Annotated in this window: 47 protein-coding genes, 1 tRNA gene and 1 pseudogene (2 of these 49 running past the window's edge); 24 read left to right on the forward strand and 25 right to left on the reverse strand. The window is 29.1% G+C overall.

The window, feature by feature from the left end; all coding sequences use genetic code 11:
- The 9 genes from M9407_RS02660 to mnmG form a co-directional block, all read right to left on the reverse strand.
- Positions 1–372: the 5' portion of a F0F1 ATP synthase subunit epsilon gene (locus M9407_RS02660; protein WP_250235137.1), read on the reverse strand. Its footprint begins 63 nt before the window's first position; only the first 372 of its 435 coding nucleotides appear in the window; it begins with the start codon at positions 370–372; the stop codon falls past the left edge of the window.
- Positions 373–411: 39 nt separating this feature from the next.
- On the reverse strand, positions 412–1800 hold the full coding sequence (gene atpD / locus M9407_RS02665) for a F0F1 ATP synthase subunit beta (RefSeq protein WP_250236941.1): 1389 nt from the start codon (positions 1798–1800) through the stop codon (positions 412–414).
- A gap of 30 nt (positions 1801–1830) precedes the next feature.
- On the reverse strand, positions 1831–2697 hold the full coding sequence (atpG, locus tag M9407_RS02670) for a F0F1 ATP synthase subunit gamma (RefSeq protein ID WP_250236942.1): 867 nt from the start codon (positions 2695–2697) through the stop codon (positions 1831–1833).
- 32 nt (positions 2698–2729) lie between these two features.
- The gene (atpA, locus tag M9407_RS02675; RefSeq protein WP_250236943.1) at positions 2730–4271 is read right to left on the reverse strand and encodes a F0F1 ATP synthase subunit alpha; all 1542 of its coding nucleotides are present in this window, start codon (positions 4269–4271) and stop codon (positions 2730–2732) included.
- A 36-nt stretch (positions 4272–4307) separates the two neighbouring features.
- A complete protein-coding gene (locus tag M9407_RS02680; RefSeq protein WP_250236944.1) occupies positions 4308–4853 on the reverse strand; it encodes a F0F1 ATP synthase subunit delta in 546 nt (181 codons plus the stop codon).
- Positions 4854–5336, reverse strand: a complete 483-nt coding sequence (atpF, locus tag M9407_RS02685) for a F0F1 ATP synthase subunit B (RefSeq protein ID WP_250236945.1) — start codon at positions 5334–5336, stop codon at positions 4854–4856. It abuts the gene before it with no gap.
- Positions 5337–5394: 58 nt separating this feature from the next.
- Complete coding sequence (gene atpE / locus M9407_RS02690) at positions 5395–5634, reverse strand: F0F1 ATP synthase subunit C (RefSeq protein WP_011282559.1); 240 nt, start codon at positions 5632–5634, stop codon at positions 5395–5397.
- Positions 5635–5671: 37 nt separating this feature from the next.
- On the reverse strand, positions 5672–6484 hold the full coding sequence (gene atpB / locus M9407_RS02695) for a F0F1 ATP synthase subunit A (protein WP_250236946.1): 813 nt from the start codon (positions 6482–6484) through the stop codon (positions 5672–5674).
- A 658-nt stretch (positions 6485–7142) separates the two neighbouring features.
- Positions 7143–9041: a tRNA uridine-5-carboxymethylaminomethyl(34) synthesis enzyme MnmG gene (gene mnmG / locus M9407_RS02700; RefSeq protein WP_250236947.1), complete on the reverse strand. Its 1899-nt coding sequence runs from the start codon at positions 9039–9041 to the stop codon at positions 7143–7145.
- A gap of 507 nt (positions 9042–9548) precedes the next feature.
- Between mnmG and M9407_RS02705 the strand changes: the two genes are divergently transcribed.
- The 3 genes from M9407_RS02705 (at position 9549) to pgi (ending at position 12996) form a co-directional block, all read left to right on the forward strand.
- Positions 9549–9622, forward strand: a tRNA-Ile gene (locus M9407_RS02705).
- Between the two features lie 332 nt (positions 9623–9954).
- Complete coding sequence (locus M9407_RS02710; RefSeq protein WP_250236949.1) at positions 9955–10869, forward strand: homoserine O-succinyltransferase; 915 nt, start codon at positions 9955–9957, stop codon at positions 10867–10869.
- A gap of 471 nt (positions 10870–11340) precedes the next feature.
- On the forward strand, positions 11341–12996 hold the full coding sequence (pgi, locus tag M9407_RS02715; RefSeq protein ID WP_250236951.1) for a glucose-6-phosphate isomerase: 1656 nt from the start codon (positions 11341–11343) through the stop codon (positions 12994–12996).
- A gap of 92 nt (positions 12997–13088) precedes the next feature.
- On the opposite strand, the gene rsmD is transcribed toward pgi, so the two are convergent.
- The gene (rsmD, locus tag M9407_RS02720; protein WP_250236952.1) at positions 13089–13676 is read right to left on the reverse strand and encodes a 16S rRNA (guanine(966)-N(2))-methyltransferase RsmD; all 588 of its coding nucleotides are present in this window, start codon (positions 13674–13676) and stop codon (positions 13089–13091) included.
- Between the two features lie 386 nt (positions 13677–14062).
- Between rsmD and ftsY the strand changes: the two genes are divergently transcribed.
- The 11 genes from ftsY (at position 14063) to polA (ending at position 30861) form a co-directional block, all read left to right on the forward strand.
- Positions 14063–14989 (forward strand): signal recognition particle-docking protein FtsY, encoded by a 927-nt coding sequence (ftsY, locus tag M9407_RS02725; protein WP_250236953.1) that lies wholly within the window; start codon positions 14063–14065, stop codon positions 14987–14989.
- A 610-nt stretch (positions 14990–15599) separates the two neighbouring features.
- Entirely contained in the window at positions 15600–16448 is an 849-nt protein-coding gene (gene rpoH, locus M9407_RS02730) for an RNA polymerase sigma factor RpoH (RefSeq protein WP_250236954.1), read from the forward strand.
- Between the two features lie 250 nt (positions 16449–16698).
- Entirely contained in the window at positions 16699–18993 is a 2295-nt protein-coding gene (gene metE / locus M9407_RS02735; protein ID WP_250236955.1) for a 5-methyltetrahydropteroyltriglutamate--homocysteine S-methyltransferase, read from the forward strand.
- A gap of 3 nt (positions 18994–18996) precedes the next feature.
- Positions 18997–19119 carry a hypothetical protein gene (locus M9407_RS03310; protein WP_284309684.1) on the forward strand — a complete coding sequence of 41 codons (123 nt, stop codon included), beginning with the start codon at positions 18997–18999 and terminating at the stop codon, positions 19117–19119.
- Between the two features lie 112 nt (positions 19120–19231).
- A complete protein-coding gene (udp, locus tag M9407_RS02740) occupies positions 19232–20026 on the forward strand; it encodes a uridine phosphorylase (protein ID WP_250236956.1) in 795 nt (264 codons plus the stop codon).
- A 275-nt stretch (positions 20027–20301) separates the two neighbouring features.
- Positions 20302–21843, forward strand: coding sequence for a DNA recombination protein RmuC (gene rmuC, locus M9407_RS02745; RefSeq protein WP_420022298.1), 1542 nt, complete (start codon positions 20302–20304; stop codon positions 21841–21843).
- A 101-nt stretch (positions 21844–21944) separates the two neighbouring features.
- A complete protein-coding gene (gene ubiE / locus M9407_RS02750; RefSeq protein WP_250237421.1) occupies positions 21945–22709 on the forward strand; it encodes a bifunctional demethylmenaquinone methyltransferase/2-methoxy-6-polyprenyl-1,4-benzoquinol methylase UbiE in 765 nt (254 codons plus the stop codon).
- Between the two features lie 590 nt (positions 22710–23299).
- Positions 23300–24940, forward strand: coding sequence for a ubiquinone biosynthesis regulatory protein kinase UbiB (gene ubiB / locus M9407_RS02755; protein WP_250236958.1), 1641 nt, complete (start codon positions 23300–23302; stop codon positions 24938–24940).
- 210 nt (positions 24941–25150) lie between these two features.
- Positions 25151–26614, forward strand: a complete 1464-nt coding sequence (gene ubiD, locus M9407_RS02760) for a 4-hydroxy-3-polyprenylbenzoate decarboxylase (RefSeq protein ID WP_250231700.1) — start codon at positions 25151–25153, stop codon at positions 26612–26614.
- A gap of 612 nt (positions 26615–27226) precedes the next feature.
- Positions 27227–27856 carry a thiol:disulfide interchange protein DsbA gene (dsbA, locus tag M9407_RS02765; protein ID WP_250237422.1) on the forward strand — a complete coding sequence of 210 codons (630 nt, stop codon included), beginning with the start codon at positions 27227–27229 and terminating at the stop codon, positions 27854–27856.
- A gap of 194 nt (positions 27857–28050) precedes the next feature.
- Complete coding sequence (gene polA / locus M9407_RS02770; RefSeq protein WP_250236959.1) at positions 28051–30861, forward strand: DNA polymerase I; 2811 nt, start codon at positions 28051–28053, stop codon at positions 30859–30861.
- Between the two features lie 131 nt (positions 30862–30992).
- Here polA and yihA read toward each other — a convergent pair whose 3' ends face one another.
- From yihA to coaBC, 8 genes and pseudogenes are all read right to left on the reverse strand, one after another.
- Entirely contained in the window at positions 30993–31598 is a 606-nt protein-coding gene (yihA, locus tag M9407_RS02775) for a ribosome biogenesis GTP-binding protein YihA/YsxC (RefSeq protein ID WP_250236960.1), read from the reverse strand.
- 146 nt (positions 31599–31744) lie between these two features.
- Entirely contained in the window at positions 31745–33169 is a 1425-nt protein-coding gene (gene glnA / locus M9407_RS02780; RefSeq protein WP_250236961.1) for a type I glutamate--ammonia ligase, read from the reverse strand.
- A 737-nt stretch (positions 33170–33906) separates the two neighbouring features.
- Positions 33907–34095, reverse strand: a pseudogene (gene rpoZ / locus M9407_RS02785) (DNA-directed RNA polymerase subunit omega); the annotation flags it as partial.
- 89 nt (positions 34096–34184) lie between these two features.
- A complete protein-coding gene (gene gmk, locus M9407_RS02790) occupies positions 34185–34826 on the reverse strand; it encodes a guanylate kinase (protein ID WP_250236962.1) in 642 nt (213 codons plus the stop codon).
- 310 nt (positions 34827–35136) lie between these two features.
- Positions 35137–35577, reverse strand: a complete 441-nt coding sequence (locus M9407_RS02795) for a MarR family winged helix-turn-helix transcriptional regulator (RefSeq protein ID WP_011283149.1) — start codon at positions 35575–35577, stop codon at positions 35137–35139.
- A gap of 950 nt (positions 35578–36527) precedes the next feature.
- Entirely contained in the window at positions 36528–37409 is an 882-nt protein-coding gene (locus M9407_RS02800; protein WP_250236964.1) for a YicC/YloC family endoribonuclease, read from the reverse strand.
- Positions 37410–38142: 733 nt separating this feature from the next.
- On the reverse strand, positions 38143–38595 hold the full coding sequence (gene dut / locus M9407_RS02805) for a dUTP diphosphatase (RefSeq protein ID WP_250237423.1): 453 nt from the start codon (positions 38593–38595) through the stop codon (positions 38143–38145).
- Positions 38579–39787 (reverse strand): bifunctional phosphopantothenoylcysteine decarboxylase/phosphopantothenate--cysteine ligase CoaBC, encoded by a 1209-nt coding sequence (coaBC, locus tag M9407_RS02810; protein WP_250236965.1) that lies wholly within the window; start codon positions 39785–39787, stop codon positions 38579–38581. Before coaBC ends, dut begins: the two co-directional genes overlap by 17 nt.
- Positions 39788–40252: 465 nt before the next feature.
- Here coaBC and rpmB point away from each other — a divergent pair, with 465 nt between their 5' ends.
- Both rpmB and rpmG read left to right on the forward strand, forming a co-directional pair.
- Complete coding sequence (gene rpmB / locus M9407_RS02815; protein ID WP_250236966.1) at positions 40253–40480, forward strand: 50S ribosomal protein L28; 228 nt, start codon at positions 40253–40255, stop codon at positions 40478–40480.
- A gap of 24 nt (positions 40481–40504) precedes the next feature.
- On the forward strand, positions 40505–40672 hold the full coding sequence (gene rpmG / locus M9407_RS02820) for a 50S ribosomal protein L33 (protein WP_250236967.1): 168 nt from the start codon (positions 40505–40507) through the stop codon (positions 40670–40672).
- A 195-nt stretch (positions 40673–40867) separates the two neighbouring features.
- On the opposite strand, the gene coaD is transcribed toward rpmG, so the two are convergent.
- The 5 genes from coaD to rfaD form a co-directional block, all read right to left on the reverse strand.
- Positions 40868–41401 (reverse strand): pantetheine-phosphate adenylyltransferase, encoded by a 534-nt coding sequence (coaD, locus tag M9407_RS02825; RefSeq protein WP_250236968.1) that lies wholly within the window; start codon positions 41399–41401, stop codon positions 40868–40870.
- A 718-nt stretch (positions 41402–42119) separates the two neighbouring features.
- Positions 42120–43403 carry a lipid IV(A) 3-deoxy-D-manno-octulosonic acid transferase gene (gene waaA / locus M9407_RS02830; protein WP_250236969.1) on the reverse strand — a complete coding sequence of 428 codons (1284 nt, stop codon included), beginning with the start codon at positions 43401–43403 and terminating at the stop codon, positions 42120–42122.
- Positions 43404–45221: 1818 nt separating this feature from the next.
- Positions 45222–46196: a lipopolysaccharide heptosyltransferase I gene (gene waaC / locus M9407_RS02835; protein ID WP_250236970.1), complete on the reverse strand. Its 975-nt coding sequence runs from the start codon at positions 46194–46196 to the stop codon at positions 45222–45224.
- A gap of 22 nt (positions 46197–46218) precedes the next feature.
- Positions 46219–47259 carry a lipopolysaccharide heptosyltransferase II gene (gene waaF / locus M9407_RS02840; RefSeq protein ID WP_250236971.1) on the reverse strand — a complete coding sequence of 347 codons (1041 nt, stop codon included), beginning with the start codon at positions 47257–47259 and terminating at the stop codon, positions 46219–46221.
- A gap of 18 nt (positions 47260–47277) precedes the next feature.
- Positions 47278–48240 carry an ADP-glyceromanno-heptose 6-epimerase gene (gene rfaD, locus M9407_RS02845; protein ID WP_250236972.1) on the reverse strand — a complete coding sequence of 321 codons (963 nt, stop codon included), beginning with the start codon at positions 48238–48240 and terminating at the stop codon, positions 47278–47280.
- Between the two features lie 571 nt (positions 48241–48811).
- Here rfaD and M9407_RS02850 point away from each other — a divergent pair.
- The 6 genes from M9407_RS02850 (at position 48812) to pfkA (ending at position 53549) form a co-directional block, all read left to right on the forward strand.
- On the forward strand, positions 48812–49249 hold the full coding sequence (locus tag M9407_RS02850) for a rhodanese-like domain-containing protein (RefSeq protein ID WP_250236975.1): 438 nt from the start codon (positions 48812–48814) through the stop codon (positions 49247–49249).
- Positions 49250–49274: 25 nt separating this feature from the next.
- Positions 49275–49550 (forward strand): glutaredoxin 3, encoded by a 276-nt coding sequence (gene grxC, locus M9407_RS02855; RefSeq protein ID WP_250236977.1) that lies wholly within the window; start codon positions 49275–49277, stop codon positions 49548–49550.
- A 46-nt stretch (positions 49551–49596) separates the two neighbouring features.
- Positions 49597–50052: a protein-export chaperone SecB gene (gene secB / locus M9407_RS02860; RefSeq protein WP_250236979.1), complete on the forward strand. Its 456-nt coding sequence runs from the start codon at positions 49597–49599 to the stop codon at positions 50050–50052.
- 28 nt (positions 50053–50080) lie between these two features.
- Positions 50081–51091, forward strand: coding sequence for an NAD(P)H-dependent glycerol-3-phosphate dehydrogenase (gene gpsA, locus M9407_RS02865; RefSeq protein WP_284309694.1), 1011 nt, complete (start codon positions 50081–50083; stop codon positions 51089–51091).
- Between the two features lie 62 nt (positions 51092–51153).
- Positions 51154–51903 carry a serine O-acetyltransferase gene (gene cysE / locus M9407_RS02870; protein ID WP_250236982.1) on the forward strand — a complete coding sequence of 250 codons (750 nt, stop codon included), beginning with the start codon at positions 51154–51156 and terminating at the stop codon, positions 51901–51903.
- A gap of 683 nt (positions 51904–52586) precedes the next feature.
- Positions 52587–53549, forward strand: a complete 963-nt coding sequence (gene pfkA, locus M9407_RS02875; RefSeq protein ID WP_250236984.1) for a 6-phosphofructokinase — start codon at positions 52587–52589, stop codon at positions 53547–53549.
- A 166-nt stretch (positions 53550–53715) separates the two neighbouring features.
- On the opposite strand, the gene tpiA is transcribed toward pfkA, so the two are convergent.
- On the reverse strand, positions 53716–54492 hold the full coding sequence (tpiA, locus tag M9407_RS02880) for a triose-phosphate isomerase (RefSeq protein ID WP_250236986.1): 777 nt from the start codon (positions 54490–54492) through the stop codon (positions 53716–53718).
- A 229-nt stretch (positions 54493–54721) separates the two neighbouring features.
- Entirely contained in the window at positions 54722–55471 is a 750-nt protein-coding gene (locus tag M9407_RS02885) for a ferredoxin--NADP(+) reductase (protein WP_250231729.1), read from the reverse strand.
- 1469 nt (positions 55472–56940) lie between these two features.
- Between M9407_RS02885 and rpmE the strand changes: the two genes are divergently transcribed.
- A complete protein-coding gene (gene rpmE / locus M9407_RS02890; RefSeq protein WP_250236987.1) occupies positions 56941–57189 on the forward strand; it encodes a 50S ribosomal protein L31 in 249 nt (82 codons plus the stop codon).
- 288 nt (positions 57190–57477) lie between these two features.
- On the forward strand, positions 57478–57671 hold the beginning of the coding sequence (gene metB / locus M9407_RS02895; RefSeq protein WP_250236989.1) for a cystathionine gamma-synthase. The gene runs 955 nt beyond the window's last position; only the first 194 of its 1149 coding nucleotides appear in the window; it begins with the start codon at positions 57478–57480; its stop codon lies off the right edge, out of view.

The raw sequence follows: 57671 nt of genomic DNA on the forward strand, positions 1-57671 counted from the left end.
ATCTGAAGTTATTTTAATATAATCTATATCAAAACTATGTCGATAATTTTTAATATGTTTTTCAGCTTCATATTTAGCTTCTCTGGCCTTTTTTTCATCTAATTCTTCCGCTCGAATGGCTGTATCCGCCAATATCGTCACTATATTTCTCTGAACCTCAAGTATACCTCCCGATATATACACATATTCTTCATTATCATATGATTTTACTATGCGCAATACTCCTGGCTTAATCGCCGTAAGTAACGGAGTATGACCTGGAAAAATACCCATCTCACCTTCAATACCTGTTACTTGAATTTTACGAACTACACCAGAGAAAATTTTTCTTTCAACAGAAACAACAGTTAAATGATAAGTACATTCAGACATTCTGATCTCTAGACCTTTTATTAATAAAATAAAAAAAATTCAAAGCGTTTTATTTTTTTCTATAACCTCTTCGATAGTACCTACCATATAAAATGCTTGCTCTGGAATATGATCATATTTGCCTTCTATGATTTCTTTAAATCCTTGAATAGTATCTCTTAAAGAAACATATGTACCAGAAAATCCAGTAAATACTTCAGCAACAAAAAAGGGTTGCGATAAAAACCGTTGAATTTTTCTCGAACGTAATACTATTAATTTATCTTCTTCTGATAATTCATCCATACCTAAAATCGCAATAATATCTTTAAGTTCTTGATAACGTTGAAGGGTAGATTTCACATCACGAGCCACATTGTAATGTTCTTGCCCTACAATAAGTGGATTTAATTGTTGACTATTAGAATCTAATGGATCTACCGAAGGATAAATACCAAGAGCAGCAATTTGACGACTTAAAACTATAGTTGCATCTAAATGAGAAAAAGTAGTAGCGGGAGATGGATCCGTAAGGTCGTCTGCAGGTACATATACTGCTTGTACAGAAGTAATTGATCCTAAACTTGTAGAAGTAATACGTTCTTGCAAAATACCCATTTCTTCTGACAATGTAGATTGATATCCTACCGCCGATGGAATACGCCCTAATAATGCAGAAACTTCAGTTCCAGCAAGAGTATAACGATATATATTATCTATAAATAGCAATACATCATGCCCTTCATCTCTAAATTTTTCCGCCATAGTCAGACCAGTTAAAGCCACACGCAATCTATTTCCAGGCGGCTCATTCATTTGGCCATATACTAAAGCAACTTTATTAATAACATCAGAGTTTATCATTTCGTTATAAAAATCATTACCTTCACGAGTACGTTCCCCGACACCAACAAATACCGAGTAACCAGAATGTTCTACGGCAATATTACGAATAAGTTCCATCATATTGACGGTCTTTCCAACTCCTGCTCCTCCAAAAAGACCTATTTTCCCTCCTTTAGAAAACGGGCACATTAAATCAATTACTTTAATACCAGTAACTAACAAATCCTGGTCAGTAGATAATTCGGAATAAAGTGGAGCAGCTCTATGAATGGACCACCTTTCTTTTTCTTTAATTGGTCCTTTCATATCAATTGGTTCACCTAACACATTCATTACACGACCTAAAGTTTCCTTTCCTACCGGAACTTCAATAGAGTGTTTTAAATCAATTGCTACTAACCCACGACGTAATCCATCTGTATTGCCCATTGCAATGCAACGTACTATACCTCCACCTAATTGTTGCGCTACTTCCAATATTAACTTTTTATTAAAATTATCAATATGTACTTCAAGCGCATGGTATACAGTCGGCACCACATCTTGATGAAACGCAACATCAACCACCGCCCCAATAACCTGGACAATTTTTCCAGAGCTCATATTAATTACACCTCTAACTATCTTTTAAATTTATATTACAGAAGCTCCTGCAACAACTTCTATCAGTTCTTCCGTAATTTTAGTTTGTCTAGCTTTATTATAAAATAACTTTAAATCATTAATAATAACTTCTCCATTATCCGAAGCTGTCTTCATAGCCATCATTCGAGCAGATTGTTCACTAGCTAAATTTTCTACTACTCCTTGGTAAATTTGTGATTCAATATATCTGTGTAATAAACTGTTTAACAATACTTTAGAATCAGGTTCATATAAATAATCCCAATATTTAGTTTGTAATACAGAGTTTTTTGAGGAAATAATTGGAAGGATCTGTACAACCTGAGGACTCTGAGTTAAAGTATTAACAAATTTATTATACGCTAAATATAGCCTATCTATCTGGTTATTATCATACAACTGCAACATTACTCTCACAGACCCAATTAAAGTTGACATTTTAGGAGCATCTCCAATTCCATATACACAACTGACTATCTTTGTTTGTTTTATGGAACGTAAAAAAGAAGCACCTTTTGACCCGATAATAGCTAATCTAATCGTTATTCCCGCATTATTCCATTTTTTAAAATCACACAATAATGTTCTAAATAAGTTAATATTTAACCCTCCTGTCAATCCTCTATCTGTCGAGACTACCCAATAACCAACAGATTGAATTTTTCGTTCTAAAAAATAAGAGTGTTTATATTCTAATGTCCCTGAAGAAATATGATCAATTACTTTACGAATAGTTTCCGCATACGGTTTACTTATTAACATACGCCTCTGAGTTTGATAAATCTTAGCAGCAGAAATCATTTCCATAGCCTTGGCAATTTTTTGTATATTGCGAATGCTATCTATTTTTCCGCGTATTTCTTTTAAACCAGACATATTTCTATTCCGCAACGATAACGCGTTTGAATTTACCAAGATTGATTTGATTTAAAAGTCTCAAGAATGCTTTTAAATTTATTTTCAATGTTAATATTATATACACCATCGTAATCAATTATTTTAATCAGCTCCTTTTCCGTATAAGTCATATACAATATTAATGCAGACTCAAAATCACTTATTTTTGAAACCTCAACATCTTCTAAATAACCATGCACTGCTGCAAACAAAATGATGGATTGACATGAAATAGACATAGGTGCATATTGTTTCTGTTTTAATAATTCAGTTACTTTTTGACCATGCTGCAATTGCTTTTGAGTAACTTCATCTAGTTCCGAAGCAAATTGAGAAAAAGCAGCTAGTTCACGATATTGAGCTAAAGCAGTGCGAATTCCTCCAGATAACACCTTCATGATATTAGTTTGAGCAGATCCTCCAACTCGCGATACTGAAATGCCTGGATTTACTGCAGGACGAATTCCTGAATTAAATAAATGAGATTCTAAAAAAATCTGACCATCAGTAATAGAAATAACATTCGTTGGAATAAACGAAGAAACATCTCCAGCTTGAGTTTCAACAATAGGTATTGCAGTTAATGAACCAGTTCTTCCTATTATCTTGCCATGAGTACACCGCTCCACATAGTCGGAGCTAACTCTAGAAGCTCTTTCTAACAAACGAGAATGTAAATAAAATATATCCCCTGGGTATGCTTCACGTCCAGGGGGGCGTCGTAGCAATAAAGAAATTTGACGATAAGCGATCGCTTGTTTAGAAAGATCATCGTATACAATTAATGCGTCTTCCCCAAGATCTCTAAAATATTCTCCCATAGCACATCCAGCATAAGGGGCTAAATATTGTAATACAGCTGATTCAGAAGCAGATGCAATCACCACAATAGTATTGGACAACGCATGATGTTCTTCTAGTTTTTTTACAACATTAGCTACAGTTGTTGCTTTCTGCCCAATAGCAACATAAATACATTTAACCCCGCTATAACGTTGATTAATAATGGCGTCAATTGCTAATGCAGATTTTCCAGTTTGCCGATCTCCTATAATTAATTCACGTTGACCACGTCCAATGGGTATCATAGAGTCGACAGACTTATACCCCGTTTGAATAGGTTCATCTATCGATTTTCGATCAATTACACTAGGCGCAATAGCTTCTACAGGAAAATAACAGGAACTTTGTATGACTCCTTTATCATCCACAGGGACCCCTAATGCATTTACTACTCTTCCCAACAACGCTGTTCCAACGGGAACTCTTAATATATTTCCTGTGCATTTTGCCACCATTCCTTCGGACAAATTTAAATATGAACCCATAACTACAGCGCCGACAGAATCACGTTCTAAATTTAATGCTACAGCAAACTGATCTGACGGCAAAGCAATCATTTCACCTTGCATGACATTGGTTAATCCATGTATATGGATTACTCCATCACCTACAGCAGTAATAGTACCTTCATTACGAATCTCACACGTTATATCAAATTGAGCAATACGTCGCTTAATTAATTTACTAATTTCATTTGAATTTAATTGCATAATCTTATTTATACCTTTTAACTAATGTTAAAAACGTTAAGATTGTAGTACGTGATTTAAGCGAAAAATGCGTCCACGTATACTTCCATCAATCACAGTATCTCCAATACGAATAATTACACCAGCCAATATATCTTTATCTACTTTGTGTACTGGATTCACTGTTTTAGATAAACGTTTAGCCATCATATCAGTAATTTTTTTCAGCTGACTATACTTCAAAGGCCCAGCAGAGATTATTTCTATTTCTACAGCATGAACATGTATAGAACATAAATAAGTAAACTCTTTAAATACAATTGGTAATAACAATAAACGATTATTTTCCGCCATAATATAGATTATATTTTTACTGAAGATATCAACTTGTTGCTTTTGATAATCTTCACAAATAGCAATAAATATATCTGATAATCTTTTTGGTTCTAAACATCTAAAAAATAAAGGTCGTACTAACCTATTTAGACTAATCTTAGAAAATAAATCAAGAACTACTTTCCACTTGCTTATATTTTTCTGTTCTACAGCTATATCAAATATAGCTTGAGCATACGTACGCGCAATCACAAATATGCTTGACATCTAATCCTCATATGATAACGTACTAATGATGTTCTTTACAAGATCTACATCAATCATTTCATTTATAGAATGTTCTATAATTTTCTCTGTACCCTCAATTACAAGTGTGCTAATTTGATTTTTTAATTCGTCAGCAACACGTTTTCTTTCATAAATAATCTGTTCCCGAGCTTGAGATAAAATTCTACTTTGCTCCTTTTCAGCTTCATGTTTAGCTTCATTAATTATTTGCATTTTACATTTATTTGCTTGTTTTATAATTTCTTGAGCTTTGACCCGAGCCTGTCTCAAACAAAGCAAAGCTTCAGCATTAGCACGCTCAGATTCTGTTTTAGCATGAGTAGCAGAAACTAAATTATCAGAAATTTCTTTTTGGCGTTTTTCAATAATAGATATAAATGGATACCACACATACTTCATACAAAACCAAACAAACAAAATAAATGAAATAGTTTGACCTAATATTGTTGCATTAAGACTCACAGCGTAAATCCTGATATCTAATAATCAATATAATAAATACATTTATTAATTTTCATTGTTAAACCGCAGAAAACATCACATACAAACCAAGGCCCACAGTAATCATTGGTATTGCATCAACTAATCCCATGACAATAAAAAACTGAGTGCGAAGAATCGGAATGAGATCTGGTTGGCGTGCAGCCCCCTCTAAAAATTTACTACCTAAGATGCCAATACCAATAGCCGCGCCAATTGCTGCTAATCCCATCATTATTGCTGCAGCAATATATAACATATCAAAATTTAAATGTTCCATAATAACCCCCTACAATATTCTGTATACATTATTCATTTCAACACGGATCATGGGCTGTAGATAAATAAATTATTGTCAAAACCATAAAAATAAAGGCCTGTAATATAACAATTAAAATATGAAAAATAGCCCATGGTAAATTTAAAATCCATTGTCCCCACCATGGTAATAAACCAGATATCAAAATAAAAATCAATTCACCAGAATACATGTTGCCAAATAATCTAAGACTAAGTGATACTGGTTTAGATAAAAAACCAACAACTTCAATAATAAAATTAATAGGAATACACGTTGTATGATTAAATGGATGATACGCCAATCCTTTAATAAAACCACGAACACCATTAATGTAGACATTATAGTACATAACTAGTACAAATATATTTAGAGCTAACGAAGAAGTGATATTCACATCGGCAGACGGCACAACGCGCAAAGCAGGCAACCCTAACATATATTTAGCTATAATAGGAAATAAGTCTATTGGAAATAAATCCATGGCATTCATTAAAAAAATCCAAACAAAAACCGTCATAGATAACGGCGCAATTAGTTTGTTTTTACCATGAAACATATCTTTTACATTACTGTCGATAAACAATATTACTAACTCAATAAACACTTGCAGTTTTGTGGGAACCGCACAAGTTGCCACTGTAGCCAAACGACCGAAAATTAATAAAAATAAAATAGCCAACAATATTGAAAAAAACATCGAATCTATATTCAATACCCAGAATGAAGAAGTATTTTCCGAGCTCACTAACGAAAAAGTACTTAAATCAAATTGCAGATGACATAAATGATGTCCAATATATTCTTGGGAAGCGCCTTTGATTCCTGACATAATCCACCTTTCAAAAATATTAACTGCAATATATTATAAATATTTTAACGATGTTTTTGTATAATGCACATTACCGCCTCGATGTACAACGTATACCTACTAATATGTTTAATAAATCAAATTATTATCATATATAACTTACAATGATGTTGTATTTGAGAAGAATGACAGTGCCTGCATCAAATTTGCAAAAGTTAGTACTAATAAAAATAATAAGAATACTCGCTCTTTTCACGCAATCACATACCAATGTGACAAAAGAGAATTATAAATGACACTATAAATTAATCAATAATTTAACATAATATATCACAACTTATAGAAACAAACACACAACCGAACTATAGTTTAATGTAAGACAAATAACAACGCATATGTTGACTAAAAGTTACGAAATAATACACCTGTTTACAACTAAGACTTGGTATAATCCTGCCTGCAAAAACATTACAAAGTGTAAAATCTAGTCACATATAAACAACCGTATAGTACTAAAAATATATATCATATATAGCAGATCATTAAAATAACAAACTACTATTAGTAACTCCATATAACTATTGGAAACAAATATAAAAACACCACGCTCTACACGCCTAACTCTCTCATATAGTAAACAAATAATACTTGTATTAATAGAAATCTATTATTCAATATATCAACATGTATTGTACGTTAACAAACCTTGTTTTTTTAACCAAACCAATAAATTAGAAATAGCTGCAGGAGTTATACCAGAAATGCGAGAAGCCTGCCCAATAGAATAAGGTTTATAATTATTGAGTTTATCGATGACCTCCTTAGATAATCCAGAAACAATATTGAAATCTATATCAGTAGGTAACAATGTATTTTCATTGTAAATATGTCTCTTTATTTCTTCTTGTTGATGACGAATATAACCTTCATATTTTATTTGAATTTCAATTTGCTCAAATACTTGACGATCCAATACAGATGAACCAAAAGTGCTTAGTTGAGATAATTTTGTGTAATTAATTTCTGGTCTTCTCAACAGATCTTCACCATTTGCTTCATGTATTAAAGGTGCTTTAAGGAAATTATTTAATTGTGCAATATCTGCACTATACGGAAAAATATAAGTATTACGTAGTCTCTGACGTTCTTTTTCAATATTTTCTTTTTTGCAACAAAAAACTTTCCATCGCAACTCATCTATCAAACCTAACTGTCGCGCGATTTCAGTCAATCTTAAATCAGCATTATCCTCGCGTAAAGAAAGACGGTATTCAGCGCGCGAAGTAAACATACGATAAGGTTCTTCTGTTCCATGTGTACAAAGATCATCTACAAGTACCCCTAAATATGCCTGATCTCTTCTAGGATACCATCCTTCTTTATTTTGAGAAAATCTAGCTGCATTAATTCCGGCCAATAATCCTTGAGCAGCTGCTTCTTCGTAACCAGTAGTACCATTAATTTGACCAGAAAAAAACAATCCAGAAATAAATTTGCTCTCTAATGTTAACTTTAAATCACGAGGATCAAAAAAATCGTATTCAATAGCATAACCCGGCCTAATTATATAAGCATTCTCTAATCCCTGAATTGATTTAATCATTTGTATTTGCACACAAAAAGGTAGGCTAGTAGAAATACCATTAAGATACACTTCAGGTGTTGTCAAACCTTCAGGTTCTAAAAAAATTTGATGAGCATTACGATCTGAAAAACGAGTTATTTTGTCTTCTATAGACGGACAATACCGAGGTGATATTCCTTTTATTAAACCTGTATACATAGGACTCTGATGTAAATTTGATCTAACTATTTCATGTGTTTTATTATTAGTATGGGTAATATAACAAGGCACCTGAGTAGGATGTTGTTTTGTAGATCCTATAAATGAAAACACAGGAACAGGATCGTCACTATATTGTGCACGTAAAGCATCAAAATTTATCCCTTTGGCATGCACGCGAGGAGAAGTCCCCGTTTTTAATCGACCAACTTTCAAAGATAATTCTTTCAATCGTTCTGATAACAACGACGATGACTCTGTATCCCCAGATCGACCTCCTCTAAAATTATTCATCCCAATATGAATCTTACCATTAAGAAAGGTTCCTGTCGTCAATACAACGGACGTACCACGAAATTTCATTCCTAATTTTGGAGTAACCACTCCAACAATTCTGTTCCTACTAACTATTAAATCTTCTACTGATGCCTGAATAACCAACAAAAATTTCTGATATTCAAGAATATTACGTATTACTTGGCGATATAATATTTTATCTGCCTGAGCACGTGTTGCTCTAACAGCAGCTCCTTTACTACTGTTAAGTACTCTAAATTGAATTCCCGATTGATCGATAGCACAAGCCATCGATCCGCCCATCGCATCAATTTCTTTCACTAAATGCCCTTTCCCTACGCCTCCAACGGCCGGATTACAAGACATCTGACCAAGAGTATCAATATTATGAGTAATCAAAAGAGTAGTACATCGCATCCTAGCAGAAGCCAAAGCCGCTTCTGTCCCAGAATGACCTCCTCCAACAACAATAACATCAAAATGAGTAGAATAGAACATACACCAACCTCACCACACGACCAACCACATCCCGACCAAATCCTCCACTACCAACAATCTCACACTTTGCTATTCGTGTGTATATACATTCCGTTGACCGAACATTTTAGCAATTATATTTAAAAAAGTTGAAAAATTCAATGAAAAGAATAGATTAAATTATCTGATCATTAAAGATAAGTTGAAGCAATGTTTGATTGCCGTATGTGATTGGGATTGTATTATTGAAGATCATTGTAGTAGTATGTAAAATTTAAAAATAAAAAATTTGAAAACAGGTCGTTATTGTTTATTAATCTACTTTATTGATTAAAGCTATGGAAATGCTTGAATTAATATTTCTAGTTATGTTATTGTAAAAATGGATTAATTTTAGTAAAATAGTAAGCACATGTGTGTTCAATGTACGTTTTATTCTTTAAATAAATAAGTGGTTTAGTAATCGAACTTAATATACAATCATACGTTGCAGTAAAATTATAAAAAATTAATAATATTTTGTATTACAGGCTTGTAGCTCAGGCGGTTAGAGCGCACCCCTGATAAGGGTGAGGACGGTGGTTCAATTCCACTCAGGCCTATAATGAATAGATGTTTGCAATTAGTAGATAATGAGAAATGTTCAATAGAATTTGTATTTTATTTATGTTTGTATCTGCGCACATTCAATGAATCACTATAAACTACGTTTAGCTATGTTAAATATATGGATTACAAATTATCCGTAATATTTAAGTGATGATTTTTTATTTTTGTATTTTACTAAATACGTGTTGAAAAAAATTTTTTTGTATAATTATGATTCTATCTTTACGATGAATAATGGGAATTTATGCTATGTATATAGGTAAGATAAACAATATGAAACCAAATAAATTTAGAACATACGTATATATATTAAGGTCACGCCATTATGCCAGTTCGGGTATTAAACAAATTGCCTGCGGTGAAAATTTTACAGAACGAAGATGTTTTTGTTATGCAAAAATCACGCAATACTTTTAAAGAACAAGGTTCTTTAAAAGTATTGATTCTCAATTTAATGCCAAAAAAAATTGAAACGGAAAATCAATTATTACGTTTACTATCGAATTCTCCTTTACAAATTGATATTCAATTGTTACGCATAGATAACCATATTCCTAAAAACACGCCTGTTGAACATTTAAACAATTTTTATTGTAGTTTTCCAGATATCCAATATAAAAACTTCGATGGTTTGATTGTAACTGGTGCTCCTTTGGGGTTAATTGATTTTGAAAATATAACCTTTTGGCCTCAAATTGAGCAATTATTTTTATGGGCAAAAGAACATATTAATTCAATATTATTTGTTTGTTGGGCGGTACAGGCGGCTTTAAAAGTACTATACAACCTTCCTAAATTTACTCGAAAAAATAAATTAGTAGGAATTTACCAACACAATACTATAAATTCACATGCACTCTTAACAAAAGGGTTTGATGAAAAATTTTTAGCACCTCATTCTCGTTATTCGGATTTTCCTAAAGATATAATTTATCGGAATACAGATTTAGAAATTTTAGCAGAATCTGAAGAAGCAGGTGCATATTTACTGATTAGTCGAGACAAACGTTTAATATTTGTAACCGGACATCCAGAATATGACGCGATGACTTTATCTCAAGAATATTATAGGGACTTAAAATTAGGATTAAGTCCGATGCTGCCAGATCATTATTTTCCTCAAGACAATCCTAATTTAGTTCCTAAGATCAGCTGGAGAAGTCATGCGTATTTATTGTTTGCCAATTGGCTAAATCATTATGTACAACAAAATGTCACAAAATATTTAGGTTCTGTCTGAACAGATTGAATAACACGAATAATAAATCATTATGTTTCTTTATAAAATTAATTTATGAGATATAAAATCAAAAATTATAAATATTTTAAAATTATATAGTTTCTTTCAAAACTACGATTTTGTGCTTATTGTTATTGCTATACAAAAGATTATGTATTTTTTTGATGTTTAGTTAGGATCGATGATATCGATTGGCTCAAAAAGTACATTTATACATCAGCAAGAATTTTTTCATTTACATAAATATATGTAAATGTATATAATATTATACAAAAATAGATAGTTAATTTCGTATATTTAGTTGTCTGTATAAATTTTCACCATATTTATACACGCGAGGCACGATAATTATACATATAAATCATCTGCTACATCTATGTAGCAACCTGAACGAGTCATGGTGCGCTGAATAGTCTTTTTTAATTTAATTCTTATTTACTTCTTTTGCGATAAAACATAATACAATAAATTATGAAAAATATAAATCCTATTCGTACACAAGCTTGGCAACACCTCAAACAACATTTTGACGATATGAAGGACACATCAATTAGCGATTTGTTCAGTCAAGATAAACATAGGTTTGCTCATTTCTCTAAAACATTTAATAATGAAATTTTAGTGGATTATTCAAAAAACTTAATCACGAACGAAACTATTATTAAACTAATATCTTTAGCTATTGAATGTGATCTGATAGAAGCCATTACAGATATGTTTCATGGTGAAAAAATTAATTGCAGTGAAGATCGTGCTGTATTGCATATAGCTTTAAGAAATATAAAAAATACGCCAATTTTAGTAGATGGATTCAACGTAATGCCACAAATAAATGCAGTACTAAATAAAATGAAACAATTTTGTAATCAAGTTATTCAAGGTAATTGGACAGGTTACACGGATAAAATAATTACAGATGTTGTTAATATAGGTATTGGAGGTTCCAATCTTGGACCTTATATGGTAACTGAAGCATTAAAACCATATCGAAATCGTTTAAATATGCATTTTGTTTCTAATATAGACGGCACGCATATTTTTGAGACGTTAAAAAATTTAAATCCAGAAAATACATTATTTGTAATAGCATCAAAAACTTTTACCACGCAAGAGACTATGAGTAATGCGCTTAGTGCACGTAACTGGTTTTGTAAAGCTACTTCTAATGCACAACATATATCGAAGCATTTTATAGCATTATCCACAAATACCATAGAAGTACGTAAATTTGGTATTGATCCATTAGAAAATATGTTTAAATTTTGGGATTGGGTAGGTGGGCGTTATTCGTTGTGGTCATCAATTGGTTTACCGATAATGCTATCGGTGGGAGTGGGCAATTTTGAATTATTGCTGGCCGGGGCTCATGACATGGATCTGCATTTTTATGATACACCGTTACATGAAAATCTACCAGTAATTCTAGCGCTTATTGGTATTTGGTACAATAATTTCTTTCAAACAGAAACTGAAGCCATTTTTCCTTATGATCAATATATGCACCGTTTTACAGCATATTTACAACAAGTAAATATGGAATCTAACGGGAAATGTGTAGATCGCAATGGATGTCCTATTATATATCAAACTGGTCCTATTGTATGGGGAGAACCTGGGACTAATGGACAACATTCATTTTATCAATTGCTTCACCAAGGTACTAAAATGGTCCCATGTGATTTTATCGCGCCAGCAATTAGTCATAATCCTATATCTGATCATCATGAAAAATTAATATCAAATTTTTTTGCTCAAACTAAAGCGTTGGCTTTTGGAAATACACATTCAACATTAATACAAAAATATGTAAAATCTAAAAGAAATTACACAGGTGAACAATGTATAGTTCCTTTTAAGTTATGTAAAGGAAATAATCCTAGTAATTCTATTTTAGTAAAAAAAATTACTCCTTATACTTTAGGGGCTTTGATTGCTTTATATGAACATAAAATATTTACGCAAGGCATTATTTTTAATATTCATACTTTTGATCAATGGGGAGTGGAATTAGGAAAACAATTAGCTGACAGTATTTTACCAGAATTAAAATATAAAAATATGATTTCTAAAAATCATGACAGCTCAACTTGTGGTTTAATACATTGTTACAAATCTTGGCGTGGTTAATGCGATTCTTGGATTTATAAAATCAATATCTAATTACGGTAGACGTGTGAAATAATATGTTTTGAGTAGTGTTTTTATTATATTCAAACATTCTATGATCTTCTTAGAAAAAGATAATACATGACATTCCGAGTAATTTTTTTGCGGTATAAAACCCAATGATTCGGAATTATACTAGTATTAAAAATATTTCTGTTTTTTGAAGTTTCTATATAGATCCAAGATTCTTTTTCCAATAAATTATACCTTTCTAATAAAAAAATAATTTCAGGTATAATATGCTCCTGAAAAGGAGGGTCAAGAAAGATGACATTATACGTCGTAATCGTTTGTTGTAACCAAGAACGACAATCAGCATATATTACCTCACTGTTGTATGCTGAAAAAGACTGCGTGATTTTCATCAACGCGGTGATGCAAATATGATTATTATCTAAAAAAGTTACTTTGTTAGCTCCTCTAGACAAGGATTCTAGACCTAGTGCACCGCTTCCAGCAAAACAATCTAAACACACCGCACCAGAAATAATAGGATTAATCCAACTAAATAACATTTCACGCATGCGATTAGTAGTTGGACGTATTTTAGAATGCCGAGTAATTGGTATGTTTCTTCCCTTCCATTTACCACCAATAATCTTAATTTTTCTGGATATACCTAAATGTAATTTATTTTTCATACACCTACTATATTTCTATATCTCAAAATAATAATTTACAGAATATTTTTATCTTTTGATATGAAAAGATTTGTATTATGAGCCACGAATCATCGATTTATTTTTATGATATATAAATCTAATTACTTTATACATAAACTACAGAAGTGCTACAATCACTGCTTCTAATGTCTACAACCTATTTATTTTTTGTTATATTCTGCATTAGTTGTATTTATGTTATGTAATTATGTGTAGTGTATTACATGTAAATATTTTGTATATTTTCAAAAACACAAAATAAACAATATCAATTAGAATTGATTAACAAAATAAGTAATAAGGAATATTAAAATAAATAAAAAATAACATCGTATATGTTAATGATAATTATGAGGTAGATATATATGAATCGTGCATATAATTTATTTAACAAACTGAAACAGAGTTTGTTAAATACTCGAAAAAAATTGGGTGATAACATAATAGGGTTAATTCGAGATAAAAGAATTGATACCGTTATATTAGATAAAATTAAGAATCAATTATTAATCGCAGATATAAACATACATACTACCCAAAAAATCATTAATAATTTGAAAAATTATATTAGTTTTGATACTAACTGCAATGAGCAATCTTTTCATGATGCATTACGTAACGAAATGTTAAAAATAGTCACACTTATTGACAAACCATTATTTTTACAAGAAAAAAAACCATTTATTATGTTAATGGTAGGAGTTAACGGTGTTGGAAAAACTACTACTATTGGAAAATTAGCACATTATTACCGATTAAAAAATAGAACTGTAATGCTAGCAGCAGGAGATACTTGTAGAGCTGCAGCTGCAGATCAGTTAGAAATTTTGGGGAAACGTAGTGGTTGCATCGCGGTCATCACAAAAAATACCACTGCTGATGCTGCTTCAATAGTTTTTGATGCTGTTAAAATAGCTAAAATAAAATCTGTTGATTTACTTATTATAGACACCGCAGGTAGATTACAAAATAAAATATATGCTATGGAAGAACTAAAAAAAATTATTAGAGTAATAAAAAAAATTGATGCAGCAGCACCTCATGAAACCATGTTAGTTCTTGATGCCAACATTGGACAAAATTCTATAAATCAAGTACGCATGTTCAATGAATTTATTAAAATTACAGGAATAATTATGACTAAATTAGACGGTAGCGCTAAAGGAGGAACTCTTTTATCTATTGCTGATCATTTTTCAATACCAATACGATATATTGGGATAGGGCCAAATATTGATGATTTACAATCATTTAAATCACACAATTTTGTTGAAGCTATTTTAACAGAATAAATACAATAACAAAAAACACTATTTATAATGTATATGGGTGTCTCTTAAAAAGAAGATTGTTAATCTGGATAATAATAAAAATATTTTTAAATAATTATTGAAAATAATGTTATTAATATTTATTATGTCTTCGGAGGATTTTAATTACAAGAAATTAAGTTCAAATAATTAAAATAACATTCTAATTTATTTAATCAGAAAAGTCATAAAATCAGAATATTAATTGAGAGATAAAACTTAAAAATAGTACAGATTGACAACAACAAACAAATCGACGCATTTGTCGGTATCTGTATATTCTAGACACAATCTATGCATCATCAAAATTAACGTGAAATTCAGATTTCACTAAAATTATCTATGAACTGTTTGATATTATCAAGGATAATGATTAGTTATAATAGGTAACTTATGATATATTAATATCTAATTAGAATTAGTAACAAAATCAATGATGATTATGTTAGAATTACGATATTTAAATATCATACATTATTTTATTGTCGATACAAAATTTTTTTACGATGGTTTTGGTTCTGATGCAATTACATGCAGACGCAATAATGTGCCCATGATTACCTGCGTATACATGGTTATTTTAGGAGAATAAATGCCTAAATATATACAAAAAAATGTAACTTTAGTTCCTCAAGGGAATTTAGAAGCTTATATAAGAGCAGCCAATGCTTATACTATGTTAACAGCAGAAGAAGAAAAAACGTTAGCTAAACGCTTATACTATCATGGTGATTTAGATGCTGCAAAAAAGCTTATTGTGTCACATTTAAGATTTGTTGTTCACGTGTCTCGTAATTATTCTGGTTATGGATTACCGAAAGCCGATTTAATACAAGAAGGTAATATTGGTTTAATGAAAGCTGTCCGCCGATTTAATCCAGAATTAGATGTTCGTTTAGTGTCATTTGCTGTGCACTGGATTAAAGCTGAAATCCATGAATATGTTCTAAAAAACTGGCGTATTGTAAAAATAGCTACTACTAAAGCACAGCGTAAATTATTTTTTAATCTACGTAAAACTAAACAACGTTTAGGTTGGTTTAATGCAGGAGAAATAGAAATAGTCGCAAAAGCGTTAAATGTGACTAGCAAAGACGTGCGCGAAATGGAATCCCGAATGTCAGCGCAAGATATGACTTTTGAACAATCTTCAGATGAAGATAACCGAGGAATATCAATAGCACCTATCTTATATTTACAAGACAAAATTGTTTCTTATAATGAAGAAGAAGAATGGATCGATCAAGTTAGTAATAAATTAAATGCAGCCATAAAGACTTTAGATAAACGTAGTCAACATATTATTCGTGCCCGATGGTTAAATATGGATAATAAAAGTACATTACAAGAATTAGCCAATCAATACGGTGTTTCTGCTGAACGAGTACGTCAATTAGAAAAAAATGCCATGAAAAAAATGAAACTAATCATACAAAATTAATTAAAATTTTTTGAATTTCATTGGTGCAACTGAATAATATAAAAACTATTAAAACGCATATATACTTTTTAACTTTGATTGTTTGACTGTAGTATATCAATTTGATAAAATTCACATTTATTAATGATTTTCGATGTTACACATTTTTAATTTTAAAAAAAAGTTATGTAGCCATAACACTTTTTTCAAGGTTTTTACTCTAAATTTTTATGAGTACTTTATATAACCAGAATAGCTCATGGAGTAAATTATGACAATTGTCGGTCATATATTAGGATTTCCTCGGATTGGATTACATAGAGAACTAAAGTATGCTCTAGAATATTATTGGGATGGAACAATCAAGGAAGATAAATTATTAGAAATAGGCCGTACATTACGCGCACGTCATTGGAAACAACAGAAAGATTCCGGTATCGACTGGATCCCAGTAGGTGATTTCGCATGGTATGATCATGTTTTGACTACTAGTTTGATGCTCAATAATATTCCAGATAGGCATCGTATTGGTCAAGAAAATATTAATTTAAATACATTGTTTAGAATAAGCCGAGGGTATTCTTTAAACGAAAAACTGATACCACCTGCAGAAATGAAAAAATGGTTTAATACAAATTATCATTATATAGTACCCGAATTTGTTTCCACTCAAAAATTTAAGTTAAATTGGACGCAATTGTTCGATGAAATAGATGAAGCTTTGTCTCTGAAATATACAGTAAAACCAATACTACTTGGCCCAATTAGTTATCTTTGGTTAGGAAAAGTAAAAGGAAAAAAATTTGATCGTTTGTCATTATTACCTAATTTATTATCGGTATATCAAGAAATATTAGATATTTTATTATCAAAAAATATTGATTGGATACAAATTGATGAGCCTATACTAGTTTTGGAGTTACCGTTACGATGGTTAGATGCATATTTAAGTGCGTATGAACAACTTTATGGTAAAGTTAAATTGTTATTAACCACTTACTTCGATGGCATATATCATCAGTTGGATATTATTACACAATTAAAAATAGATGGTCTACATGTGGATCTGGTTTCCAATCCTGATAATATACCTTTACTGCATGCACAATTACCAAAACATTGGGTATTATCAGCAGGAGTAGTTAACGGACGTAATGTATGGAAAACTAACTTATATGATTGGTTTAAAAAACTATATCCTTTAGTAGGCGAGCGCAGACTATGGATAGGTTCTTCTTGTTCCTTGTTACACAGTCCTATTGATCTAAATACGGAGATAAAATTAGACAAACACATTAAAGAATGGTTTGCTTTTGCGCTGCAAAAATGTTATGAAATAAAAATGTTATGCACCGCATTGAACGCCAAAAACACAAGTAACTCGACATATGAAGATACACTTAGTGAATATTATGCTTCTAATAACTTACGCTGTTATTCTAGCACAATTCATGACATACAAGTTAAAAAACGCCTCGAACACATCCATGACATTTCCTATTCTAGATCTTCTCCGTACACAACACGAGCTACATTACAACATAAGAAACTTAATTTACCATTATTTCCAACAACTACTATCGGTTCATTTCCTCAAACTGAAGAAATTCGTAAACTTCGTTCGCACTTCAAAAGCAGCCAAATCAATAAAGAAGATTACTATCTTAGTATTAAGAATTACATTAAAAAAATTATTATGGAGCAAGAAAAATTGGATTTAGATATTCTAGTGCATGGAGAACCAGAACGAAATGACATGGTAGAATATTTTGGAGAGAATTTAAATGGATTTATATTTACTCAAAATGGGTGGGTACAAAGTTATGGTTCACGTTGTGTAAAACCTCCAGTAATTGTTGGGGATATTAGTCGTCCAAAACCCATTACTATAGAATGGATAAGTTATGCTCAGTCATTAACTAATAAACCGATAAAAGGTATATTAACTGGACCTGTCACCATAATGTCTTGGTCGTTCCTACGCGAAGATATACAACGAAAAACAATAGCATTGCAATTAGCATTGTCGATACGTGATGAAGTAATAGACCTGGAAAAATCTGGCATTGGAATTATACAAATTGATGAGCCAGCCTTACGAGAGGGATTGCCGTTAAAACGTTCTGATCAAAAAAAATATTTAGAATGGGCAATTAATGTCTTTAGAATCACTGTATCATCAGTGAAAGATGATACCCAGATTCATACTCATATGTGTTATTCTGAATTTAGTGATATCATTCATGCCATTTTAGCATTAGATGCAGATGTAATTAGTATAGAAGCAGCTAGGTCAGATGAGAAGATGTTAACATCTATACAACATGTAATAAATGATTTAAATGAAATTGGTCCAGGAATATACGATATTCATTCTCCCAATGAACCAACACAAAATGATCTTATCAGAAGAATTAATCAATTGTTAAAATATATCCCAAAACAACGTTTATGGATTAATCCTGATTGTGGATTAAAAACAAGATCATGGCCTGAAATTCAACATTCATTGAATAATATGGTATCTGCGGCTAAATTATTGCGTAAACAATTTAATTCATCGTAAATCATGGCTAATAATTTTTTTTTATTAATTAATTGTATAGCAATCAATATTAAGATAGAATTTCCAGACTTATTAGTAATATCATGGGTTGATTATGAAATTATCTATTTAAGAAACGATCGTTAAACAAGTTAAAATTAATATTTTTATTACATAAAAAATAAAGAATTTTGGAAAATTTACCACTAATTTTAAACATTTTGGAATAACCCTCTAAAAAACACGCGATAGCTTTATTATGACTGTAACTCATGCATTTCATTTAGATTTAAAGACCGGGGACCTTCAAGGAGCAACTTTAGCTATTCTTCCAGGTGATCCTAATAGAGTTAAAAAAATTGCTTCTCTGATGGATGAGGCAGAATACATTTCTAGTAATCGAGAATTTACAACTTGGTCTGCAAAAATCAATGAAGAGACAATAATTATTTGTTCTACAGGCATAGGTGGTCCATCTACTTCTATTGTGGTAGAAGAATTATCTCAATTAGGTATACGTACATTCTTACGTGTAGGTACCTCAGGAGCTATTCAAAAATATATAAAAACAGGCGATGTGTTGATTACCACTGCTGCTGTTCGCTGTGATGGGGCAAGTCAACATTTCGCTCCATTAGAATTTCCAGCAGTAGCAGATTTATCATGTACTATGGCTTTAATTAAAGCGGCTAAAAACATTGGTATTAAATCACATTTTGGTATAACTGTATCTTCAGATACATTTTATCCTGGACAAGAAAGACAGGATACATATTCTGGGCGAGTTATTCAAAAATTGCGCGGATCCATGGAAGAATGGAAAAACCTGGGGGTTATGAGTTACGAAATGGAATCTGCAACACTACTAACTATGTGTTTAACTCAAGGATTACGGGCAGGAGTTGTTACAGGTGTTATTGTAAATCGCACACAAAAAGAAATTCCAAACGTTACTTTAATACATCATACTGAATATATGGCAATGAAAGTTGTAATAGAAGGCGCTCATATTCTTCTGAATAAAAAAAATACTTTATGCCGTTATTCGGAATAATATTGATTATTATTTTTTTTAAGTATTTCGATTTATTTTAATATATTCAGTACTGACGGAAATTTTCCGAATAACATATTATTTTTTTAAATGAAAGAATCTTAAATGGAATTTAACATATTGTATTATCTAAATAATAAGTAACATGTCGTTCACACATGATACGTAGCTTACGTCTATTTGTACTCTTAAACTGTTGATATGTCATATATAATGATTAATAATAAGTAATTATTATAAGATTATTTATGAATATATTTTATGACAGAGAATATATGCCAGTTTCCTCATTTTATTTGTATAACATAATTAGCATATTTGCAGGTTTCTTAATATCTGGAATATTTTTTAAGATTATAAGAAAACGATATATTAAAAAATATAATAATGCCTATGCATCTCATGAGAACGCTTTATGCGTGACTACACAAAATTTAAAAAATGAGTCTGCTTTACGTTATGATATTGAACAGAAATTGCAAAAAAAATCACAAGCAATATATGAACTACATGGTAAATTATCCACTGCCGAAGAACGTTTAAAATTATTAAACCATTATCATCAAAAATGTGAAAAACTAAATAATGAATTACATGTACAATTACATTTAAATCATTCTCAAGAATTAAAAATACAAGAACTAAACATTCGTTTAGAAGAATATAAATTAGCGACAGAAGAAAAACAGCAGTTATTTATCAAAAGTGAAAACCGATTAACTATGCAATTTGAAAATTTAGCAAATCGTATTTTTGAACAAAACGGACGTAAGATAGATCAACAAAATCGAATAACTCTTGAAAGAACGTTATATCCATTACAAGAACAGTTAGAAGGGTTTAAAAATCAAATCCAAAACAATTTCTCACAAGAAGAACAATCAAGACATACTTTGACATATGAAATTCGTAATTTACATCAATTGAATGCAAAAATCACTCAAGAAACTATTAATCTAACAGAAGCACTAAAAGGAAACAATAAAACACAAGGCAGTTGGGGAGAAATAATTTTAACTCGTGCATTAGAAGCTTCTGGTATGCGTGAAGGTCATGAATTTCATGTACAAGTCAGCATAAAACAAACTGATGGAAATAGATTGCAACCTGATGTAATTATACATTTACCCCATGGTAAAGATGTAATAATTGATTCTAAAGTATCTCTAGTGGCTTATGAACGTTATTTCAATAGCGATAATGAAGAAGATCGACGGTTAGCTATCATTGATCATGTACATTCGTTGCGTGCTCATATAAAATCATTAAGCAAAAAAGATTATCAAAAATTATTTGGATTAAACACATTAGATTATATTTTAATGTTTATCCCTATTGAATCAGCTTTTATGTTAGCTATAAAAAAAGAAACATCGCTATTAACAGATGCTATGCGATGTAATATTATGTTAATTAGCCCTACAACACTGTTAATAGCTTTGCGCACTATTAATAACTTATGGCGTTATGAATATCAAAATTGCCATGCTAAAAAAATTGCTGATAAAGCAGGGAGATTGTATGACAAACTAAGGTTGTTTATGGATGACTTGAATAAAATTGGCCTCTATCTGAATAAAGCAGAAGTTGTTTATAGTGCAGCAAAAAATAAATTTTCTGAAGGCAAAGGTAACATTATAAGTCAAGCGGAAGGTTTTCGATCGCTTGGAGTGCAAATAAAACAACCCATTGTTACTAATGTGGCCCCATCACATTCTATATTTTTATGTGATACAAAAAACAATTCTTCCGATGTATCTAATTTTGAAGATAATATCGCTGAAAATATATGTCATGAATCTTTATCAAATTCTTGATATAGTACAGTAAAGTATGTGCCTTGATCAATCATAATACCATTTTAGTAAAATTAGTATTTTTGATAAATAGAAATTTAATGATAAATATTACGGCAATGATGAATATGAAGAAGAAATGTAAAAAAGACATAACTCATTTTGGGTTTCAAAATGTTTACAAAGATAAAAAAACATCATTGGTGTCTAATATATTCCATACTGTAGCATCACGGTATGATTTAATGAATGATTTAATGTCGTTTGGGATACATAGAATGTGGAAACGATTTATGATTTATCGCAGCGAAGTATACATCGGATGTAGTGTACTGGATCTAGCCGGAGGTACTGGAGATTTAAGTATTCAATTTTCCCGGTTAGTAGGTAATACAGGGATCGTAGTACTAGCAGATATCAATGATTCCATGCTACATATAGGACAAAAAAAATTACGCAATTTAGGTATATTAAATAATGTAATATATATACAAGCTGACGCCGAAGCTTTGCCTTTTTCTGAAAATACTTTTGATTGTGTTGCTGTTGCTTTTGGTTTACGCAATTTTACAAATAAAGAAAAAGCATTATTTTCAATACATAGAGTATTAAAACCTAGAGGAAAATTATTAATTTTAGATTTCGGGGTGCCTATTTTTAAAGTATTGAATAAAATATATGATTTATACTCATTTCATATTTTACCTAAAATAGGTGAATGTATAACTCAAGATATTAATAGTTATCGTTATCTTGTAGAATCTATTCGTATGCATCCAGATCAAGAAACTTTAAAAAATATGATAGCACGAACAGGATTCAATAATGTTGAATATTTCAATATGACTTTTGGGATTGCTGTATTACATTGCGCTTATAAATGTTAAAAAAATATTGATATTCAATGAATTATTAAAATCGATAGTGTCATTATCTTGTTTAAGATTTCCAAGAACGTAAATCTTTATTAAATCCTATAAAGATGTTTTATTTCAAGTGCGCAAAACTATGATATTCCAATGATTTTATATCTTAGTAAGAACAATTATTTATTTTTATAAATATAAAAATAAATTAGATGAAAATAGAATACACAGTAATATTGTATTTTTATGCGCATAAACAACCTATAATACAGCAGATAAATATATTCATTTTAAGATCATCGAGGATGTTTAATTAGCTTAAAATTTAATTAAATAGCATAAACTCATACCTAGTTTCAACATTATTAGTATTTATTATACTTATAATAAAACTTATATTTTATCAAACGGATGATATTTCATGTTAATACTTATAGATTTTTATTACAAAAAGTATATCTTTATTAAAAAATATTTACATATAACTATATTTGATAGTAAGAACACGGGTATAAGTCTAATGAACTAAAAGTAATCTTTATAAAGATGCGCTATTTAAATATACAACTGAATGTTTGACGAATCATTTAAAACAAATTATAGGAAATCTGATGCTTGTTGATGAGTTAAGTCGACTGTATTCTATAATTAAAACAATCTTAAATTATGGACTAAGTGATTTTGTTCCTACTCATCGACTAATTTTCCCATTAAAAATAGGTAGTAGATTTCTTTTACGCGTTTTAAATAAGCATGCTCAACTAACTTTAGGGGAACGATGTCGTTTAGCATTACAGGAATTAGGTCCAATATGGATTAAATTTGGGCAAATGCTTTCCACTCGGCGCGATATTTTTTCAGATGCTGTCGCAGATCAATTATCAATACTACAAGATCGTGTGGCGCCTTTCGATGGAATTATTGCTAAAACGTATATAGAACGGGCTATTGGGAATTCATTAGAAACGTGGTTTAAAGATTTTCAGGAAGTACCATTGGCATCTGCATCCATTTCACAGGTACATTCTGCTAAATTAAAAAAAAACAATAAAGATATAGTAATTAAAATTATTCGGCCCGGTCTTTTACCTATTATTAAAATAGATATATGTTTAATGTATAGATTAGCCAAATGGATTTATAAATTTTTACCAGAAGGACGGAAATTTAAGTTTTCAGAGGTTGTTTCAGAATATGAAAAAACTCTTTTTAATGAGCTTAATTTGCTAAAAGAAACAGCGAATACTATTCACTTGAGAAGAAATTTTAAAAAAAGTCAAATATTATACATACCGAAAGTATATGTGGATTTTTGTAGCGAAAACGTTATGGTTATGGAGCGTATCTATGGTATACCCGTATATGATGTAGTTGCGCTAAAAAAACAAAAAACTAATATGAAATTATTAGCAGAACGTGGAATAGAAATATTTTTTACTCAAATTTTTCGAGACAGTTTTTTTCACGGAGATATGCATCCTGGTAACATTTTTATTAGCTACAAAGACCCGGGAAATCCAAAATATATTTGTGTTGATTGTGGCATTGTCGGATCTTTAAATAAAAAAGATAAGTACTATTTAGCAGCAAATTTTATAGCATTTTTCAATCGTGATTATCGCAAAATAGCTGAATTGCATCTTGATTCAGGTTGGATACCCTTTGATACTAACATTGAAGATTTTGAATGCGCTATGAGAACAGTATTTGAACCAATTTTTGAACAACCGCTAGAAAAAATTCCTTTTAGTAAAATATTGTTGTACTTATTTAATACTGCACGATATTTTAATATGGAAATACAACCCCAATTAATTTTATTACAAAAAACTTTATTGTATATCGAAGGAATAGTTAGACAATTATATCCAAATCTAAATCTTTGGAAATCTGCTCAACCTTTTTTAGAAAGGTGGATGCAGGACCAATTAAAATTGTCAACAACAATATGTACTTTAAAAGATAAGATACCTCATTGGATAGATAAAATACCCGAATTACCTACTTTGTTATCTAATGAATTTAAACGTTCTTGTATGTTACAAAAAAAAATAGAAGTATTAATAAGAGAATTAAGAACTCAGCGAACTAATCACGGTCAAGCGTTATTTTTATTCGGTGTTGGTGCCACGTTAGTTACTAGCAGTATTTTCTTATACATACAGGATAAATATTTAAAAATTTTTTCTATTTTTTTATTTGTAATTGGCATCTTTATTTGGACAATAGGTTGGAAGCGTATCATACAATAACAACAATGTAATTCTTGTCCAATTGAATTTTATTTTTTAATATAAGTTTTATTTGAACAATTCAACGAAACATCTTATTTTAAATAAATTCTGAAATATAACAATATTAACTAATTCAATCATAACTTTAAAACTATACTTAATGACAATCATACGATATTTTGCAATATTATTTAATCACAACAACATTTAAATAATTATTAACAGGCTATGAAATATAAAGATTTACGTGATTTTATAAAAATATTAGAACACAAGGGAGACTTAAAAAGAATTAAATTTCCTATTAATCCTGATTTGGAAATAACAGAAATTGCTGATCGCACTATTAAATCTGGAGGTCCAGCGCTTTTTTTTGAAAATCCTAAAGGATATACAATACCTGTTCTTTGCAATTTATTTGGTACCCTTAACAGGATAGCTTTAGGCATGGGGAAAGAAAGTATTCTATCTTTACGTGATGTTGGAAAATTACTCGCATTTTTAAGAGAACCTGAATTACCGACAGGAGTACATGATTTTTTTTCTAAAATACCCCATTTTCGCCATATCCTACATATGCCGATTAAGCGTGTCAGCACAGCTCCGTGTCAAGAAAATGTTTGGTGCAACCAAGATGTAGATATCACGCATATGCCAATAATGCGTTGCTGGCCTCAAGATGTATCTCCTGTAATTACTTGGGGTATCACAATAACACGTGGTCTAAAAAGTAAACGACAAAATCTTGGAATTTATCGTCAACAAGTACTATCTAAAAACAAAATCATTATGAGATGGTTATCTCATCGTGGTGGCGCATTAGATTTTCAAGAATGGTATAAAAATACTTCAGAGAAAAGATTTCCCATTACTGTAGCATTAGGTGCTGATCCGGCGACTTTAATAGGAGCAGTAGTTCCCATTCCTGACACATTATCAGAATATGCTTTTTCTGGTTTATTAAGAGGTTGTAGAACTGAAGTAATTAAATGTATTTCATGCGACTTAGATGTTCCAGCTAATTCTGAAATCGTATTGGAAGGATATTTAGAACGAGATGAAACAGCAATAGAAGGTCCCTTTGGAGACCATACAGGATACTACAATACTGCTACTAAATTTCCAGTATGCACTATTACTCATATTACCCAAAGAAACAATCCAATTTATCATTCTACGTATACTGGCCGGCCACTAGATGAGCCTGCGATCCTTGGAATGGCAATGAATGAAATGTTCATTCCTATCATACAAAAGCAATTCCCAGAGATTACAGATTTTTATTTACCTCCTGAAGGTTGCTCATATAGATTGGCTATTGTAACTATAAAAAAACAATATATTGGACATGCTAAACGTATAATTTTTGGAATATGGTCCTTTTTGAAACAATTTATGTATACTAAATTTATTATCGTATGTGATGACGATATTAATGCTCGGAATTGGAATGATGTAGTATGGGCGATAACTACACGCATGGACCCTGATCGAGATACCATAATAGTAAAAAATACCCCAATTGATTATCTTGATTTCTCTAGTCCCATTTCTGGTTTAGGTTCTAAAATAGGTATGGATGCAACAAATAAATGGCCCGGGGAAACTGAAAGAGAATGGGGTATTCCAATTAAAATGCACGATACGGTACGACATTATATTGATAGTATTTGGGATAAACTAGACATATAGGAATAATACTTTACACTCAAGATGATACAATTGAGTAAGATGCATAAAATTAAACATATAGCAGTATGATGGATTTTTTTAATAAAAATAAAGAGATATACTGTAATTTATTACAAATAAATCATCACACATATATATATATATATATATCTATATCAAAACATAAATTTATATAACATTGCCGTTAATAGCCAACATACAATCATTTACACAAACGTTCTAAATACAACATTACAAACAGGTCTGTAATAACATACTGTAATTATGAATATATCCACATTTTAAATATGTTTTATATAATAAAAACATATTTAATAATACTATATGCTATTATAAAAATATTTTATGACTAACAATTATACTTAAACAGATAAAAATATTTTTTATTTAATTATTATCTATATCTACTTGATACAACAATCATACGCTCTATTAACTTGTAATAATCACACAAATTCACATACATATTACACAATAAAATATATTATAATTAAAACCAACATCAATAATTAAATTAATTTTAATATTAACTAAATTAGAATAGTATTCTATCATAATATTACAATATTTATATTTTTATATGAAATATTTATGTGTTTATTAGGAGGGGGTATGAAAAAATTGCATCTTATTTGGATAGTAATTTATTTGATATTTTCATGTAAAAGCATTTCATCTTCAATTACAGAAGGAAGACAATACATTCGACTAAACAAACCTATTCACAATGCACCACAATTACTGGAATTTTTTTCTTTTTACTGCCCACATTGCTATCAATTCGAAGAAATTTATCATATTTCTAATAACATAAAACAAACATTACCTAAAAATGTAAATTTTTATAAATATCATGTGAATTTTTTAGGTAATTTAGGAAAACAATTAACACATGCTTGGGCTGTAGCAATAGCATTAAGAATAGAAAATAAAATCAGTCCTATATTATTTACAGCGATACAAAAACAACAATCTATTCACACTGTGGAAGATATTCGTGAAATATTCATTAAATCTGGTGTCAATGCAGAAGAATTTGATATCGCTTGGGAGAGCGTATTAGTGAAATCTTTAATTTTAGATCAGGAACAAGCAGCAATAAACTTTCGTTTGAGAGGAGTACCATCAATATTTATCAATGGGAAATATATGATAAAAAACGAGAAGTTAGATATATCATCAGTTAACGCTTATATAAAACAATTTTGTGAGTTGTTAAATTTACTGATAGATAAAACGTAATTTCTGCATATTCATTATATCATTATACTGGCATATACAAATATTCTATTTTTTATTGAAATTATTTTACAAAATGACTGCATTGATTTTATTATTTTGTTGTTTATAATAACCTTATAGTTAATAGTTTTACTAAACAATAGTCTATATTCTCTTGTCTTTTCTGTAAAATTAAGTCGTATATAAATGTCATTATGATTACAATTATAAATAATCCGATAATTTTAGTGGATGGATCTTGTTATATACACCGTGCATATCATGCGTTTCCACCATTGATCACTAGCGACGGAAAACCAGTATGGGTAATATATGGGGTAATCAATATGATTAAGAGTCTATTGATACGATATCAACCTACTCACATGGTGGTGGTTTTTGATACAATGGGGAAAACCTTTCGTAACAATTTATTTGAAAAATATAAAGCTAATCGCATGAAAACCCCTAAGAATTTATATACTCAAATTGATCCATTATGTGAAATAATACAAGCCATGGGGTTACCAATTCTTAAGGTGCCTGACGTAGAAGCAGATGATGTGATAGGCACATTAGCTATATCTTGTGCGCGATCAGGAAATTCTGTGTTAATTAGTACAGGAGATAAGGATATGGCTCAAATAGCATCATCGCAAATAACTCTTATTAATACTATGTCGAATATTATTTTTACTCCTAAAGAAATAGAAAAACAGTTTGGAGTACCACCAACTCTAATAGCTGATTATTTAGCATTAATAGGCGATCGTTCTGATAACATTCCTGGAGTTCCTGGAATAGGAAAAAAAACTGCTCAGATTTTATTAAATAAAATAGGTAATTTAAAAGTATTATACGATCATTTAGATAAAATTAGTCTATTAGATTTAGGTTTGCGTGGCGCTAGAGCAATACAAAACACATTACAAGCCAACAAAGAAGTAGCATTTCTTTCTTATAAACTAACGACCATTAAAACCGACGTATCTTTAAATATATCTGACTATCAACTGTTAATACAACAGAGAAATATTAACGCCTTGCAATCGTTATTTACACAGTATGAATTTAAAAATTGGCTAATAGATTTACAATCAGGAACATGGCTGGATAAATATCACCATTTGAAACATGTACCATCACATCGACGATTAACTAATACACTTTTGTTCCAAAAACATAATTTATCATCAGAGTATTCCAAAGAAAAAAAGATTATCAAAATAATACATAACATTGAAATGCTTTGTCATTGGGTTGAAAAAATTGACGAATCCAAATTTTTTATATTTAGTATATATACAGATATATTTAATGTTTCTACAGCTAAAATCATAAGTATATGTTTATCTATAGATACTAAAGAAAGCGCGTATATTCCTATAAAAACTGATGCGATTAATAATCATCAGAACTTTTTATACCTTGAAGAGATATTATCAATTTTGCAACCAACTTTAGAAAATGAAAAAATAAAAAAAGTAGGCCAACATTTAAAATTTAGTTATTCTATTTTAAAACGTTATAATATAAACTTAGCTGGCATGGCATTTGATGTTATATTAGAATTATATATACTGTATGGTACTGCTAATTATCATAATATTAAAAATTTTTTAGATAAAGACACATTTAACGCTGTTACAAATTTTAAAAAAAATTATGATAATTATAATGAAAATAACATCATTTTAGATCTACAAAATATACAATTACAATCTCTACATGCTGCCGAATTTATCAAATCCCTGTTTAATCTGCATCGTACTTTATGGCCAAAGATAGAATCAAATAATAAACTAAAAAAAATATTTGAAGAAGTAGAAATGCCTCTAATATCTATCTTATCGCGCATTGAAAGTTATGGTGTATTAATTGATAAAAAATTACTTAATACACATTCAGTAGAATTAGATTATCGGCTTCATGCATTAGAGCTAGAAGCGTATCAATTAGTAGGCACTCCTTTTAATCTTGCTTCAACTAAACAATTACAAGAAATATTATATAATCAGCAAAAATTGCCAATTTTAAAAAAAACACCTAAGGGAGTTCCTTCAACTAATGAAGAAGTATTGAAGAAATTATCAAAAAAATACTCAATGCCAAAAATTATTTTGCAATATCGTGCTTTATCTAAATTACAATCTACTTATATCAAAAAATTAATTGCTATGATTAATAAAAAATCAAATAGGGTGCACACCTCATATAATCAAACTAGAACTTCTACAGGACGTCTTTCCTCTACTAGTCCTAATTTGCAAAATATCCCAAATAGAAATTACGATGGAAGAAAAATACGTCAGGCTTTTATTGCCCCAAAAAATTTTTTAATTGTAGCAGCCGATTATTCTCAAATAGAATTAAGAATTATGGCGCATCTTTCTCAAGATATCGAATTAATCAATGATTTTCTTTTTGAAAAAGATATTCATACTGCAACAGCTTCTGAAATCTTTGTTACCGCGTTACACTCAGTTACTGATGAACAAAGACAACGAGCTAAAACTATTAATTTTGGATTAATTTATGGAATGAGCGCATTCGGATTAGCGCGTCAATTATCAGTAACATGTAAGGAAGCTCAAAAATATGTAGATCGTTATTTTAATCGTTATCCTGGTGTTATGAAATATATGCAACATATTCGAGAGCATGCTAATAAATATGGTTATGTGTCTACACTAGACGGACGAAAGTTATATTTACCAGATGTTTATTCTTCTAATACTCTTCAAAAAAAAGGAGCTGAAAGAGCTGCGATTAATGCTCCTATGCAAGGAAGCGCTGCTGATATTATTAAGAAAGCAATGATATCTATTGATAATTGGTTGCAAAAAGATGCAATTCCAGCGCGTATCATTATGCAAGTACATGACGAATTAGTATTTGAAGTACGCGATGATATCGTAGGCTCTGTTGTAAAAAAAATCAAAAAATTAATGGAAGAATGTTTTATTATGGATGTACCTCTAAAAGTAGATGTTGGTATTGGAAAGAATTGGGAACAAGCACATTAATATATCAACCTAACATAGGTTAATATATTAAATATAATAAATACATGATTAATAACAATTGCTTAGAATAATATATTTATACAAATCATATGCTTTGATATATAGAAGATGCGATGATTTATAAAAATATATTATTTTAACCAATTATTAAGGACTCTTCTCAATGAGAGTATTCCGTATTTTTTGACAACAGAAAAAGGTTCGACTTGTATATGCGTTTCAAACATCATTTTCATATCGCGTATTATCTTTTTAGATGTAACTTGCAAAACATTTCTAGAAATTTTATCTGCTTTGCTCAATAAAGTAAAAACAGGAACGCCTACGGAAAGCGCACGTTCAATTGTTTTTTGATCTAAATCTTTTATCGGATGCCTAATGTCCATCATTAATATCAATCCTTTTAAATTTTCTCTCTTTTTTAAGTATTCACATATCATGTCATGCCAGTAGTTTTTTCTTTTTTTTGTCTGATGATTAACATAATAACCATAGCCAGGAAAATCAATCAGACGAATACCCGGGCTGACCTCAAATAAATTAATGAGTTGCGTACATCCTGGTGTTTTGCTTACTTTAGTTAATTTTTTTTGATAAGTTAACGCATTAATAGCGCTAGATTTTCCACTATTAGAATAACCAACAAAAGCTACCTCCATACCCATTTTTTCATTAGGTAAACAGTAAACTGCAGGTACGCTTATTAAAAAATAAGTAACATGATAGTTGTATATCATAACATGGTAAATATGAAAATAAGTTTCTAAATTTATATAAATATATAAAACAAATTGTTTTTATTCCTGATTTAATTTTTTAAACCATTATTATCAACAATAATATCGTTATATACGTATTTTACATATATTACAAAAAATTATTTTTAAACACTATAATATAGATCGAATTCTATAGGATGTGGCGTAATGGACACGAGTCTACTGTCTTCTTGACACAATAAAATATATGTATTAATATACTCTTCGGTAAAGACGTTGCCTCTAGTTAAAAATTTATGATCATCGTATAAAGATTTTAATGCTTCGTCAAGAGATTGAGCCATGTGTGATATGGATGATGCTTCTTTTTCAGAGATAGTATATAAGTTTTTATCAACAGGTTCTCCAGGATGGATTTTATTAATAATGCCATCTAGTCCCGCCATAAGCAATGCAGAAAATGCTAGATAAGGATTAGCAGAAGGATCAGGAAATCGAACTTCAATTCGACATGATGTGTCGTTTTGTGTTTTTTTTAGGGATGACGGAATGCGAATCGCGCTAGAACGATTACAAACAGAATAAGTCAACATTACTGGAGCTTCATAATTTGGAACTAAACGTTTATACGAATTAGTAGTCGGATTGGTTATAGCATTTAATGCTTTAGCGTGATGCAAAATACCTCCAATATAAAATAAAGCGATATCAGAAAGGTTCCCATATTGAAGACCTGAAAATAAATTAATATCTTTTTTATGTAAGGATATATGGCAATGCATGCCTGACCCATTATCATTGATAATAGGTTTAGGCATGAAAGTTGCAGTTTTCCCAGAATTATGAGCAACATTGTGCACTACATATTTATATATTTGTATTTCATCAGCTTTTTTAGTAAGAGTATTAAATCGAGTTGCTATTTCATTTTGACCTGATGTTGCAACTTCATGATGATGAGCCTCTACGATTAATCCCATTTTTTCCATTGTTAAAGACATGGTAGATCGCAAGTTCTGAGAAGAATCTATTGGGGGCACGGGAGCATATCCACTCTTTATTCTAGGACGATGACCTTTATTTCCGTCTTTATAAACTTTACCGCTGTTCCATGATGATTCTCGATCGTCAACGATTACATAAGATCCCGATATTGTTGTTGCAAAATGAATACTGTCAAATAAAAAAAATTCTGGTTCCGGGCCAAACATCACGATATCGGCGATACCAGAATTATATAAAAATATTTCTGCTCGTTTAGCTATAGACCGTGGATCCCTATCATAATTTTTCATAGTACTAGGGTCAATTATATCGCAACGAATAATTATTGTAGCGTCTTCATAAAATGGATCTATCACAAAGCTATCAGGATCAGGCATCAATATCATATCTGATTGGTTAACATCTTTCCACCCTTTAATGGAGGACCCATCAAAAATTTTTCCATGATTAAATAAACAATCATTAACCTGGGTTTTAGGGATAGTAATGTGTTGTTCTTTTCCTTTTGTATCAGTAAAACGTAAATCAACAAATTTTATTTGATTTTCGTTTATAATAGAAAAAATTTTTTCAATATTTGTCATATTTGTGCTCTCAGCTATTACATATCAATGTGTTAAAATACTATCTATAAGGCTCTTGCGATCAAAAATTTTTAAAAACTTTATTTAATTAACATATCTGCATCGATATGCTTACTAATATTCATTAGTACGTAATACATTGAATCAGATATGTTGATCCTTGATTAAAATTTAAAATTTTTTAAAAAACACTTATATTTTATACTACTATTATTTTAATAAATAATCTAATGTAATAAAAACAAAAAAAATACTTGTATGCATAACTACTATTAATCATTTTTTTAATTACTTTTAATTCAAATTCAACATAGAAAAAATGTCAGAAAGTTAGTCATGTTATTTTTTATGTATTGTATACATGATATACATCATGAAATATAATCGTACATATACATTTTTATATAAATTTAAAAAATTAATAATTTTATACAAATTGTTATCTGTTATTGGTGTATATCATGTAAATATGAATTTACATTGTAAGTATCGTGAGCAACATTAAGAATAGTTTTAGGACTTACGCAATATATTATTTATAGTAGGCTGTTGCTCTATAAATAAGAAATTACACGCATTATATCAATATTACAAATTTACATCAGAACAATACAACAATCTTCAATTTTAATAAACTTTTAGTATCTATTACGTTAAAGAGACTTTTTCTCCTAAATATCAATTGCATGGCTTAAGTAATATTAGTTTTTGATTGTATATATAATTGTTAGTATTTATTTTTTAGTAATTAAGTCTTCTTCTATTTCTCTGAGAGCAAGTACGGTATATTTATCATTGTTATTTCTTGTAATCAACGTTTCTTTTCCACCAATTTGCATTTGCCGTGCACGTCGTGCGGCAAGTAATATTAAATCGAATATATTACCAATTTTTCCTACAGCATCCTGTACAGTTATACGTGCCATTTTCATTCACCGTGTATGTGGATTTTATTTATTAAGTTTAAATTCATATTGATCGTAAGCACACATATATATTTATACTGATTGATTATTTATATATCTGGCAATAACAAATGATTGATTAATGTTGCGTAGCGTATTTTTTGATGCGCTATTCGCAATTGCTCAGATAATATAATCGACTGTAAATGTGTCAAAGCGACGTTTAAATCATCATTTATGATAACATAATCATATTCTTTAAAATGGCTAATTTCATCCACTGCTTGCTTCATGCGTGCGGCGATCACTTCTTCTGTATCTTCTCCTCTCAGATATAATCGATGTGCTAATTCTTTCTTTGATGGAGGCAAAATAAAAATAGTATAGATATTTTTTGATATTTTACTACGAATTTGTTGCGCTCCTTTCCAGTCAATATTTAACACAATATGCACACCAGCATCTAACATCATTTCAATATTATTTTTTGCAGTACCGTAATAATGATTAAAAATCATAGCATATTCAAAAAACATATTTTTATCAATCATATATTTAAATGCTTTTTTTGAAATAAAATAATAATCCTTTCCATGTATTTCCCCAGGCCTTTTAATGCGTGTGGTGTAAGAAATAGATAATTTAGTTTGATAAACAAAATGATCATATTGTATTACAGTTTGAATTAATGTAGATTTTCCTGTCCCACTAGGGGCGGATATAATACACAATATTCCTGGATTTTTCATCATAAAATGATTATATACACATTTGATCGCATAAATAATTAATATTTATAAAAATAAATCACGTCCATACATAGTATATATGTTTTGAATAACTATATATTTGGTTCTAATTCATGTTAAACATTAAATATCATTATTTTGCATAGATGTATTGAGGTTGATGTAATAGAAGATCCTCAATAAAACATTTTGTAATTTGATTACACTAGAGTATACATTGTTACTATCAAATTAATAAAAAATTATTAGTTTCACCGAGGACCTTATTTACGTTAATGAAATCTATAGTGCAGTATGCGTGTATATTGTATTGTCATTTTGCCATATTATTTTTTTGTTGTATTTCAAGTAAATTGCATACTTCTCTAAAGCTTTTCAGCTGTACATCAGATAAAAGGGAAAATATGCGATCTAAAATGATATTATGTGTATCTTCGGCAACACGTAATTTATCGCGTCCTTTTTCTGTAATATAAACGTATTTCACTCTACGATCTGTAAGACTTTGTTGTCGACGTAACATTTCATCTTTTTCTAATGCATCAAGAACTGTTACAACGGTTCTTGATGAAAATCCCATATAATTTTTAATGTCTGTTGCGCTGGTTTTTCCGGTAGTAATAAGATGCAAGATTTTCATTTTAGACATTGAAAGACCTTCATTAATTAATTGGCCATTTATTTCTTTGCGTAAACGGTGATAAATACGAGATAAGGATTCTACCATGTTTGAAATATCTGTTAATCTATTCATAATTATTTGTCTCTATATTGAATCAATAATGATAATAGGACTATATTAATAGTCTAAAAAATAATAATTATTATTTTGAAGTATTGTTTATTGAGAATAATAATTTTTCAGACAATTGTTTACATCTGATAATCAATTATATTTTTAATTAACCATTGCAGCGTATACCTCCTAATTTATTGTAATTTTACTAAATTAATATTTTGATTTTATTAAAAGATAGCAGACATTATTCATTCAGAATATATATATATTCTAATATTTAATTTGTGTTGTTTTACTATTTATATTTTATCGGAGTTTTTTTAAATTTGAAATATGACTATCGGAAAAATAAAACTTCTTATAGATTTATTAAAAAATGATTTTTTTATATTTTATGATTTATTTTTAATCTTAGAATTCTATATATCTGCAAGTAAATAGATCTAAATCAAAAATATAAACAATTTTATTACAAAATATAAAATAATATTTAATATTTTTATGAAAATAAAAATAAAAAATTATATTTTTATAAAAAATAATATTTTTTATTGAATCATATATTTTCGTTTAAATTCACATGTATTTATAAAAAATAGTGATATTAAAGGATATATATCAGTTAATTTATAGTAAAATATTAACTATATAAATTTATGTAGCACTCAAATAAAACAGATTGGAGTATAAAAATTATATTAAAAACTTTTTATTAAAAATAATAATATTAAAATTTAATTTTTTAATAAATGAATCTACTTCATATATATATATCTCATAAAATTGAAGTTTAAGTACATTAAATATCATTATTCAATATTCTGTTCAATTAGATTGGTTAATTAAGCTGAAACATTATTTGAAAAGATCATAATATAATTAAGAATTATAAAAATTAGCAGGTTATATAACAAATACAGATTTTTAAATATGAAAAAATTTTATAGGTAAGTACTCTGATTATATTACTCAATGTTCTGCGCTTGCTCTCGTATTTGTTCAATAAGTATTTTTAAGGAAATTGCTAATTGAGTAATATAAGAATTTATAGATTTGGAAGTTAATGTATTAGCTTCTCTATGTAACTCTTGTATTATAAAATCTAGCTGTCTACCAACAGCCCCGTTTCCATCGAGAATACGGTGCATCTCTTTGATATGAATAATTAGACGATCTATTTCTTCTGAAATATCAATTTTTTGAGCCACTATTAATAACTCTTGTTCCAGTCGTATTGGGTCAGAAGAAATGCAAACATCTTTCATTTGCTCCAAGAGTGTTTTGCGTTTGTACTCTAATACATTAGGGATATGTTGACGAATTTTGTTTACTTCAGCGTACATTAGATGTAATCGTTCTATAATTTTATTTTTTAAAAAAATACCTTCTCTTTCTCTATTTTGTATCAAATGATGTAATGTTTCTTTAAAACATATTAATAATTCAGAATGAACGTTGTTCATATTGTTTAAATTATTTTGTTTATACGTTATTACTCCTGGCCAAGATAAAATATCTATCGGATTAATTTCACCTTCATTCGTTAATGTTTTTATCCATTTTGCGGATAACACAAGATCATGCACCAATTGTTTATTAAGAATAAGTGATTCTGTATTATTGTCGCAATTATTATTTATTTTGATATGTAAAGTGCATTCTATTCTTCCTCTAATAATAGAATCTTTAATATTTTTACGAATTACCCACGACAAACCATAAAGATATTTAGGTAAATCGATATGAATATCTAAATAACGTTGATTTAAAGAACAAATTTCCCAGGTAACATTGCCCCATGTATATTTTACTTCATGCCTTGAAAAAGCGGTCATGCTATGAATCATAATAATCACCTAAATTTTATTAATATATATAAAAATAAATTTTAAAATTATAATAATTCTATTTTGCCATGTATTCTTTAATTAAAATTGTTGCTCCATATATTTATATACATCAATATAATTTTTAAAAAATTCTGAATGTTTTTCATGTCCATACAATTGTATTCATTAAATAAATAGTAGTATGTGCAATACTGCAATTGATAATAATTTGCCAAAATTATTATTTATATATAACAAATATATACCACTACAATAACACGTTCAATTTTATCTATTAAATAATTTAATGTGTTATTATTTAGTGAAATAGCATAATAAAATATATTAAACATATATACGTTTAAAGTGTATCAAATTAAAGTTTATATACGACACATATACATGTTAAATAATTTTTATTGTATTTATTTTTAAAATAATTTTTTTGATATAAAATAATTTGTAAATTTATAATAGATTTATTTTCCTCATATATATCTTACATAGCTCATCTATTAATAATGAAATATCAACAAATTATTTTAAAAATAAATAACCACTTGAAATTTATATCAATAAGAGTTCTAAACCAGTAGTTACCACAATGTAACGATTTAATATTATTGATATATATACAAATATTAATATATGCAATTTAGTCTTATGATCTTAATGAGATATATAATAAAATTATATGTATTGATAATTTAAACATACGTATAGAACGTTATTATATGTAATTGATAATATTTTACATCGAATGCCCAAAACCATGCGACCCACGTTCGGTAGGTATAAATGATTTAACTATAGAAAACTCAACTTGAATTATTGGCATAAAAACTAATTGTGCTATTCGTTTTCCAGGATATACAATATACTTTTTTGACCCGCGATTCCATAAAGACACTATCAATTCTCCTTGATAATCTGAATCAATGAGTCCCACCAAATTTCCCAAAACAATACCATATTTATGCCCCAAGCCTGATCGAGGCAAAATAACACCTGCTATTTTTGTATCGGAAATGTGTATCGCAATACCAGTAGAAATTAAATGAGTTTTCCCGGGATAAATGGTCAAAGGTTTATCTAAACAAGCTGGTAAATCTAATCCAGCAGATCCTAATGTAGCATATTTTGGCAAATAAAAATGCTTATAAATTCGATTATCAATAATTTTAACATTAATTACTTTCATTATAGCGATGAATAATTTCATTAATAAGTTGTTGTGCCAACAATTTTTTTTTTCTTAAAGGCAATATAACACTTCCCTTATTCCAAAATAGATATAAAGCATTATTATCGCTATTGAATCCTTGGTTCATATGAGAAATATTATTAGCACAAATTAAATCCAAATGTTTACTAATACGTTTATCTTGAGCATATTTTTTTATATTACTAGTTTCAGCGGCGAATCCAACGACATAAGGACGGTTTTTAATTAACGACCCTACTTCTGCCACAATATCGGGGTTTTTAACCATAATTATTTTTAAAGTATTTTTGTTCTTTTTAATCTTTTCAAGAGAAACATGACAAATACGATAATCTGATACCGCTGCACAACCGATAAAAATTTGTTGATTATTAATATCCCGCATAACTGCTTCTTGCATGTCTAACGCAGAAACAACATTAATACGTTGCACTCGAATAGGAGTACGTAAATTTACTGGACCTGCAATTAATGTCACTTTTGCTCCTTTATCTGCAGCGGCTTGAGCGATAGCAAATCCCATTTTTCCTGAACTATAATTAGTAAAAAAACGAACGGGATCTAAGGCTTCGTGAGTCGGACCAGCAGTAATCATGATATTAAGATGATTTAAAGAGCTATCATGAGAAAAGTAATGTTCTACGTATTCAGCAAGTACTTTGGGATCTGTCATGCGTCCATAACCAATATCATTACAAGCTTGATATCCATAATCTGGACCCCATATTAAAACTCCTCTTTTTCGTAGAATATCTAAATTTGTTTGAGTTGCAATAGCTTTATACATTTGTTGATTCATGGATGGAGCAACAGCGATGGGAGCCGCTGTAGCTAAACATAAACTACATAATAAATCATTAGCTAATCCCACAGATAATCTAGCTAATAAATTGGCTGTAGCCGGAGCAAGTAAAACCAAATCGGCCCATTTAGCTAATTTTATGTGAGGCATTGTGGTTTCTATTTGAGGGGTAAGAAAATTGTCCAAAACTGGATGACACGATATTGTTTGTAAACTTAAGGGAGTAACAAATTTTTTTGCAGATTTTGTCATGATCACTCTTACTTCTGAACCTTGTTCTTTTAAACATCGTACAAGATCTATAGTTTTATATGCCGCGATACCACCGCTTACTCCTAATATGATATGTTTATTAATTAAGCCCGTCATATTATATTTCACATGATATTGAGATGATTTAATTTTATTTATACTAACAAAAATTATCAATTTTTGTTAGTATAAATAAAATTAAATCATCTCAATATCATGTGTTTCAGAAAATCTGCAATTACATTGCACACAGCATAAAAATTTCATACAATACATCTTAACTCTATTATATATAGAGACATATGTATGGGAACGTATACAAACAATAATAAAAACAAAAATTTAATAACTTAAATTTACTGTATTTAAACATATTTGGTACTATGTGAGTATTTGACGTTATTTAATTTTCTTATGCTTTATAGTGAAAAAATTAACAATTGTGATGTGTTTGACATACTTAAATTAAGTACTTTAAATAATGTCAAATCTCGTAGACTAAAAATAGGAATAAATAAAAAAAATTGTTTTTATTATTTTGGTTGTAAATAATCGTTCAAACAAAAATTTAGAGGAGAACATATGGCACGAGTGTGTCAAGTTACCGGAAAACGTCCTATGAACGGGAATAAACGCTCTCACGCAATGAACGCAACGAAGCGTTGGTTTTCACCTAATATTCATTCTCATCGTTTCTGGGTGGCAAGTAAGAAACGTTTCATTGCATTACGATTATCTACTAAGGGAATAAGATTAATTGATAAGTTTGGAATTGAATATTTTTTCACCAAAATATATACTAAAAAGTAAATAATATTCATTAGGAATAATGCAATGGCTAAAGAAAAACGAGAAACAATCCGTTTATTTTCTTCTTCTAAGAATGGGCATTTTTATAGCACTACAAAAAACAAACGTACTAACTCTGAAAAAATGACATTAAAAAAATATGATCCTTTTGCTCGAAAACATGTAATATACATAGAAGGTAAGAATAGTTAAATAAAGACGAGGTTGAATATCCAACGATATATTACAAAACGACACAGTCTCAATGCATATTGAGACTGTGTAATGTATTTAGGTTAAATTCTTAAAACATTATGACGTTAAGTCTATATTAGCTGTTTATATTCATATATTTTTATACAAGTGTCAACAGAAAAACATCACGTCTACACATACAGCATTCAAGTTCTATGTGTTTTTGTCTTTTTTAGAGAAACAAAATGTTTTTGTATTTTTCTCGGTATTACGTAGTTTTTCAATAACCTTCTCAGCGATAAAATTAGGTATAAACCGATCTATTCTCCCCCCATATTGAGCAATTTCTTTCACTAATTTAGAAGAAAGCCATGCCCATATATCTGTAGATATTATAAATACAGTCTCTACCTCATTCGATAAGTAATTATTAATTTTTGCAAGTTGTATTTCATATTCAAAGTCTGATCTAGTTCTGATTCCACGAATTAAAATATTCACTTGTTTTTTTTTCATCACGTTTATGATTAGGTCATTAAACCCAAACACTGTTACATGATTTAACATTGCAGTTGCTTGCTTTGCAAATATTACACGTTCTTCAAGACTAAACAAAGGATGTTTTTGAGAATTTTCAGCTACCGCTAAAAATATTTCATCAAAAATTTTATGCGCTCTAGTAATGATATCTAGATGCCCATAAGTTAATGGATCAAAAGTTCCTGGATACATAGCCTGAATTGTCATGATACATTTAATAATTTATGTTTTTTTGAAAATAAAAAGACTACAATATATATATATATTTCAAATATGTTGAACTACATTTAATTTATATGAAAATACAGTTCCCAACGAAAATCTGGAATGTCTAAACTGATTCAATAATTGAATCAGAAAGTCTGACACGAACATAAGTAAATTATCAAAACTTTTTATAAATTAAATTGCTTTATATTTATATTTCGATATATATAAAAATTTCGTTAATATTTAATGAAATATTTATGCCAACAATGGAATACGATGATTTTTGATACAGTAATATTTCAAATAAATATAGTAACCATTTTCAGTGATATTTATACCTACAACATCATAATAAAAATTTTGAGCACGTCCGTTATTTTCTGTATTAATTAAATATTTTTGTGATTATACACCTTTCCCTAAAAATATAAATAACTTTAATATTAAATATTTATTTATGTATGAATTCGTAAAAATTACGATAAACATCGTTCTGATTATATGAAAAAACAAAAATTATATTTTCATTAAAATTATTTTTTGATAACACTACGCCTCATTCAACATATTATGATAATTTCTTTTTAGATATTGCAATTTTTAGCTTAATTTTATGCTATAGTTAATTTAATAAACAGTCATTTGTAAATATTTTAATATTTAATAACAACTGTCATATTAATTCATAACCATTTGCAAAACATCGTATGACAAGTTATTTTTGAACTAATAAATAATTATCCAATAAACACAATAATTGCTGTAATGCTCCTTGATTATGTTGTAGTACCTTGATGGCTCTATGACCATAGTTTACACGACACTGTTGATTTACTAACAACATAGCAATAGCCTTCACCAAGGATTCCGTGTCAGTGACTGTGATTAATCCATTTGACTCACATAATTTAACGCAAATATCATTAAAATTAAAAGTATACGGCCCCATAATCAATGGAATAGAATGTGCTGCTGGTTCCAACGGATTATGTCCTCCATGTTTTACTAAACTGCCCCCAATAAATGCTATATCTGAAACACCATATAGTAACATTAACTCTCCTATAGTATCATTAATAATTACTTGCGTTTCTTTAGATGGAGCAACCTTGTCACTTCTCATGATATAAGAAAATCCAGCTTGTTCAGTAATATTTTTGACATTAATAAAACGTTCTGGATGACGTGGAGCCAGAATCATCAGCAAATTAGGAAACCTTGTCAAGAGACGTTTATGTGCTTGTAGTAATAATATCTCTTCCCCTTCATGAGTACTGCTAGCTATCCATACCTGCCGTTTTTTAATCCAAGTTTTTTTTAAAAATGAAATTTTATTCAATAAATCCTGGGTCATTTCAATATCGCATTTTAAATTACCTGTAACAAATAATTGATTTTTTTTTAATCCTAACTTAAGAAATCGAGAAGCGTCTTCTTTATTTTGAGCAGCAATTAAAGTAATACGTTTCATAATTAATGAAATAAAATAACTAAATCTTTTATATCCAGTAAAAGAGCGAAATGACAATCGAGCATTAGCAATAATGAAAGGAATCTTGCGCTGATATAATATATTTATGAGATTTGGCCATAATTCAGTTTCCATAGCAATAACTAATCGCGGCTTAACTTGATTAATAAATCGTTTCATAGCGCCAGGTAAGTCATAAGGTAAATAACTGCAGTGCGTATTATGACTGAATTTAGATCGCGCTAATTCTATCCCTGTGGGAGTCATCGCGGTTAATGTGATTGTTATTTCCGGATAACGTTGCTGCAAAGCACGTATCAGGGGGGTGGCCGCTAATGTTTCTCCTAAGGAGACAGCATGTAAAATAATTCCATCAGATTGGATAGATTTTCTATAAAATCCGTAGCGCTCCAACCAACATTTACGATACGTTGGCGATCGTCTACTACGCCATAACAATCGTATCCATATTATAGGCTGAGCAATATACATTATTATATTATATATTGTAATGTATAGTATAAACATATAATATCTCAAAATAATCAATTATTATATTCATAATTACTAATTTAATCATTTTACCTGCATTTACCCATATAGCTATGCTGGATACAATATATTTTGATGGTCAATACCTATATAAATTTTAAAAAATAACCTATCTGAGTAACATACCCTATGTTTCTTCTATTTTTTAATAAATTATGTTTATAAAATATTTTTTACTTTAAATCAAAAAATAATAAATTCTCATAAATATCCTTTAAAACTAAATATTATATTGTATATATAAAACCCATTAATTACTGATTTAACATTTATTGAATCATTCATATGACTTGTTAATTACGACAATCATCGATCATTTATACAATATTTATAAAAACGATATTTATAATAAATAGATTACATAAACTATAAAATCTGATTATTTTTTATATAACTGAAAACTTAAATTAATCATTCAAATAAATACATATAATATAAACATATTATTTTTACATTAAGAATTTGTATTTACATCAATCATATATTGAATTTAATTTAAAAACCTATTACGTAGTTATCATTAATACTACAAAATTCACAAATTTGAAAATTTTATTGATATATATAATGAAATTTATTTCAAGTTGCTTGAAAAATAATTTTTTATTACTTGTTACTATTTTGTATTTAAACAAAATTTATTTATTCAAATTTATAAAAATATATAAAAATTAATTTTATTGTAATTTATATATATGGTACATATATATAAATTACATTATTAAAAATTAAACAATAAAATTAAACTGGCGTATGTACTTTATTCTTTTAATTTTATCGTATATTTATCTATTTCCGCCGCAACGTAATGATAGAAACGAATTGCTCATTCAGAATAAAATTATGTTAAAAATAATCTTATTTTTATAATTTTAAATATTTTGAGAAATTTATTTTTTTACGTTAGTATATTTATATTGCAATTTTAAATGATAAAAATAACTTATATTATAACCACGTAACTATGTATGATGAAATATATATTTCGCAACTGTTTGCTTCATAGTATTGGATGCAAATCTTCACTGACACAGGATAAAGAGTATGATTACTATATATAATATTTTCAGTATTGCCACATAGTTACTAACTACTATAGAAATTTCCCAGATATTATATATGAATTATATATAAAATATATGTTAATCACTTATCGGATTAGATTGTAAATGCATTTGTTTTTATATGCATAAACCTGATTATATCTTATTATTTTATTTATAAAATAAAAATTTTTAGTAAAATGTCAATAATAAAATTAACAGTATCATATGCTTTAATTATAATATTTTTAAAAAAATAATAAAAATATTTTTTTATTTAATCGAAAAAATTAATATCTGTTATTATCTGTAAATTTTAATTTTCCTTAAATAATATTAAATGATTAAAAATAATAAATATACACAATGAAGATGTTCTAAAAATCTAATATTTTAGAATTATGTTCAAATTTTACATCAATACGATTTCAAGAATATCACAGTGCTAGAATGATGAAGAAATTTTGGTGTTTTTTCTTAAAAAAGTCATTAATTCATTAATTAGACCTAAATGCTTTGAAGTAATTATGATCGAATGTTAAATAATCTTAATTTAAAAATACTAATGTTCATCATAAACAATATAATTTTTTATGATATTATTCTTTTATGGAAATACAATTATTTACTTTTAAATCATATGAACACTATCGCTCCTAATGAGCGAGATATTTTTATTAAACAAAAAACATCCATTTATAATCAAAGCATTACAATTAACATAAGGTTAATATAAAAAAATTAAAAAATGTTATAAAATATATTTTAAATTTAAAATTTTTTGGAATGATTCCCAGACGTGTACAGGGGTCAAGTGTTTCATTTTTTTAGTTGAAGATCGTAAGACGATTTGGTTTTGTCCATATGTTCCAATTAATTTAGGATTAGTTGGGCCATATAATGTTACGTTAGGGCAACCGAGCGCTGCTGTCAAATGACTCAGTCCAGTATCAACAGATATTACCGCTGTTGCTCCAGATATTTGGATAGCAATCTCTTGTAGCGTTAATTGTGGTAAAATTATTATTTGGTTGCAATGTAATCTCGCTAACCGATGGGTACGTAATTCTTCACTTTTTGTCCAAAAAGGTAATTTAATGCGATATCCTGCATCAATAGCAAATTGAGCAATAATACTCCAATGCAATTCCGGCCAAAGTTTTTCAAATTTAGTAGTAGAATGGAAAAATATTAAATAAGGAGCATGATGTTTTTGCGGAGGAAATAAATGTTCAATATTATACTTGCCTATATAAGATGGCACAGGATATTTTAAGCTGAGAGAAAAAAGCTGTCGAATGCGTTCTACAGCGTGTTGATTTTTATTGGAATAATGTCGTTCATGATAAAACAAAGAACTAATAGATTCTCGTACACTTATATAGTCCATACCATGTTTTTTGCCACATGTCATACATGTTACTAACAATGATGTCTTCAATAAACCTTGAGCATCGATAATCACATCATATTTTTTTTTTAATTGTATACAACATTCACTATATTTCTTCCATGAAGACAGTTTATACCAATTTTTTATCCAAGATCTAAGGTTTATAGGAATAATTTGATGTATTCCTGGATGCCATCCAAGAATTTCAGAAAAAGTTTCTTCTACAATCCAATCAAATAATATATTTGGTACAATATTTGATGCATCAGTAACTGCAGGTAAAGTATGTATAATATCTCCCATAGAAGAAATTTTTATAATTAACACTTTCATGACAATTATCTTGCTTGATTAATCAATGTAATAATGTTTTTAATGCCCTCAAAACTTGATCTGGAGTAATATCCATTAAACTGCTATGATAGCCATATAGGCTATCACCATTGCGCATAGTATAATATCCTTGCATATGACGAATCACAATAGATTGAGAAAATAAAGGCGGAGTAAACTGAGGATTACTAGGTCCATACAGCCCTATTACAGGGCGTTTTAATGCGCAAGCTACATGCATTAAACCAGAATCATTACTAACAATTCCTGTACAGGCCGCTATTATTGCAATAGCTTCTCCTAATGATGTAATTCCTATAAGATTGTTACAGTGTTGTTTCATATTCTTAAGAATACTATGTTTAATAAATCTATTAATTAATTGATCTTTAGGTGATCCTAATATTACTACATGATATCCATAATGAATCAATCGAATAGCTAATGTTATGTAATGATAATGAGGCCAACTTTTCGCTAATCCAAATTCCGCTCCCGGGCATAAACCAATCAATGATTTTCTGTGACAATACAAATTAAATTTGTACAATATATCTTCAATTTCTTTTTCATTTACATTTAATTGAGGTAACGGTAGTGGACAAGGTAAATTATAAAAATTTTTCGTAACATTATAATCACATGCCAAAGCGGCATAACGTTGTACCATTAATGGGAATAATTTTTTGTTAAGTATTCTCAAATCATTCAGTATACCATATCTCATTTCTCCACACCATCCAGTCCGAACCGGAATACCTGCAAAAAACGGTATTAAAGCAGATTTAAATGAATTAGGTAATATTATCGCTTGTTGATATTTCTCATTTTTTAAAAATTTTCCGAGATGATAACATTTCGATAGCTCTAAAACCCCATGCTCGTAAGGAATAAATAATATTTGATTAATTTCAGGCATATGATTAAATAAATCCTTGCACCACATCGGAGTAAGGACATCAATCTTAATGTTGGAACGGTATTTCTTAATCAACAATCGATACATACTATGTGAGATCATGGTATCGCCAATCCATGAAGGACTAATAACTAATATTTTCACAACGAAAATTTCATTCACTTAATTATTACAATGCTCAACATTATTGCATGATAACCAATTTAAATAACGACATATACCTTGATGAAGGTCAAGGAATTTTTTACAATAACCCGCCTCTCTTAACTGAGAGATATTTGCCTGAGTAAATATTTGATAATGATCACGAATTTGTTTTGGCATAGAAATATATTTAATGGTCATATTTTGATCAAAAAAACTTAATACGATATTAGCAATGCACTCAAATGATTCAGATTTTCCTGTTCCACAATCGAAAATTCCAGATATGTTATTATTCCATGCCCAAAGATTTATATCAACTATATCTTCAATATGTATAAAATCTCGTTTTAACTGTTTACTTCCAATAAATAGTGTTGGGTGTTTTTTGCTGATAATTTGTCGATATAATTGAAATATTATACTAGCCATACTGCCTTTATGTGCTTCACAGGGACCATAAACATTAAAATATCTTAATCCGCAAACCTGAGATGCAACTTTTGGCAATATAGAGCGCACATATTGATCAAATAGAAATTTGGAATAACTGTATATATTCATGGGTTGTTCATATGTATGGGACTGCAGAAGCACTCTGGTATCTTTACCATATACTGACGCAGAAGAAGCGTATATAAAAGGAATTTTGTTTTTAACACAATAAAATAATAGATCTTTAGAATATTGATAATTATTCTCCATCATATACTTACCGTCCCATTCAGTAGTAGAAGAACAGGCTCCTTCATGAAACACTACGGCTATATCCTTAATATAAGAATTAACAGGATTATTCAGTATATTATTGATAAAACAATTTTTATCTATATAGTCCGAAATATACAAATTCTTCAGATTGTTATATTTTTTTCCATTCTTTAAATTATCTACCACCAAAATATTTTTGTATGCAATTTTATTTAAAGACTTAATAATATTGCAACCTATAAACCCTGCTCCGCCAGTGACTACAATCATACATTCTCACATAATTACATGCATACCTAAATACAATTAATACAATAAATTTAAATTATTTTATATAACACAACATCATAAAAATAGTGTTTTAATATTTAATGGAAAAGTATATAACCTTAAGTTATTTACTGTATAATATATACATATAGTAACTCCACAATTTTCGATTATATTATTTCCAGAATCATTACAGAAAATACAATGCAAAAAAATTATTTGCTATTGTCTGGTGTATAAACTACTCAGGATGAGAATATATCACAAATAACTTTATTTATTGAATTATTCAAAAAAAAATGTACTAGTTTTCTACTTTAACATAGAATATACTGATTTTATGATGCGCTTGTGACATAAAATCAGTATATGTGTGTTTATACTCATTCATGATGTTTATATATTAATTTGGTATCATGTTATCAAATGTAAAACATATTTATTATCGCGGTAATATCGTAATGATTCATAATTTTTCCATCTTTATTAAAAAAATATATGTGACACTCCATGATATAAATAAGTTTTAGTATATTATGTAAGATTTATTTTTCAACCAAGTCTACAATCTATGTATATTCAAGAAATAATAACATTTTTACAACGCCATATAATACTCAGTATTATATGGACGCTTTTGTTAATCGCAGTGTTATACACTACAATTAATAGTTGGTTATTCGGGTCTTCTGAAATATTACGTGATAAAGCAATTTATCTAATGAATAAAAAAAATGCGATAGTAATAGATATTCGTAGTCAAGATGATTATCATTCGGGACATATAACAAACAGCATTAATGTTTCAATAGAAGAAATTAAAAATAATAATATTTGTAAATTTAAAAGGTTTAAACAGCATCCATTGATTATTGTACACGATAATAATGCGCTAGCACACTCAATTAAACAACATCTGTATAAATTGAAATTTGAAGAAATATATGTACTACATGGTGGGATAGTCGGCTGGAAAGCTGATAATTTTCCTCTTTTATTAAAAAAATAAAGCGTTAAAATAATGAGAATAAAAAATGGCTTATATTGAAATTTACACAAAAAAAGATTGTCCTTACTGTGAACGAGCCAAAGCATTGTTAACAAAAAAATCTTTAGATTTTAGAGAAATTTCTGTAGATTGCAGTAACTTATCAGATAATCTAAATATAGAAATGAGGCAGCGCTCTGGTGGCCGCACTACATTTCCGCAGATTTTTATAGATGATCTACATATTGGAGGATCAGATGATTTGGTACTTTTAAATGACCAGGGAAAATTAGATCTAATCTTAATAAATACAAAGAGTTAATAAATTATGATTACTTATTAAATCGAGATGTATTGGGGGGTTTTTTGTGTTGAAAAACAACAGTAATAATGTCTTATTTCATATACAAAGAATCTATACTAAAGATATTTCATTTGAAGCGCCGAACACTCCTGGAGTGTTTCAAATAAATTGGGATCCAAAAATTAAGGTAGATTTAAATAGTGATGCTAAGAATATTCACACTAACATGTACGAAGTAGTATTACGTGTTACTGTTACTGCAAAAATTGGGGAAGATACAGCTTTTTTATGTCAAGTAAAACAAGCTGGAATTTTTAATATTTCAGGACTAAATAAAATACAAATGATACGTTGTTTTAACGTACATTGCCCGGGTATTTTATTCCCCTATGCTAGTGAATGCATCAGCAACCAAGTGTCTAGAGGCACTTTCCCTCAACTTAACTTAGATCCAATTAATTTCGATATTTTATTTGTGCAGTCCTTACAAAAGAAATGTGATGATACACTTAAAATTTAATATACTAAAACAGTCAGTTTAAATTATTGTGTCTATTAGATATCCTAATATAACCATCATTGGGGCAGGTTCCTATGGAACGGCCATGGCCATTGCATTATCTAGAAACGGTCATACCGTATTATTATGGGGGCATAATGCAGATCATATTCAAAAACTCCAAATTAATCGATGTAATCACGCCTATTTACCCGGGATTTCTTTTCCGCCATCATTGTATTTAGAGAAATCGTTGTCTGTAGCTTTATCTACTTGCCGAAATTTATTGATTGCGGTTCCAAGTCGTGTATTTGGTCATGTTTTGATGCGATTAAAACCAAATTTAAAGAGCAACACTCGTATCATCATAGCATCTAAAGGTTTAGAACCAAAAACTGGACGTTTATTACAAGATGTAGCATATGATATTTTAGGAAAAAATATTTCTATTGCAATTATATCTGGTCCAACTTTCGCTAGGGAACTCGCTATGGGATTACCCACGGCGATAACACTAGCTTCTAATGATACTATATTAAATTATGATCTACAAAATACACTACATTGTAGTAAAAATTTCAGAATATACAGCAACACAGATACTATTGGTATTCAAATAGCTGGAGTAGTAAAAAACATTATTGCTATTGGAGCAGGTATTTCTGATGGCATAGGGTTTGGATCCAATGCGCGGACAGCATTAATTACGCGAGGTTTAGTAGAAATGTCTCGTCTCGGTATAGCAATTGGAGCGATACCAGACACTTTTATAGGCCTAGCTGGATTAGGAGATTTGATATTAACTTGCACTGATAATCAATCACGTAATCGTCGCTTTGGAGTATTATTGGGACAGGGTTTCGAGATACATCATGCTCAAAAAAATGTTGGAAAAATAATAGAAGGATTTCATAACATAAAAGAAGTACATATGTTATCCATGAAATACAAAGTGGATATGCCCATTACCGAACAAACATATCAGATACTATATCAAAATAAAAATGTTCATGATGCAGCTCATTCTTTATTGGAACGTACACAAAAAGAAGAAAATTAATAGTTAAATAATTAATAATTAGATTTGAATTATCATTCATACTACGATGATCAGGTAAATGTATGACTTTAAATATATTAGAAATAGTTTGGAGTAATATTCAAATTGAAGCAAGATTGCTAATTGACTCTGAACCTATGTTGACTAATTTCATATATACGACCCTATTAAGGCACACAAACTTTAAAGATGCATTAATTTATATATTATCTAAAAAATTAACTAACACAGATATATCTACAATTACTATAACTAAGATATTAGAAGATATATGCGGAGCCGATGATAATATCATTACTTCTGCTGCACAAGACATTTATGCAATACGTTTAAACGATCCATCTGTCACTAAATATTTTACTCCTTTTTTATATTTAAAAGGATTCCATGCATTGCAAGCGTATCGTATTTCTCATTGGCTATGGACGCATAATCGTCAAGAATTAGCTATGTATTTTTATAATCATATTTCCACTATTTTTAATGTGGACATTCATCCTGCAGCAAGTATCGGATACGGGGTTATGATAGATCATGCAACTGGAGTAGTGATCGGAGAAACATCAGTCATAGAAAATAATGTATCTATAATGCAATCTGTAACCTTAGGCGGAACCGGAAAAATAAGTGGTGATCGTCATCCTAAAATTAGACAAAAAGTAATGATTGGAGCTGGTTCTATTATTTTAGGTAATATTGAAGTAGGATATGGGGCTAAAATTGGAGCTGGTTCTGTCGTACTACACTCTGTACCGCCTCATGCTACAGTCGCAGGAAAACCCGCTAGACTTATAAAAAAAATTAATAAATAACAATAACTTAATAAGCCTTGCTACATATAAAAATATATATATATTGTATTATACACACTACTGTTACTAAATATAATTTTAGATACCACTGCACATATCAAGTATCTAAAAAGTTTATATATTTATGTAATAATTAACATATAAAAGATATTCAATATTTTTTTATTACAAAATTAATAATGTGCCCGGAAAACGCAGATGTATTACACTTAATATGTAATTTTATTTAAATACATGCAATTTGATGCATTGTATATGAGATTTAAAATAATCGTATATTCGATATATCAGTTATATTGATATATATATATATTCTTTTCGTATTTCAATACTTTACAAGATAATCCTTGTGATATGATTCATGTAATTGAATCCGTTTACTAATATAGAGATATTATCAATATCAAGAAAATATCATAGATGTACAAAATTACAGTATTTAATTACAAGCAAATACATGCACATTGTTATCATAACAATAATTAAAATAAATAATACTTCCAATGTTCAATATTTAGAAAACATATTAGATAAATTTTTTTAATTTGATTAAATATTAATAAATTAAAACTAGTAACAATTTCACATATAACTGTTGTATATATTTGATATAGCCTTTTATTTTCGTATATTTACATAATTATAGTCTGCTGTATATTATAACATAATAGAGTTCTGTGTTTATGATAAAAAGAGTAGGAGTATTAACAAGCGGCGGGGATTCTCCAGGAATGAATGCCGCTATTCGAGGTGTAGTGCGGGCAGGTCTTTCTGAAGGACTAGAAGTATATGGAATACATGACGGTTATTTAGGATTATTTCAAGATCGAATGATACAATTGAGTCGTCGTAGTGTTTCAGACATAATAAATCGCGGTGGAACTTTTCTTGGTTCTGCTCGTTTTCCTGAATTTAAAGAAGATGCCACTAGAACAATAGTTATCAATAATATCAATCAACGTAGCCTCGATGCTCTCATAATCATTGGAGGAGATGGATCTTATTTAGGCGCTAAGAGATTGAGTGATATAGGATTTCCTTGTATCGGATTGCCTGGGACTATTGATAACGATGTTGCTGGAACTGATTACACCATTGGTTATTTTACAGCTTTAGAAACAATTGTTGATGCAATTGATAGATTGCGTGACACATCTTCTTCGCATCAACGTATTTCTATTGTAGAGGTAATGGGGCGTTGTTGCGGTGATTTGACTATGGCGGCAGCAATAGCTGGGGGATGTGAATTTATTGTAGTCCCTGAAGTAAAATTTAACCCACAAGATCTAGTAAACGAAATTAAATCTGGTATTTCTAAAGGGAAAAAACATGCAATAGTAGCTATTACAGAACGTATTTGTAATGTATTTTATTTAGCGCGATATATTGAAGAAAAGACTGGTAGAGAGACTCGTGCTACCGTTTTAGGATATATCCAACGTGGAGGCAAACCTGTTGCATATGATCGTATTCTAGCGTCTCGGATGGGAGCATATTCTATTGATCTGTTATTAAAAGGTTATGTAGGACGCTGTATTGGGGTACAAAATGAAAAATTGGTACATCACGATATTAACGATGCTATACAACATATGCAACGTCCATTCCGTCGGGATTTATTGAGAACAGCCAAAAAACTATTTTAAATTATTTATAATTATCACAAATAACTTATTTCTTAAATAATACTATCATTTATATAATCTGATTATGTATAGCTTATTCAAATCATCACTTATTTAGTTTTTTGAACTGTTAATATCGTTATTTGTTATCAACAATGTATTATATTAGCATATTTCCGAAATATTGTTAATCAGGATATGGTTTCTTATGTTTTTCAGCAGTTTGTACAATCATAGAAAAACTATTCGCGTTTAAAGAAGCGGCTCCTACTAATACACCATCAATATCTTTTTGATCAAAAAATTGAATAACATTTTCTGGTGTGACAGAACCTCCATACTGAATCGTTATGTTGTCAGCTATAGATGCGTCATAACTTGCAATATAATCCCGGATTGATTTATGAACTAATTGCACGTTTTCTGGAGATGCGCTAACACCACTTCCTATAGCCCATATAGGTTCATAAGCAATAACTGAATTCTTAAATGCTTCTATACCGAGTAATTTAATGACTGTTTTAATTTGATTAATACACACTGACTGTGTGTATCCAGAATCGTATTCTTTTTTATTTTCTCCTATACATAAAATAGGAATTAATCCAACTTTTTTTATGATAAAAAATTTTTTAGCAATATCTGCATCATTTTCTTTATGATGTATTCTCCGTTCAGAATGGCCTATCAGAGCATATCGTGTGTTAAGATCTTGTAACATTTCTGCTGAAATATCGCCGGTAAACGCTCCAGATAAATGAATATCAACATTTTGAGCGCATAACTGAATATGACTATTCAATAAATAACGCTTAACCACATCTAAATACATCACAGGAGGAGCTATAGCTACACTACATTTAGAAATATTATAAAATTCATTAACTAATGCAATAGTTAAATTAGTTATAGTATTTTTATTGCCATTTAATTTCCAGTTTCCTATTACCAATAAACGCCTCACATCATCTCTCCTATAGAAATACTTCATAATAATAATGTATGATGAGCAATCAATGTTTAATTCGCATTAAACAATATAATACTATGTATTACACGACTAGCATGTATATACTTAAAAAAATGCGTAATTGTGCATTGCAACATGCTGGTATTATAAAAGATGCACGATAATAGATAGTTTTGTAACATACTGTCAGTTACAATTGTAATATATGATCACCGTGTTTATATTACCAATAACGTTCTTGAGTAACATGACCTGGTTTACATCGTAAATGATCTTTCATTCCGTATTTTTTATTCAATATTTCCTTAGTATCCTGTATCATTTGTGGATTTCCGCATAACATCACGTGACTATTGTTAATATCCAATTGTAATCCTACTTTTTTTTCTAAAGAGTCATTTTTTATCAAAGCAGGTATACGTCCAAAAAGTGAACTAGACGATTCTTCTTGACTTATGATTGTTTGCACATGTAATTTACCATTATAAAAGCTTTGTAATTTTCTTATTTGAGATAAATAATTTAAATTTTTAGAAAACCTCACTGCATGTACTAATACAATATTTGAAAATTGACACAATCTTTTATCATGATCTTCGAGTATTGATAAATATGGGCCAATCCCTGTCCCGCTAGCCAACATCCATAAATTTTTACAATTTGGAATTTCATTGAGTATGAAACGTCCGTATGCTTTTTTAGTAAGCATCAGAGTATCACCGGGACGTAAAGTACATAACAATGGGGTACATTTCCCTTTTAATACAGTAGCTATGTAAAATTCTAGATTTGGATTATGCGGAGCATTAAGATATGAATAAGCACGTTGTACGATTATATTATTTATCTTGATCCCTATTTTAGTAAATTGCCCAGCGACAAATGTATTTACTGGAGCTCGTACAATAAGACTAAACAACTGATCTGTCCAATTTTTTATATTAATAATTTTTCCGATGACCCATGTAGACATAAAATTTACCCGTATTCAGTTATATTCAATATTTAATCGTATTAAGTAACTTCATTGGTATAATCAGAATCAGTATTGAAATTTATATCCATTATTATCTACCCCTTAAAAACTAACACAAGATTTCGACATAAAAATTTTATCTAAAAAAAATCAACATAAGAATATCCGTAATTATTAACTATTCGATGGAATGTAATTTTATGACATTAAAACAATAGTACATTTAATCAGATATTTTAACATCGCAATTTTCATAAAAATCATTCTATGTAAAAGCTCTTTTATTTATAAAACCAAACACTACAAATAACGTAGCAACAACCATTATAGCGATACTACTTATATAGTAGTAATATTTTTTAATTATATTCGTCACAACATGTATGAACTAATCTATAGCGATTTAGAATTTAAGTTACTCAAATCAATGTTACTTTAATAATTTGATTATTTTTTGAAAATATATTTTCATTATATAAATAATTGTAGTTGTAATTTTTATAAGCTTTACTACCATAAAGATCGTACATTACTATTTATATTAATAAATACATGACAATTTATGTTAGTTTTTAATAAAACTTACAGTCATAAATAAAAACATACGTATTCTGATCGCCCTGAACAACAACTATGTTGCATACTTGTTTCAAATTTAGTTTATTGAATATAATAGTTGATTTAAAGCGATTATAAATGTGCATAATACCTTATAAAACTCATTGTTGTAATTTACAACTAACTATATGTTTCCAGAAAACACATAAGACTGCGTATTGATTAGATAAAAACATCTATTATCATATAATTGTATATGTTGTATTTATGAAAAAACGCGACTATAAGTAGCGTATATTGTATTTGCTACATTTATACATATTATGAAATGGATATTTATTAGTACCCTATATTCAATTTTAAAAATTCAACAATTATTATTCTATCAAAACTTATTACATAAAGTAAATATTTGTATTATTTGATGAGATTAGGGTATTGTACGTTTGTGAATATAAATATATATACTCACGTGGTTGTATATACAATTTCAATAGATTATTTGTAATGATAAACATCAAAAAATAGTTTGAATTGTTATCAGAATAGATACCGATGTGTAAGATATAGCAAAATTTTTTATTTCAACCATATATAAGTAAGAATTTTATTAAATTGTTGCTAATATATTAGCAACAATAGGTCATGAATTACTTTTGTCATTTAATAGTGTCGCTGTAAGTACAGCAATAAATATTATGAATTTTGTATAAAATTTATCACGAACATGTATTTAAATAGATCAAATATACAATAATAATTTTAATGAATAGAAATATTTAGTTATATATGAACGTACAAACATCATAACCTATTAAGCGCATAAAATAAATTTATAATTTATGTTTATTATGATAACATATCAGTTTATCAGAAACATGAATATTTAGTTGATATCAGAATATATTATGAAGAAAAATGTGCATCCAAAATACAACGAAATATCTGCATATTGCTCGTGTGGAAATGTTATTAATACTAAATCTACTTTAACTCGAAACTTAAATATAGATGTGTGTAATTTGTGTCATCCATTTTATACAGGTACACAACGTATACTAGATACACGTGGGCGTGTAAACATTTTTAATAAACGCTTTAATCTTTCTATTAATGCTGATTTTTTACCGATTGACAAAAAATTGAATAAAAAATAAATATAGGTCTTACTTATATATAAGAACACAATGCAACATCATAGTCATTCATGCTATACTTTAATAGAAAAAGTAAACATGAGTACATTAAGTTTCATGGGGGAATTGATTCATATCAATATATATGTAGATTTTAGTTATTACCAGTAATTTATATGTAGTATATACTGTGGTTAGATAAAACTACATTAAATCTGGTTAATAAAAATATTTTCGTACACATAGAAGATTTCTATACTTATAAAGTATCAGTATTTTTTAGAAATATAGGTTAGTTTAATTATTATTATGAATATAAAGAAATCCACAATTAGCGTTAGAAGTGGTTTAAATAGCGACGCACAACATGGATGTGTTGTGCCTCCTATTACTCTTTCAACTACTTATAATTTTTTTGGATTAAATCAGCCTCGTCCTTATGATTATTCACGACGCAAAAATCCTACACGTGATGTAGCTCAGCAAACTTTATCAGATTTAGA

It is taken from the genome of Blochmannia endosymbiont of Camponotus sp., from assembly GCF_023586365.1.
GTDB lineage: Bacteria > Pseudomonadota > Gammaproteobacteria > Enterobacterales > Enterobacteriaceae > Blochmanniella.

Coding starts and splice junctions, on each gene's coding strand:
- rsmD (WP_250236952.1), bottom strand. CDS start 13,676: ATGAAAAATAAATTACATTTAGGTATATCCAGAAAAATTAAGATTATT.
- atpE (WP_011282559.1), bottom strand. CDS start 5,634: ATGGAACATTTAAATTTTGATATGTTATATATTGCTGCAGCAATAATG.
- ftsY (WP_250236953.1), top strand. CDS start 14,063: ATGAATCGTGCATATAATTTATTTAACAAACTGAAACAGAGTTTGTTA.
- coaBC (WP_250236965.1), bottom strand. CDS start 39,787: ATGACGGGCTTAATTAATAAACATATCATATTAGGAGTAAGCGGTGGT.
- M9407_RS02885 (WP_250231729.1), bottom strand. CDS start 55,471: ATGTCTACATGGGTCATCGGAAAAATTATTAATATAAAAAATTGGACA.
- ubiD (WP_250231700.1), top strand. CDS start 25,151: ATGAAATATAAAGATTTACGTGATTTTATAAAAATATTAGAACACAAG.
- waaC (WP_250236970.1), bottom strand. CDS start 46,196: ATGAAAGTGTTAATTATAAAAATTTCTTCTATGGGAGATATTATACAT.
- grxC (WP_250236977.1), top strand. CDS start 49,275: ATGGCTTATATTGAAATTTACACAAAAAAAGATTGTCCTTACTGTGAA.
- ubiE (WP_250237421.1), top strand. CDS start 21,945: ATGAATATGAAGAAGAAATGTAAAAAAGACATAACTCATTTTGGGTTT.
- rmuC (WP_420022298.1), top strand. CDS start 20,302: ATGCCAGTTTCCTCATTTTATTTGTATAACATAATTAGCATATTTGCA.
- polA (WP_250236959.1), top strand. CDS start 28,051: ATGATTACAATTATAAATAATCCGATAATTTTAGTGGATGGATCTTGT.
- rpmB (WP_250236966.1), top strand. CDS start 40,253: ATGGCACGAGTGTGTCAAGTTACCGGAAAACGTCCTATGAACGGGAAT.
- rpoH (WP_250236954.1), top strand. CDS start 15,600: ATGCCTAAATATATACAAAAAAATGTAACTTTAGTTCCTCAAGGGAAT.
- pfkA (WP_250236984.1), top strand. CDS start 52,587: ATGATAAAAAGAGTAGGAGTATTAACAAGCGGCGGGGATTCTCCAGGA.
- glnA (WP_250236961.1), bottom strand. CDS start 33,169: ATGACAAATATTGAAAAAATTTTTTCTATTATAAACGAAAATCAAATA.
- atpA (WP_250236943.1), bottom strand. CDS start 4,271: ATGCAATTAAATTCAAATGAAATTAGTAAATTAATTAAGCGACGTATT.
- waaA (WP_250236969.1), bottom strand. CDS start 43,403: ATGTTTATACTATACATTACAATATATAATATAATAATGTATATTGCT.
- cysE (WP_250236982.1), top strand. CDS start 51,154: ATGACTTTAAATATATTAGAAATAGTTTGGAGTAATATTCAAATTGAA.
- atpD (WP_250236941.1), bottom strand. CDS start 1,800: ATGAGCTCTGGAAAAATTGTCCAGGTTATTGGGGCGGTGGTTGATGTT.
- rfaD (WP_250236972.1), bottom strand. CDS start 48,240: ATGATTGTAGTCACTGGCGGAGCAGGGTTTATAGGTTGCAATATTATT.
- pgi (WP_250236951.1), top strand. CDS start 11,341: ATGAAAAATATAAATCCTATTCGTACACAAGCTTGGCAACACCTCAAA.
- atpB (WP_250236946.1), bottom strand. CDS start 6,484: ATGTCAGGAATCAAAGGCGCTTCCCAAGAATATATTGGACATCATTTA.
- coaD (WP_250236968.1), bottom strand. CDS start 41,401: ATGACAATTCAGGCTATGTATCCAGGAACTTTTGATCCATTAACTTAT.
- atpG (WP_250236942.1), bottom strand. CDS start 2,697: ATGTCTGGTTTAAAAGAAATACGCGGAAAAATAGATAGCATTCGCAAT.
- ubiB (WP_250236958.1), top strand. CDS start 23,300: ATGCTTGTTGATGAGTTAAGTCGACTGTATTCTATAATTAAAACAATC.
- M9407_RS02680 (WP_250236944.1), bottom strand. CDS start 4,853: ATGTCAAGCATATTTGTGATTGCGCGTACGTATGCTCAAGCTATATTT.
- udp (WP_250236956.1), top strand. CDS start 19,232: ATGACTGTAACTCATGCATTTCATTTAGATTTAAAGACCGGGGACCTT.
- gmk (WP_250236962.1), bottom strand. CDS start 34,826: ATGATGAAAAATCCAGGAATATTGTGTATTATATCCGCCCCTAGTGGG.
- M9407_RS03310 (WP_284309684.1), top strand. CDS start 18,997: ATGGCTAATAATTTTTTTTTATTAATTAATTGTATAGCAATCAATATT.
- dsbA (WP_250237422.1), top strand. CDS start 27,227: ATGAAAAAATTGCATCTTATTTGGATAGTAATTTATTTGATATTTTCA.
- mnmG (WP_250236947.1), bottom strand. CDS start 9,041: ATGTTCTATTCTACTCATTTTGATGTTATTGTTGTTGGAGGAGGTCAT.
- rpmE (WP_250236987.1), top strand. CDS start 56,941: ATGAAGAAAAATGTGCATCCAAAATACAACGAAATATCTGCATATTGC.
- M9407_RS02710 (WP_250236949.1), top strand. CDS start 9,955: ATGCCAGTTCGGGTATTAAACAAATTGCCTGCGGTGAAAATTTTACAG.
- yihA (WP_250236960.1), bottom strand. CDS start 31,598: ATGATATACAACTATCATGTTACTTATTTTTTAATAAGCGTACCTGCA.
- metE (WP_250236955.1), top strand. CDS start 16,699: ATGACAATTGTCGGTCATATATTAGGATTTCCTCGGATTGGATTACAT.
- M9407_RS02795 (WP_011283149.1), bottom strand. CDS start 35,577: ATGAATAGATTAACAGATATTTCAAACATGGTAGAATCCTTATCTCGT.
- M9407_RS02850 (WP_250236975.1), top strand. CDS start 48,812: ATGTATATTCAAGAAATAATAACATTTTTACAACGCCATATAATACTC.
- rpmG (WP_250236967.1), top strand. CDS start 40,505: ATGGCTAAAGAAAAACGAGAAACAATCCGTTTATTTTCTTCTTCTAAG.
- M9407_RS02800 (WP_250236964.1), bottom strand. CDS start 37,409: ATGATTCATAGCATGACCGCTTTTTCAAGGCATGAAGTAAAATATACA.